Origin of the sequence: Vibrio sp. D420a, assembly GCF_030248625.1 — a bacterium.
Lineage (GTDB): Bacteria > Pseudomonadota > Gammaproteobacteria > Enterobacterales > Vibrionaceae > Vibrio > Vibrio fortis_A.
Genome location: NZ_JAHGAN010000042.1, coordinates 1 through 48,818, shown reverse-complemented (window position 1 = coordinate 48,818; position 48,818 = coordinate 1). Strand labels below are relative to the sequence as shown.

The 48,818-nt window shown below is 45.2% G+C and carries 33 protein-coding genes and 1 pseudogene; 16 read left to right on the top strand and 18 right to left on the bottom strand.

What is annotated here, in order from left to right:
* A pseudogene (locus KI743_RS21495) lies at positions 1-471 on the top strand (hypothetical protein); the annotation flags it as partial.
* A 2-nt stretch (positions 472-473) separates the two neighbouring features.
* Positions 474-2,123, top strand: coding sequence for a BatD family protein (locus KI743_RS21490; protein WP_285468108.1), 1,650 nt, complete (start codon positions 474-476; stop codon positions 2,121-2,123).
* A 105-nt stretch (positions 2,124-2,228) separates the two neighbouring features.
* Here the strand turns inward: KI743_RS21490 and KI743_RS21485 are convergent, their stop codons facing one another.
* From KI743_RS21485 to KI743_RS21465, 5 genes are all read right to left on the bottom strand, one after another.
* Positions 2,229-4,373: a GGDEF domain-containing protein gene (locus KI743_RS21485; RefSeq protein ID WP_285468107.1), complete on the bottom strand. Its 2,145-nt coding sequence runs from the start codon at positions 4,371-4,373 to the stop codon at positions 2,229-2,231.
* Between the two features lie 284 nt (positions 4,374-4,657).
* Positions 4,658-5,407 (bottom strand): phosphate ABC transporter ATP-binding protein PstB, encoded by a 750-nt coding sequence (pstB, locus tag KI743_RS21480; RefSeq protein ID WP_032550501.1) that lies wholly within the window; start codon positions 5,405-5,407, stop codon positions 4,658-4,660.
* Between the two features lie 108 nt (positions 5,408-5,515).
* Positions 5,516-6,379, bottom strand: coding sequence for a phosphate ABC transporter permease PstA (pstA, locus tag KI743_RS21475; RefSeq protein WP_032550502.1), 864 nt, complete (start codon positions 6,377-6,379; stop codon positions 5,516-5,518).
* 16 nt (positions 6,380-6,395) lie between these two features.
* Complete coding sequence (pstC, locus tag KI743_RS21470; protein ID WP_032550503.1) at positions 6,396-7,325, bottom strand: phosphate ABC transporter permease subunit PstC; 930 nt, start codon at positions 7,323-7,325, stop codon at positions 6,396-6,398.
* Positions 7,326-7,421: 96 nt separating this feature from the next.
* A complete protein-coding gene (locus tag KI743_RS21465; protein ID WP_032550504.1) occupies positions 7,422-8,243 on the bottom strand; it encodes a phosphate ABC transporter substrate-binding protein in 822 nt (273 codons plus the stop codon).
* Between the two features lie 438 nt (positions 8,244-8,681).
* On the opposite strand from KI743_RS21465, the gene KI743_RS21460 reads away from it, so the two are divergent.
* On the top strand, positions 8,682-10,325 hold the full coding sequence (locus tag KI743_RS21460) for a methyl-accepting chemotaxis protein (RefSeq protein WP_285468104.1): 1,644 nt from the start codon (positions 8,682-8,684) through the stop codon (positions 10,323-10,325).
* Between the two features lie 66 nt (positions 10,326-10,391).
* Here KI743_RS21460 and KI743_RS21455 read toward each other — a convergent pair whose 3' ends face one another.
* The 7 genes from KI743_RS21455 to KI743_RS21425 form a co-directional block, all read right to left on the bottom strand.
* Positions 10,392-10,967: a DUF1566 domain-containing protein gene (locus KI743_RS21455; RefSeq protein WP_150869957.1), complete on the bottom strand. Its 576-nt coding sequence runs from the start codon at positions 10,965-10,967 to the stop codon at positions 10,392-10,394.
* A gap of 1 nt (position 10,968) precedes the next feature.
* Entirely contained in the window at positions 10,969-12,405 is a 1,437-nt protein-coding gene (locus KI743_RS21450; RefSeq protein ID WP_285468103.1) for a DUF1566 domain-containing protein, read from the bottom strand.
* Between the two features lie 33 nt (positions 12,406-12,438).
* The gene (locus KI743_RS21445) at positions 12,439-14,691 is read right to left on the bottom strand and encodes a proprotein convertase P-domain-containing protein (protein ID WP_285468101.1); all 2,253 of its coding nucleotides are present in this window, start codon (positions 14,689-14,691) and stop codon (positions 12,439-12,441) included.
* 9 nt (positions 14,692-14,700) lie between these two features.
* A complete protein-coding gene (locus tag KI743_RS21440) occupies positions 14,701-16,845 on the bottom strand; it encodes a TonB-dependent hemoglobin/transferrin/lactoferrin family receptor (protein ID WP_285468100.1) in 2,145 nt (714 codons plus the stop codon).
* Positions 16,846-18,858: a prolyl oligopeptidase family serine peptidase gene (locus KI743_RS21435; RefSeq protein WP_285468099.1), complete on the bottom strand. Its 2,013-nt coding sequence runs from the start codon at positions 18,856-18,858 to the stop codon at positions 16,846-16,848. It abuts the gene before it with no gap.
* 183 nt (positions 18,859-19,041) lie between these two features.
* Positions 19,042-19,914, bottom strand: a complete 873-nt coding sequence (locus KI743_RS21430; protein WP_285468098.1) for a lipase secretion chaperone — start codon at positions 19,912-19,914, stop codon at positions 19,042-19,044.
* A gap of 28 nt (positions 19,915-19,942) precedes the next feature.
* Positions 19,943-20,851: an esterase/lipase family protein gene (locus tag KI743_RS21425; protein WP_373417850.1), complete on the bottom strand. Its 909-nt coding sequence runs from the start codon at positions 20,849-20,851 to the stop codon at positions 19,943-19,945.
* Between the two features lie 500 nt (positions 20,852-21,351).
* On the opposite strand from KI743_RS21425, the gene KI743_RS21420 reads away from it, so the two are divergent.
* A complete protein-coding gene (locus KI743_RS21420; protein ID WP_285468095.1) occupies positions 21,352-22,599 on the top strand; it encodes an SGNH/GDSL hydrolase family protein in 1,248 nt (415 codons plus the stop codon).
* 54 nt (positions 22,600-22,653) lie between these two features.
* On the opposite strand, the gene KI743_RS21415 is transcribed toward KI743_RS21420, so the two are convergent.
* Positions 22,654-23,985 carry a DEAD/DEAH box helicase gene (locus tag KI743_RS21415; RefSeq protein WP_150896770.1) on the bottom strand — a complete coding sequence of 444 codons (1,332 nt, stop codon included), beginning with the start codon at positions 23,983-23,985 and terminating at the stop codon, positions 22,654-22,656.
* A gap of 363 nt (positions 23,986-24,348) precedes the next feature.
* Between KI743_RS21415 and KI743_RS21410 the strand changes: the two genes are divergently transcribed.
* Positions 24,349-24,615 carry an Lpp/OprI family alanine-zipper lipoprotein gene (locus KI743_RS21410; protein ID WP_285468094.1) on the top strand — a complete coding sequence of 89 codons (267 nt, stop codon included), beginning with the start codon at positions 24,349-24,351 and terminating at the stop codon, positions 24,613-24,615.
* A 120-nt stretch (positions 24,616-24,735) separates the two neighbouring features.
* Here KI743_RS21410 and KI743_RS21405 read toward each other — a convergent pair whose 3' ends face one another.
* The gene (locus tag KI743_RS21405) at positions 24,736-25,704 is read right to left on the bottom strand and encodes a L,D-transpeptidase family protein (protein ID WP_285468093.1); all 969 of its coding nucleotides are present in this window, start codon (positions 25,702-25,704) and stop codon (positions 24,736-24,738) included.
* A 342-nt stretch (positions 25,705-26,046) separates the two neighbouring features.
* Here KI743_RS21405 and deoD point away from each other — a divergent pair, with 342 nt between their 5' ends.
* The 4 genes from deoD to KI743_RS21385 all read left to right on the top strand — a co-directional run bounded on the left by deoD (position 26,047) and on the right by KI743_RS21385 (position 31,547).
* Positions 26,047-26,757 carry a purine-nucleoside phosphorylase gene (gene deoD / locus KI743_RS21400; RefSeq protein ID WP_032550517.1) on the top strand — a complete coding sequence of 237 codons (711 nt, stop codon included), beginning with the start codon at positions 26,047-26,049 and terminating at the stop codon, positions 26,755-26,757.
* A gap of 81 nt (positions 26,758-26,838) precedes the next feature.
* A complete protein-coding gene (locus tag KI743_RS21395) occupies positions 26,839-28,308 on the top strand; it encodes a lactate dehydrogenase (RefSeq protein ID WP_032550518.1) in 1,470 nt (489 codons plus the stop codon).
* A gap of 190 nt (positions 28,309-28,498) precedes the next feature.
* Positions 28,499-29,986, top strand: coding sequence for a hypothetical protein (locus KI743_RS21390; RefSeq protein ID WP_285468091.1), 1,488 nt, complete (start codon positions 28,499-28,501; stop codon positions 29,984-29,986).
* Positions 29,967-31,547, top strand: coding sequence for a GGDEF domain-containing protein (locus tag KI743_RS21385; RefSeq protein ID WP_285468089.1), 1,581 nt, complete (start codon positions 29,967-29,969; stop codon positions 31,545-31,547). Before KI743_RS21390 ends, KI743_RS21385 begins: the two co-directional genes overlap by 20 nt.
* A gap of 80 nt (positions 31,548-31,627) precedes the next feature.
* Here KI743_RS21385 and KI743_RS21380 read toward each other — a convergent pair whose 3' ends face one another.
* Entirely contained in the window at positions 31,628-32,515 is an 888-nt protein-coding gene (locus KI743_RS21380; protein ID WP_285468087.1) for a DMT family transporter, read from the bottom strand.
* A gap of 202 nt (positions 32,516-32,717) precedes the next feature.
* Here KI743_RS21380 and KI743_RS21375 point away from each other — a divergent pair, with 202 nt between their 5' ends.
* The 6 genes from KI743_RS21375 to KI743_RS21350 all read left to right on the top strand — a co-directional run bounded on the left by KI743_RS21375 (position 32,718) and on the right by KI743_RS21350 (position 38,291).
* Positions 32,718-33,116, top strand: coding sequence for a DUF3302 domain-containing protein (locus tag KI743_RS21375; protein ID WP_285468085.1), 399 nt, complete (start codon positions 32,718-32,720; stop codon positions 33,114-33,116).
* On the top strand, positions 33,116-34,246 hold the full coding sequence (locus KI743_RS21370; protein ID WP_150896778.1) for an HlyD family secretion protein: 1,131 nt from the start codon (positions 33,116-33,118) through the stop codon (positions 34,244-34,246). Before KI743_RS21375 ends, KI743_RS21370 begins: the two co-directional genes overlap by 1 nt.
* Before the next feature lie 286 nt (positions 34,247-34,532).
* Positions 34,533-35,081 carry an ECF-type riboflavin transporter substrate-binding protein gene (locus tag KI743_RS21365; protein WP_032550524.1) on the top strand — a complete coding sequence of 183 codons (549 nt, stop codon included), beginning with the start codon at positions 34,533-34,535 and terminating at the stop codon, positions 35,079-35,081.
* A gap of 7 nt (positions 35,082-35,088) precedes the next feature.
* Positions 35,089-36,783, top strand: coding sequence for an ABC transporter ATP-binding protein (locus KI743_RS21360; RefSeq protein ID WP_285468082.1), 1,695 nt, complete (start codon positions 35,089-35,091; stop codon positions 36,781-36,783).
* Positions 36,780-37,619 carry an energy-coupling factor transporter transmembrane protein EcfT gene (locus KI743_RS21355; protein WP_285468080.1) on the top strand — a complete coding sequence of 280 codons (840 nt, stop codon included), beginning with the start codon at positions 36,780-36,782 and terminating at the stop codon, positions 37,617-37,619. The genes KI743_RS21360 and KI743_RS21355 overlap by 4 nt, the downstream gene beginning before the upstream one ends.
* A gap of 201 nt (positions 37,620-37,820) precedes the next feature.
* Entirely contained in the window at positions 37,821-38,291 is a 471-nt protein-coding gene (locus KI743_RS21350) for a TetR family transcriptional regulator (protein WP_285468079.1), read from the top strand.
* 107 nt (positions 38,292-38,398) lie between these two features.
* On the opposite strand, the gene glgB is transcribed toward KI743_RS21350, so the two are convergent.
* The 3 genes from glgB to KI743_RS21335 all read right to left on the bottom strand — a co-directional run bounded on the left by glgB (position 38,399) and on the right by KI743_RS21335 (position 45,520).
* Entirely contained in the window at positions 38,399-40,579 is a 2,181-nt protein-coding gene (glgB, locus tag KI743_RS21345) for a 1,4-alpha-glucan branching protein GlgB (RefSeq protein WP_285468077.1), read from the bottom strand.
* Between the two features lie 175 nt (positions 40,580-40,754).
* Entirely contained in the window at positions 40,755-42,935 is a 2,181-nt protein-coding gene (malQ, locus tag KI743_RS21340) for a 4-alpha-glucanotransferase (RefSeq protein WP_285468075.1), read from the bottom strand.
* 131 nt (positions 42,936-43,066) lie between these two features.
* Complete coding sequence (locus KI743_RS21335) at positions 43,067-45,520, bottom strand: glycogen/starch/alpha-glucan phosphorylase (RefSeq protein ID WP_285468073.1); 2,454 nt, start codon at positions 45,518-45,520, stop codon at positions 43,067-43,069.
* A 567-nt stretch (positions 45,521-46,087) separates the two neighbouring features.
* On the opposite strand from KI743_RS21335, the gene malT reads away from it, so the two are divergent.
* Positions 46,088-48,796, top strand: a complete 2,709-nt coding sequence (gene malT, locus KI743_RS21330) for an HTH-type transcriptional regulator MalT (RefSeq protein ID WP_032550533.1) — start codon at positions 46,088-46,090, stop codon at positions 48,794-48,796.
* The last annotated feature ends 22 nt before the right edge of the window (positions 48,797-48,818 follow it).

Here is a 48,818-nt window from a genome sequence, read left to right as displayed (position 1 = left end):
GGTCAGCAAGGTCAGCAAGGAGAAAATGACCAAAGCCAGGATAGCTCGTCAAGCTCCCAAGGCCAGTCACAACAATCGGCTTCTGATTCAAGTGGAGAACGGTCTCGGCAATCGGCAAACCAAAGCCAACAGCAAAATGACAACAGTGGTGATGGCCAAACATCATCATCTGAACAGGAGCTATCACAGGCAAGCGGTAGCAATGCTAGCCAAACTCAAGCTGGCGAGGGGGATGAAAAACAAGGCTCGACCGCCTCGGCTACGCCAACTTCAGCCCAGCAACAAGAGTCTGATACCGAAGGTTCACCGCAAATGGCACATGCTCAGCCCTCAGAAGCATCGCAAGACCCAGACCGTAAAAAACTTGAGCAAGTCGAGAGTGTACGCGACCCAAGTCGCCTGCTTCGAGCTCAAATGATGTTACAAGCGCAAGAACAAGGCGCTCCAAATAACCAATCGAAAAAGTGGTAACCATGCAACGTATTCATACACCATTTTTGACGCTACTATTCACGCTCATCATGAGTATTTTCAGTAGCCATACCGCCTACGCAGCGACAGCCGTTGCTAGTGTTAGCGAGAACCAAGTTACTAAAGATGAAGTATTTCTATTAAGAGTTTCAACCGATGAAAAAGTCAGCTCAGATGCTTTAGATCTGACCGCGCTTGAAAGTGACTTTTACATTGGCAGGCCAAACTTTGGTTCTTCGATTCGCATCATCAATGGTAGCCGCACCGTTTCAAGCGAATGGACCATCACCCTAGCACCACTGCGACTGGGTAAGTTAACCATTCCAGCCTTTGATATCGAAGGGGCGCAGACTCAACCGATTCAAATTAATGTCGCTCAGAACAAAGCCGCGCCAACACAAGATCAGATGGCTGAATTCAAACTCGATCTGAACAGAGATTCGCTCTATGTCGGTGAGGTGGCGATTTTAGATGTGAAACTGATCATCAAGGCCGACCCAAGACGCTTGCAAGATCCGCGCATTGATCCACCGAGCTCTTCGAGCCTAAAGGTTGAACCTATTGGTGAATCAAAGCAGTATCAAGATGTATACCACGGTAAAGAGGTGACAGTTGTTCAGCAGAGTTTTGAGGTATCGTCAGATACACCGGGCACGTTTGAGCTACGCGGACCAAAATTGACGGGTGCGGTGGTCTACTCTGCCAACAATTCAAACAAGACACGTCTGTTTCAGCTCGACACGCCAGTTCAAACGCTGCCAGTCGAAGTATTGTCCATTCCGGGCGATGCTCAAGGTGATTGGTTGCCAACGGCTGACTTAAGCGTCAATCAAGTATGGAGCATTAACGATACTAGGCTTACTCGCTCCCCAGAACAATTAGATCTAGAAGCAGGTGATGCCTTAACACGTACCATTACTGTGAGTGCTAAAGGCATTAAAGCTCATCAGTTGCCAAGTGTTAATGTTCAGTACCCAAGTAGCGTACGTGTTTATGAAGAGAAGCCTCAGTTTGGTAAGACAGACGCAGGAGACAACCTTGTCGTCTATAAACAGGTATTGATCCCAAAATCAGCAGGTACGATTGAGCTCCCAGGGCTGGAACAAGCTTGGTTTAACACTGAAACCAAACAGAAAGCCACCAGCCAAATTAAAGGGCTTACCTTAAACGTCACTGGGAATAGCGATGCGCCAGTGCAGGCTCCAATATCAACAGACAAGCCAAATAACGTCGAAGTAGTAACAACTTACCAACCGGGAATTTGGCCTTACCTAACCGCACTTTTTGCCTTTTTGTGGCTAATAACTTCTGTGTTTGCCTTAAGCCTATGGCGTAAAAAAGGTTCAACGAGCACAGTGACACCGAAAGTCGTCGGCAAGGATGAGACACAAGCTGAGCTTATCGATGCGATTCAGAGAAAAGATGCATTGATGGCGAGTGCCAAGCTCAGTCAGTGGCAACAAGAGAATCTAGATCTTCCACAACAGCACATTGATACTGTGAAGCAAGAAATCGACACACTCAACCAGCATCTATTTGGTCCGCAAACGGATGGTGGTTCTGGCTGGTCACCAAATTCGGCCATCGACGCTATTAATGCAGCCAACCGCAATCGTACGATAAAAACAAGTGACCAACTTGCAGCTTTGTAGCTTATCGCCAGAAGCTTAAAACGCAGGTAAAACTAAGCCCCTAAGTTCGAGATAGAACTCAGGGGCTTTTTATTTGAACATTTAAATTAATAGGCCAGCGCTTGGCTAATAAAATGTCGCCTCTATCTGGCTGTTTTCAAATGCTGAGACCACGCGATTCCTTCCTCGGTCTTTAGCTTGATACAGCGCCTTATCTGCCATGTCATAGAGTAAGTCGAAGTCAAGACAATCCAAGCTCGCACTCAACGAGGCAAAACCCACCGATGCTGTTAGATAGTCGCTGGTTGAACTCTCACTATGCGGGATCTGCGCTTCTTCAATACAACGTCTGATACTGTCGGCACGCTGCTTGGTTTCACTATCACAAGTATCCACCATCAATAGCATAAATTCTTCGCCACCAATGCGGCAGAAGGTGTCATTCTCATGCAGAATATGGTCGTTTAGAATTTTTCCAACCGAGCGCAGCGCAGAGTCGCCTTCAGTATGACCATAAACACTGTTGTACAAACCGAAATGATCTAAGTCGAGCAAGATCAAACCAAACACGACCTTCTCATTCGGTCTGCTTGGTTCAAAGTGGGTTGAATTTAGGTTCTCTAATACCTGTGCCAACATACGGCGATTACCGAGGCGCGTCAGAGGATCCAACTTGGAGATGACATCCAGTTGCTCATTAGCCAATTGCAGCTCTAAGGTGCGTTTTTTCACCTCTTCCTCTAGCCTTTCATTGAGCTCCTTAAGTTCTTCCTGAGCCATAGTTCTTTGCAGCACTTCAGCCAAGCTCGATGCAAAGATACGAATCACTTCTCGAAGCTGAGAGGTCAATGAACTGCGTGTTAGTAAGTTATCTGCAGCAATGAAAGCAATCGGCACACCAGTATTGCTGGTGAGTAGTGTCATCGCTGTCCAACCCACTCCTACGATATTGTAATCATGATAGATAGGTACGGACTCTTCAAAAGCGACTTCGTTCGGGCGCGACCTGGCTGCTGCGACAATGTCACGTTCAACTAAGTCAGAGTGGTAATAGGATTCATCAACAATATTACCTTGAATGTCGGTACCCCAAGTTCCCTGCATGTAGGAGCACTCTTTATCGGTTAAGAACACGGCTAGTCGATCAATACCGAGGTGTTGAATAGCAAAGCTCACCGCCGATTTACACACCGCACTAACGTTGTCACAGCGTGACAGTTCGACCATGCTAGAGTGCAACATGCGGATATTCTGCTCTTGGCGTTTGCGAATATAGATCTGAGACAGTAGCGAGCCAAAAGACTCCAACATCTGTTTTTGATAACCGGTTATTGGGGCGCGATTAATGTAGTTATCCATCGCTATCCAGCCAACAGGCTTATCCCCTTCCCTCAAGATCAGCATTCCGTTCCAACCCTGCCCCACCACTTGGCCTGCGGTATAAAGCGGGGCTTGTTCGATGATCACTAAATTAGTGTGGTCGTCTGAAAGCGCCTCTATGTATTCGCTTTCCAATTGATGGAGGTCGTACTGAGTATGGTGTTCGCTGTTAGTCTTACCATTCTCATCCGTGCCATAAGTACCACTAAAGCAGCGCTTTTTCATATCAAGCAGCATGAAGATTGCGCGATCAAATCCGAGACGGTCCCTGACCGCTTCAACCGATGCTTTATAAAGCGCATCTAACGAATCCGGGTTAGAAAGGTCCAACGCGACCTGATGCACTAACTTCATGTTCTCAACGAACTGCTCTCTGAGGTTAATCTCATCAAGATACTGCGCTTCACGTGTGTCTCGATTCTTTATTTCGATTGCAGCATTTTTTTCTGCACGTATGCACTGCCACCTCGCTGCCGCCAGCTGCAGCACATCAACCCCATCACGGAAGGTTTGATTCACTCTTTCAGCAGCGCAGTTCTGAATAATAAGATAGGTTCGACAGCTCGGGCAGTTATCTAGCATCAAGATAAAAGATTCACCACCGAGGGCATCAAAATGATCCCAATTACAGGTATTGATCGCCATAGGCAAGACGCCATCAGCGGTATCAAATTGAGAAACCCAAGTCCAAAAAGTCGCTGGGTAATTGTTTAGACTAGTCAGCTCACCACACTGATACATGGGTGTGCGATTCGAGAGGGAGGCTGGCTCGACAAAGATGCCAATACCATGTGGGTCTAATAGATGAGACAGGTATTCAAACAGAGAATCAGCCAAAAGACGGTGGTCGCGAGTGGAAGATATTTGTTTTGCAAAGGCTTTAACTGGCACGACGTTCCATCCGATGGCTGTAAGGTGTAGCAAAAATACCTAAGCCTGAATATGCAATCAATCCAAGACAAAATGAGATGTTAAGCGACTCGCAATTTCCTATTTTCCTTTATCACAAGCTTGAGAAGCGCTACAAAAATGGGATTTTCTGCCCAAAATTTCGTCGACAAAATAGCTTTCTTCTATACACAAAAAAGCCCCACGAATCAGTGGGGCAAAAGTCCATCGCTTATTATTGTAGTGATATGCCAGTAAATTAAGCGCGGTGATGGCAAAGGTTAAAATTAACCAAAATCACCATTTACGTAACCCTTAGTACGGTCGTCTTTCGGGTCACTGAAAATAACTTGTGTATCATCGTGCTCAACCAGTTCACCCATTAGGAAAAATGCAGTGCGGTCTGAGATACGACGAGCTTGTTGCATTGAGTGCGTTACGATAACGATGGTGTAGTTCTTCTTTAGATCTTCCATCAGCTCTTCGATCTTGTGCGTTGCAATGGGATCAAGTGCCGATGTAGGTTCATCCATCAAGATAACGTCTGGTTCCATCGCGATAGTACGAGCAATACATAGACGTTGTTGCTGACCACCAGACAAACCAAATGCGTGCGATTTCAAACGATCTTTCACCTCATCCCAAAGTGCTGCACCACGTAGTGAACGCTCTACCACTTCATCAATGTGCTTCTTATCTTTGATACCTTGAGCACGTAGGCCGTATGCCACGTTCTCGTAGATGCTCATTGGGAATGGGTTTGGCTTTTGGAAAACCATACCAACACGGATACGTAGGTCTGCAACATCGATGTCACCATAGATGTTCGTGCCATCCATATCCAGCTTACCCTTAATCGTTACGCCTTCGATTAGGTCGTTCATGCGATTCAGGCAGCGTAGCAATGTTGATTTACCACAACCTGATGGACCAATCAGAGCCGTTACTTGGCGCGTTGGGATTGGCAGGTTGATAGATTTAAGTGCTTGGTTTTCGCCGTAAAACAGATCTAGGTTTTCAATATCAAATTTGTTCATGTTCTTAATCTCTAAATTCTTAAATTCGTGTCTAACTTGATGCTTTGTCAGTGGGCTCTCGTTAGAGCCCTGTACTAGGGGCATTTCTCTTTCTATGCCCGGGAGTCGTTAGTACGTTGCTGTGTTAAAGCGTCTTGCAATTAGTTTTGTGACCATGTTGATCAGAAGAACAAGCACAATCAGGACTGTCGCTGTACCGTAAGCTTGGTTCCACTCATCGATAGTGAATAGCTCGGTAGTTAGCTTATATAAGTGAACCGTTAGGGTACGACCGGAATCCATTAGAGACTCTGGAATACGTGCCACCATACCTGCTGTTAAGAAAACAGGCGCTGATTCACCGATTACACGACCAATACTAAGAATGACCGAAGTTAAGATACCTGGCATCGCGCTAGGCAAGATTAAGCGCCAGATAGTGTAGATTTTTGAAGCGCCAAGGCCGTAAGAACCTTCGCGGTATGTTTGTGGTACCGCCATCAATGCTTCTTCTGTAGTACGGATGATTACAGGAAGAATCAGGATACTTAGTGTTAGGGCACCCGATAGAATCGAGAAACCAAGACCAAGAATCGATACGAAGAAAGTCATACCAAACAGACCAAAGATGATCGATGGAATACCCGCTAGTGATTCAGTACAGAATCGAATGACTTTCACTAAACGGCTACCCACTTTCGCGTATTCCGTTAAGTAGATTGCCGTCATGATGCCCAATGGTGCTGCCACCGCAATCGATGCGATAACCATGTAGATGGTTGCAACGATCATTGGGAAGATACCGTGTTCAGTACCCGTACGTGTGTAGTTGTCTGTAATGAAGTTCCAATCTACGTGCTGTAGGCCGTTAGAAAGGATGTACCAGATGATCCAAAATAGGAAACCGACTGTGACAGCCGCTGCTGCCCAAATAAAGGCATTCAAGATATTGTCTTTATTCTGGCGAGACTGCTTTAATTTTACACGATCCATTTTTTCCACCTTCCGCTTACTTTGCTTTTTCGCGGTTTAGATAAAGTAGAGCACCATTTAGCATCATGATGAACACTAGAAGTACCACACCCGTTGCGTACAGAGCGTTAGCATGAACACCACTTGCGTATGACATTTCAATCGCGATGTTTGCTGTTAGTGTACGAGCTGAGTCTAAAATGCCTTCAGGCATCGCTGGAGCGTTACCCATAACCATGATGATTGCCATGGTTTCACCAAGTGCGCGACCGATACCCAGAATCACACCTGTCATAATGCCCGAACGAGCAGCAGGAACGAGAAGTTTGAAGATGGTAAAGATCTTAGAAGCACCAAGCGCTAGAGAGCCTTCCTTGTAGGTACGAGGTACCGCGCGAATTGAAGTCTCAGATACTGTGATAACGGTTGGTAGAATCATGATACCCAGAACAATGATACCCGCTAGGATAGTGTTACCCGCTGGTACTGAGAAGATGTTCTGAATCATTGGAACAATAATGACAAGGCCAAAGAAGCCGTATACCACTGAAGGAATACCTGCCAAAAGCTCAACTGCTGGACGGATAATGTCAGCAAGGCGCTTTGGTGCGATTTCAGCGATAAAGATAGCGGTTAAAACACCAACGGGTACACCTACTACAACCGCGCCTAATGTTGAAACGATAGAAGCAACGATCATAGTTGCAACACCGAATAGCGCTGGTGGTAGCCAATCTACACCGAGAACGATGCCAGAGACGCCAGCCTCTTGGAATGCAGGAATACTCTCTGCAACGATAAAATAAGCGATTACTGCCAGTGAAACGATGCCGATTACAGCACTCGTTAAGAATAAACCGTGGAAAATACGTTCTTTCCAGTCGATACGCTTTTTAGTACGTAGGCTCGGCTTACTAACTTGTGTAGCTTCAGTATTCATAAGCTTTTCACTATGTGCGATGGTCATATTTAAAATCTCATGCTTTGTGGACAACAAAGCTGAAAGAAAAGGCTCAGCCTAAAGGCAGGCTGAGCAATAATTAAAGTCTTGATTAAATTCAGATTAGTTTACTGTGATGTAACCTTTCTTAGCTGAAATAGCTTGAGCTTCGTCAGCTACCATCCAGTCTAGGAACTTCTGAGTTTCAGCAGATGGCGCGCCATCTTTGTAAAGAACTAGGAAAGGACGAGCTACTTTGTAAGAACCGTTCTTAACGTTATCAACTGTTGCTGCTGCGCCGTCGATAGTTAGAGCTTGAACAGAGTTGTCTACAGTACCTAGAGAGATGTAGCCGATTGCGTATGGGTTGCTTGCTACAGATACTTTAAGAGCACCGTTACCGTTAGCAACTTGAGCGCGTTGAGAGATTGCTGATACTTTCTTGTCACCAATCTTTTTCTTAAGCTTTAGGATGTCTTCGAATGCACCACGTGTACCAGAAGCTGTATCACGAGTGATTGCTACGATAGGCTTGTCAGCACCGCCAACGTCTTTCCAGTTAGAGATTTCGCCTTTGTAGATTGCTGTAATTTGGTCTGCTGTTAGTGCAGATACTTCGTTGCTTGGGTTAACTACAACCGCGATACCGTCACGAGCGATAACTAGCTCTTTTAGGTCAGCTGTTTTTTCTTCAGCTTTCAAGTCACGAGAAGAGATACCTAGGTCAGCACTTCCATTTTTTGCTGCTTTGATGCCTGCAGATGAGCCAGGAGCTTGAATCTCGATGAAAACATTTTCACCTTTATTCATGTATGTTTCTGCAAAAACTTCAACCAGTGGAGAAGCACTGTTAGAGCCAACTACAGAGATAGTTTCTTTAGCTGAAGCTGTATTCACTGTTAGTGCGCCTAGTAGTGCCATTGCACCGATAACTGTCTTTTTCATCACAATTTCCTTAAGTGGCGTTATTGCCGTTGTGTTTTACTTGAACGGTGCTCACTTTAAGTTTCGAATATGACAGTTGTGTTTCAGTAAATTGAAGCCTATATGACAACTGCAATTTTTGTATTTCTATTCCTCCCACCTTCTAGAGTGACTTTGCTAACTCTTTGTTCCGCAAGACTCTTTTTATTTATAAATTCGTAAATTAATCCTACATATCTTTATTTCATTTCTGTAATATGTCGCACAGCTCACAATAATTATCAATATAAATGAGTGATTAATCAGCATATTAATTACTAAATGTAATTCAACATGGCTCGCACATAACAAAATGTAATCTTTTATTGATTGAAGTATCAGTCTCATTAGTTAGAATTCAGTTTCAAATATAACAAATAAGAACAATTCTCAATTACGCATTACCAAGAGGACCTATTCATGCGCCAGTTACTCAATGGCTTATCCATTAAAATGCAAGTTTTACTCCCCGTACTTTTCTCCGTCGTTCTACTGCTCGCCGGAGTCATTATAGGAGGAGAGAAGCTTGAAGAGGCTTTCCAAGACGTTTCTACAGCAACAGACAACCTGATTGTCCATAAAGAAGAACTGAGCGACATCGTCGACAATAGCTATGGTATGCGTATTAAAGCTATTTACAGTCTGTTTAATCCAGAAGACATTCGGACTTTAATGGATGTCCTCAATCAGAAATTCCAAGCCAACAACCAACTACTTAACTCTTTAAGCACCGTTGATGGATTGCAAAATGAAGTGGCAGACCTTCGCAAAGCGATGACACATTATGTCGACTTCTCTCAACATACCATGCTCCCTCTTTTGAAAATCAAGCACAGTAATGGTTTCCCACCGAACAACTTTGAGTCTCAATACCAAACCGCCATTGTTCAATATCGAAACGCTGGTAATGCAATGGTAAAAGCGATCAATGACCTATCTAAAAAGCTCAACCACATTGCTCTACAAGAGGTTGAGACAAACGGTGCGAAACACGACACTACGTTAACTTCAGCGAAAATCGGTCTTATCGTCATTCTATCTATCGCTCTGATCATCAGCTGGACTCTGGCAGGTGTGATCGTTAAACCTATCCGTGAGCTTCAAAAAACCATGCGTGAAGTTGCTAAAGGCAACCTATTGGTGAAAGCAAAGGCTGAAGGCGACAACGAGATCACTCACCTTGCTCAAGATGTAAACCAAACTGTTGACCAACTTCGTGAAACCGTCGGTTCACTGTCTCGCATCAGTATTGAGGTGGCGTCAGCGTCGACGGAGCTTGCTGCAGTAATGACTCAATCTAGCGTCAACTCTGATCAAGAAAAGCAAGAAGTGGAACAAGTAGCCTCGGCAATTAACCAACTGGAATCGACGGCAACAGAAGTTTCAAGCAACGCTCAACAAGCCGACAATGCTTCAAGCCAAGCTAGCCAACTCACAACACAAAGCTTAAACATGTTCGAAGAGAGCACGCGTGCAAGTGAAAAGATGGCTGACCAGCTAAACAAAGCGGCAGACGTTGTGACTTCCCTTAAGGATCAATCAGAACAGATTGGTAAAGTCATCGAAGTAATCGAAAGCATCTCAGAGCAAACTAACCTACTGGCGCTAAACGCGGCAATTGAAGCGGCTCGTGCAGGTGAAAGCGGCCGTGGTTTTGCAGTAGTAGCAGATGAAGTACGTATGCTTGCGGCTCGTACTCAAGAGTCGACTAAAGAGATCCAGACCATTATTGAAGAACTACAGACTCAGTCTGGTCAAGCGAATGAGAGCATGCACTCAAGCCTGGCGATGCTTGAAGATAACCAAGCTCTGGCAACAAAGGTGAGTGGCTCTCTAAGTGACATCAACAACGCGATTGCTGACCTAAACAGCATCAATACTCAAGTGGCGACAGCCTCTGAAGAGCAGAAACAGGTTACTTCAGACATCAACAATAACTTGAGCACCATTTACGAACTGGTAAGCCAAAACGTAACCGGCATTACTCAATCGGCAGCTGCTGCTCATGAGCTGTCTGGGCTATCAGAAAGACAAAAGCAGGCACTGAATTACTTTAAGGTGTAGATAATAGAGAAAGGTTTACATAAAAAAGCACCGCCATATTGGCGGTGCTTTTACATTAAGTTTAGTTTACTGGTCTTCATCTGTTACCAGTAAGACAGAAAATGCATTATCGGAAACCAGAGGGTTCCAGTTGTATACTTCACCATTCACTGAATCGAATACCATGACATTAGCGCCATCACCATTCGGTGTGCTACTCCAAATGTAACCAGCTAAGTCCCCCACTTCTAGTTCATAACCACTGGCAAATGCAGTACCGTTCAGTGCAGGTCCGTAACATGCTCGCTCAGTCAATGCCACAAGCTCTTTAATGTTCGGTAGTCGCCAGTTCTTCTTACCGCCAAAATCATGTAATGCATGATTGCCATCTTCATCACGAATCTGTTTTGCAGTAAGAAGCGCACTCTGCCATGTCACTTTATCAGCTGAACCAGTACATGCTTCACTAGTCTTGTCCCAAGTTGTACCTACCGGGCAACGCATCCAAGTTAGACCCGTTTTAAGGTCTGTTACAATACCTTCATCAGAATAGGTGTATCGTGTGTTAGGTGCAGATTTAGAAAAATCAACAGAACATTCTTGGGCAGCAAAAGCCGTCTGAGAAACTAACGCTAAAGATAATACGGAAATTAGTTTTTTCATCTTACTGTCCCTTAACTGCAACTAGACGAATTGGAAATTGATATGAAGTGCCGCTATCACGTTCAACTTTGTCGGAGTAAATCTCAACAAAACTAACGTAGCCACGATCAGCACCTTTGGTTGCGATTATTGCGAACTGAATTCCGCCGTCATAGTTATACGCTGAGTAGTTCACATGGCTAAAGTCATCCAGCCAAACTGCACCTGTTTCAACGTCAGGACTTCCTAGACCTTGTTGAGGGAAGTACGCGTAGTTCAAACCATATACATTGTCGTCAGCATCTTTCTCGGTCTCGCCTAGATCCAAGACATCGTAAAACTCTTGATAAGTAGGTAAGCGCCAATCACTAACGCCACATAGAGATTGCTGGTTAATGTGTGCTGCATATTCGCTTGTTGAACAGATGTTATCGCCCGCGGCAACACAACCAACAACAGCTAGATCCTCGTAGTATGGTTCAAAGGTATCTGACTCATAAACAAACGTACGGTCTTTAAACTGTACTGAGTTAGTATCAGCACTCTTGTTTTCCCAAATAAGTCCCGTTCTCTCATCTAAAGTACAAGACCATTCCGTTGCATCCGCCGCTAGGGTTGCACCTTTGTCATCAAGCTTTACGAACTTGAAACCAGCACCCGTTGCTGTTTGAAGGTCATCTTTATCAAACCCATACTCGGCATCCTGACCAGGGAAATCGGACTGAACGGCTGCAACGTCGCTAGCACCATCAGCAAAGTGCAGTACTGCACCTGTGTCGTTCGAGCCTGATGTTTGAGCAGCAACGAGAGACAACTCTTGAGTAAACGCTGAAGTTTCTGCTGGTGATAGCGAATCTGACACAAGAGACTTGTTTTCATAACTCAGCTTCTTGGCAACCAGAGGAACACCTTGAGTCATTTCCTCTACTTTCATCTCGGTAAGTAACGCAATGGTATTCTGTTCAAGGTTGTTTAGATCGTTCACCATTGGATCAGACATCACTGAATCGGTTAACGAAACACCCGCACTTGCTACTTGTGCTTTGACAATCTCATCAGCTTGGGCAACTGTTTTACCGTCAATAACTAAACCCGCAATCAGAGTAGTAACCGCATTAATAGAGTTACCTGATGCTAAACCTTGGCCCGGAGTGGCAATACGCAGTGTTTTGCTCGAACCAGCATCAACTTCTGCAAGAATAGTGCTATTTAAAATGTTTTTATCTGTCGAAGTCAGCGTAAATTGACCTGTATTATCACTTTTCGCATTTGGTTCGTTGCTATCACATGCAAAGTTTTGGTTTAAATCGATACAAACAGGAGTATCAAGTAGGGATCCTTGGGAACGAATAGTACCAGCAACATCGTAAGTTGGCGCCGCTGCTGAGTCACTACCAGAGCTACCGCCACAGCCAGCAAGGGCAAGCGATACAGCAATGAAAGAATATTGTAACTTCATAGATTTATCTTCTTTTAATTAATAGTTTGTGGCTTATCGAGAGCGAATCACTCTCACCATTGATAGCATTAGCAGGACAATCAAACCCAAAGGTGAACCACTACCACCTGTGCTACCGCTACTGCTTTCATTAGTGGCATCAGCGTTACACTGATATTGAGCAAAGTGACTCACACCCCACTCTTTCAAGACCCCTGAATTTCCTGAAACACGATCAGAAACTTCAAGGCGCCAAGTTCCCCAGCTCGGTTCACCGACAAGTTCCTTTAACTCGTCGTCATACTGAGCTGTGAAATAACCTTTAAAACCATTACTGCTGCTTGATTGGTGATTAAGTAGCACCACCGACTTGCCTTGAGGAGAAACCAATTTGACATGCAGATCGTCAAGCGAGGCATGTTCAATATTCAGATAGACAGCAAAGGTGTCATCGATCTTTGCTTCTTTGTCCGATAAGGTTTGAACATAAATTTTGTCACCCTGCGCTGGAAGCGTTGAGTTTGACGCGGTTGGCTGTGTGGTTAACTTTGGAAGACCATTAACCAACTTAGTGCTGCTTATCCACTGATGCGTTTTTAGATCTGGACCAAATTGATAGTCTAGTGAGATTTCAGAATCGAATTGCACGCCACAAGCCAAGTTAGAAGGTAATGAAACGCTCATACTTGATGAATCAGACACAGTTTGATCAATGTCGAAAACCGACTCGCTATTCAGTCGCCATTGACCTTTCACCGTCGCTTGGCGACCATTTTGTGCCAAATGAACAGTGACATCATCGCCTTCACCGATATAGCGATTATCGTAACGAACCACAAAAGGAGGCTTCAATAAGTTATGTTGATTGAAGCTATCAGTAAGAAATTGAGCATACTCTTTGTCTGGAAACAGTGCGTTAGCAGCAAATACCGTCGACTCGGCTAAGTCGTGCATTTTTACGCCACGACCGACACCATAAAGCCCTTCAACAACAATGGCGTCGAACTCACGAAAAACGCTATCTGTGCCATCACCATAACGCTCTGTAGCAGCTTTCAAGGCTTGGAAAAGCGGAGTTGACCAAAGTTCGTCACCCAGCTCTCCTCCCACACTCACGTGGGCAGGGTATTCTGCACGTTCAAAGTAGCGCGCGCGCTGATTCCACAAACTACGAGTAGTGCGGCGAACACCAAACAAACCATCCCAGTTAAACACAGTATCCAGTTCGAATTCTTGTCCACGACGAGAAGCGTCTAAGTATTGTGTGCGATAGCTCGCACTACCGGCCCAATAGTCACCGACACCTTCGCCGATAGCACCAGTATGGCCGTAAGCCCAATCGGGTACGGCTTGGTAATGAATACCGTGTCCAAGTTCGTGCAGGACAACATCTGAATCAACAGCATCTGGTGAAGCGCCGCCGATACCAAAAGTCACCACTCTCGGGCCGTAATAGTATGATGAGTTATCTAGAGATAACCCTCTTCCATCAAAGCGCAAGGGGTCGTCAAACAATTGATAAGACAAACTTTCTAGATATTTCAAAGACGTATCAAGGTGATAGAAAGCCATAATCTGCGGAAAAGCATCATCACCAAAACGCACATTTTCAATGGCTTCAACGCTATCGAACGATTGAACACCTTCTGGACTCAAGAAACCGGAAGTGTCTCGAACCGGTTCTCCTCCATCAGAGGGCACAGTGATCAAGGCTGTAACATCAACCTGGTTCAGCCTTGAATTAGACAGATAATAGTTACCACCGGATTGCAGAACTTCAATGGACTTAGTTACATATTCGATTGGTTGGGGGTATTCTGAAACCAATGACCAAGTCGATGCAGGCGCTTCCTGTTGCTGCATCGTTCTTAAATCGGGATCAAATAGAGATACATCGACATTCACCAAGCTCCCCGAGTTCAGTGCTGGTGGCGCATCCGCTTCAAGAGCGCGCGGCGCTTCCAATTCTGCAGCAACAGTAGGTACACCCGATCTTAATATCGTATCTTCAAAACTTTTAAACACGCGCACGATGCGCTGTGTCTTATCGGTAGTTACGACAACTGTGCGTTGCGGCTGATATTCACCGTTGACCCATACATTAAAATTGAAATGCTCGCCTAGTTGCGATTCTGTTTTGTAGCGAAATACAAAATCGCCAAAGTCAGAATAATTGGAGTCGAGATAGCTTTTGACTGCCGCTTGATCGTTAAGCACAACGTTAGCTGAAGGGTAATCCCACTCAGCAGCCTGAACGATCGGTGCGCACGCTAGAACAAGTGACATTGTTAATGGCTTAAGTTTCATAATTCTGCCTTAGAACTGATATTTAGCGTGTACAGTGAAGTAACGTCCAGGCTCTGTAGAGTAGTACTTGTGTGAGTCAATAATGCCCGCTACGTCTTGGTATCGGATGTACTCTTTGTCAAACAAGTTGATTACATTTGCAGAAACGTCTAGCCCAAAGTTCCAGGAGTAACTAACGCCCATGTCGACGGTTGCCCAGCCAGACGTTGTTGCACAATCTACCGCCAAACCAATATCAGATTGACATTGCGGAACGTCATCCATAGCTTGCGCCCAATTAAGCATGGTGTAAGCAGAAAGAGATTCTTTGTCGTAATTCAGTGCGACGTTTCCTTCCCATGGTGTCAATGTACGGATCTTCTCGCCTTCATCATCCTCACCATCAACAAAGCCCAGTTTGGTAGTAACACTCCAAAATTCATTTAAACGTTGAGCTGCTGTCGCTTCAAAACCATAGGTCTCGACCCCGCTAATATTCTGGTATTGCTTATAGAGCATTCCATTGTTGGTTGTATCAGGAGCGGACGATATTTGCTTAATATCGATGAAGTCTTCAAACTTTTGATAGAATACGGCTGCATATAACTTTGTTTGACCATTATCGAACTTACTCCCCAATTCAAATGAATCGCTGGTCTCTTTATCGAGGTCCTCATTAGGAATAATTTCAAACGGTGTAATCGGCACAAAATCGTGGTTTTGATAGCCATAAATTTTGTCGTAGGTAGGAGCTCGGAAACCATGGTTATAGGAAACATATGAGTTCAGAGAGTCGGTGATTTCGTAAGAAACAGACAAGCTTGGTGAGAATTCACCAGTTGTCTTATCGCTTAACTTATAGCCTTCGATCGTACCGTCAGAGTCTGGGGTAATTTGGTGGATATCAACGCGCGCACCCGCTGTAATCGTCCAACGATCTACTTCAATCACATCTCTTAGATGCGCAGCAAAAACATAAGAGCGTGCAGACGCAAAAGGTTTCGCATCTTTCTGGTTAAGACCATTCCAATCTAGGATTACGGAATTACTTGGACGCTCATGAAAAGTAGTATCGAAGCTCGCGCCATAAGAGAGTGTATGACTGAAACCCGAGCCTGAGAAAGAGCTGATAAAGTCTGCTTCTGCGCCAATAACTTGATCTGTGAAATGACGATCATCGATCAATCTACGAAATGCAATAATGTTACCTTGCTGTTGCGAAATCAGTGCATTCGTCGCTTCATCAGCCACAGTATCGCGCCAATAAAATTTAGTATCGAGTTCTTCAAACCAAGAATTTGTTGGGAAATATTCTGCACCCACGTAAGCTGTGTAAGACTCAGTATAGGTTTGTTGATCATACTCTTCAGTCTTCCACTTGCCATCTTTTTGAATTTTCGCTTCGCCCGCTTGCCTACTGAGATTTTCTTTGTAGTAATCGACTTTAGCTTTGAACATAAGGTCATCTTGAGCCCAATAGTTCAATGTGTACGCACCGCTAACACCATCAATATCGCGTTTGTACAAGTTCTCTTCAAAATTACGCGTTTCTCCACCTTCCCAATATGCAAGATTAATCAAGCTTTCAAAGCTTCCTGTGCGAAACGCAAGCCTCGTTGAACCTCGATATTTATCGCTTACCCCTGTGTAAGTACCCGACACGTCACTGTAAAAGTCGCTATCTTTAAGATAATCCCCTGGTTGTTTAGTTTTAATAACGACAACACCGCCAATAGCCCCGGAACCATGAACCGAAGAGCTCGCGCCTTTGACAATCTCAATACTGTCGATGTCCGCAAGATCAAACGAGTTGCGGCCTACTTTGTCGTTAATGTCGTTTGCACCAAAACCATCTGACGACTTTATTCCATCTTTAACCACTAAAATTCGGTTGCCAGTCATACCACGGATAGTAATGTTCTGAGGTCGACCAGCCCCACCACTCACGCTAACACCCGGTTCATTTCTGATTGCATCATACAGCTCGGTCGCGCCGTTTTTTTCGATCTGTTCACCATCGATAACAGCAACGGATCCAGCCACTTCAGATAGGGGTTGTTCGATTTTATTCGCGGTAACCACGACCTCTTCAAACTGGAGAACCTCGGATTCGGCGTGCACGACGTTGACAGCAAGTACACTCAGTACTGCCGCTGATAGGGGTGAAAGCTTCATTTACTGCTCCGCTTTAGTATTTTTATGCGTAAGTGATAATAAGAATGCGTATTCGAACGCTTGTTGTGATAAAGACTGCCGCCTGTCACTCGAATGACCTTGACTAAAATTGGTAGACAGCAAATACGGGCCACTTCCTGTCGTCAAAGATTTCAACTTGGCTTGATATTTAGCGCCTTCCCAATAGGGAACCCGTCGATCATTTAGGCCAACACTGATTAAAACGGGTGGATAGTCGGTTTTGGAAAGATTGAAATATGGGTCATAGGCTTTCATTGCTGAAAGTTCAGACTCTTGATGAGGGTCACCCCACTCGGCATACTGCTGAGCAGTTAACGGCAACGTCTCATCCGACATACTGTTGATCACATCAACAAATGGGACCTTAAGGGACGCGCCAGCAAATACTTCAGGAGCTTCATTTAAGGCTCCAGCCACTAAGGTGCCGCCAGCACTTGACCCCATTGCCAAGATAGCTCGTTCGCCTTGTTGAAAGTTTTGAAGTGTTCTGGCTGCAGCAACGAAGTCAGAGATACTGTTCGATTTGTTTAGGCCTTTACCAGCGAGATACCATTGTTCACCTTTAAAACCTCCGCCTCTTACATGAGCAACAGCGTAGATGACACCACGGTCGAGTAGGCTGATGGTTTGTGGCATAAAGTATGGCTTCATTGTGACTCCATAAGCGCCATACCCATATAGGACTACCGGATTCTGCTTATTAAGAAGTTCTTTTCGGTAAGCGAGCGTCACTGGGACAGCATGTCCATCATTCTCAACATTCAAAGTTTGAGTAACGTACATATCTGCTTGATAATTTGGATAGACATCTTGCCCAATCGATTCACGAGTTGCCGTTAGCGTATTAAAGCGTTCCCAAAGACCCGGTTGGATCATAGACATACTTCGGATATGTAGCTTATTGCTGTTGTAGTCTCCCACTTGGCTTACCCAAGCGACGCCACCTTCACGAGCAACGTTTTCAATCTTTATCAGCTTGTCGCTTTCATCAAAGACGTGCAGTTTTTGCTTACCTTGCAGATTGGTTTGAACCACTACACCTGAACGGAATAGGTGAAAATTGTTGATTGCCTCATCCGCTTCAAAATCACCAAAAGAATGCCAAGCCTCTATATTCATGAGATCAGAACGATTCACACGATAGATCTGGAAGTTTTTCCGTTGGTAATTGCTATTGATATACACATGATCGGCAAAACGATCTGCATAGTATTCAATGCCTTCTTGGCGCTGTTGAATGGGTGGTGATAACTCACCAGTGTTAAGATCCAGAAAGCGTTGTTCACTGCTGTTGTCGCTGTTGCTCTGGACAACGGCGAAATTTCTATCGCTTGTTTGGTATGTTGAAAGCAACCAAGCATTTTCATGTTCTTGAAAAAGCGATGTCTCAACTCCGCTTTTCAATGGCTTATTGATCAAAGTATGTGGTCGCTGTGTCTTTGGCTCCTGTTTTACCAAATACAGCGATTTCCCATCATTCGACCAAACGATAGATGGCTCAACACCAGTGATAAGGTGCGTGATTTTATTGGTCGCTAGCTCAACAATACTGATTTGATACTGTTCAGAACCATCAAGATCTTCTGCAATAGCGAGTAAGGAATTGTCAGGGCTTAGTTTCCAACCACCAATTTGGTAATACTCGTGTTGATCAGCGTGATGTTTGGCATCGAAAATGACAGTTGTCACACCAACACTGCTTGGTGCGCGCGACAACAGTGTGTAGTCATTCCAAGCATATTCTACGCCATTGGTTTCTCGCCAAGGCTTCTCTGAACGTTGCGGTCGGTTCTCTCGCCACATGGATTGCAGCGAGTCGATTTCATTTTGTAAGGTCTTCTGATACGCGTCGGTCGTCTCATTCTGTTTCTCGAGATAACCCAATACGCGCTCACTGCTTCTAGAATCGTCTCTCAACCAAGAGAACTGATCCGCAGCAGTCACGCTTCCTGAAACTAAAGTTGCTAAAACAAGCAGGCAACACGTTTTCATAAACCCAATAAATCCATACGCCAATTTAATAAATTTCGCGTATACTGCACCCAAATGGTAATGAGATCAATTATCATTTTCATAATTTGGTGATATGAATCTCAATTATTGTGCTCGGTTGACTAGATTTACTGGTTTATTATTCTGTCTAACTATTCATTTTAAGGGTGTTAAGCGATTACTTTAGTTTTTTTCACTATCATGAATTCGCTCTAGCGCTTCTACTCGCTTTATCTGTTGCTCAGTAAACAGATCGTTTCTCAACAAAGCAACTTCCTGTGCTTGCTGATCCGCACTCAAATTTGGGTTATCAAGTATCGTCTCTCTTTGAGTGATAAACCGTTGGAAATCGCTATCAAATTGCTCACGTTGGGCGTCTAGTGCACTTAAGCGTTGTGCAGCACTTTCGCCGACAATCTCTACTCGATTGAGGTATTTTTGCTGGTTATCTAAACTGTTTGCGTGACTAAGCTGGGTTAAGGTTAAAGTATTTTTCTGCGTTTGTTGAACATACTCAGGTTGAAGAGTTAATGCCTCGAGCCACTGCTTTTCAAATTCAATTGGGTCAGTATATTCTTGCCTCATTTTCAGTTTTTCAATCGCTAGCTCGCGCAATCGATTTTCATGGGCAAATAGCAACTCTTGTTCACTCGCAGTAAAGTGATAGGCCTGTTGATCCATCAACAGCTCGTGTAACTCTGTCAGCTCTTCAATGCTTAAATTAGAATAATTATTCGAAAAATCTATCTGCTCTAGTGCCGATTTGTACTCCAAATATTTTTCAAATAATCGATCATCTATCACGCTGTTAGGAGCGATATTATTGAAGTCAGATACATTCTCTTTGACCTGATTGAGGTCAATATCAACCATTGCAGCCATAAAATAATCCATCGTATCTTTGGCTGAACTTTGGTCGATCTCTGTGTCGCTTTGAGATTCACTCTTGAGGTGCTTTGCCGATACGGCTTGCGCTCGTGATTGGCCTTGGTAAAAGACCGCACTGAAACTTCCTACAGCGATCATTGATATCAGTAACAGTGTGGCCTTTTTCATTGATTAACTCCTTTAATACTAAAGAGATTTACAAGCCAGCCAGCTTGAGGCGATTGGCGTGTTGACGATAGAGAGTGACAGGGTCTGTTTCAAAAAGGTGGTGGATCCCTAACGTCCCGTTGATTTCATCCAAATGATTCATTTTGTAGTTGTCGCCAATCACACGACCTAAATGAGCACTACAAGTCCCCACTAGACCATCACTAGGACCATCAAACGCTAAACCTAAAATTGTCATGGCTCCATCCGTCGGGTCGAGCAAGTTGGTAAAGGTCGACGATCCCGTCCAAGAGTAGTAATAGACACCATTGCTCGCTTGCCATTCGCCATCTCCACACGCCGATGTCGGTACACCCTCCGGGTAATGCTGATTAAATGCTAGAGAGCCCTCAGTCGTGAGTGCTTCTAATGAAGCGAGCCCATCTTGTTCAAGATCGCTTCCGCCTGAAAGTAAGTTAATCAATGTGGTTAGGCCACCAGCCAACTTAACTGCAATCGACTCAGTAATGGATCCTTCTGCGACATTGCCTCGCACTAAATCCGCGACTTTAGAGCCTTTATGAACCCCACCGACACTGGTGACCGATGCTACAAGATCTGGCCTCACCGAGCCTACGTATCTTGCTGTAGGACCACCATGGCTATGACCAACTAAGTTAACCTTCTCTGCCCCAGTAACGGCGATAATGGTTTCTACTTGAGCAAGAAGCTGTTCTCCTCGCACCTCGGAACTATTCGTCGCAGAGACCTGAGCGACATAAACGTTGGCTCCATCTTTCGCTAGAGACTCGGGAATACCGTAAAAGTAATCGACACCAGCTAACGTGTCGAAACCAAATAACCCGTGTACCAACACAATTGGGTACTGTGTTTGCGTGTACCCTGAATGTTCTAGTGGCGCGGTGCTCGTTCCAGCGTACACACTGGCACTTCCCATGCACAGAGCCGCCATCAGCATCATCTTTTTCAACGTCTTTCTCCTTTACTAATTAGACCTCGGATGAGTTGAAAAGCTAGGAGAGGAATTCAGAAAGTAGAAATTTATAAATTAAGAATCGTGAGCAACAACTATCATTCAACATCTAAATTAAACATCAATCATTCATTCACAGGAGTACAGTTCCAACGATTCCGCCTCTGTTAGCATTCAGAATGCCTTAATGACACTTCTATATTTAAGGTATTGTTTTTATTAAGTTAAAGTAAAGAGCCATACTTTCTCAATCAGTAAAAACGAATTTTAAGGAACAAGATTAGGCTGTTTTTTAGACAGATTTTCGTTGAAAAATGGATCTTAGTACCAGATAGAGAAAATTATAAAATTAAATGGATTGACCAAAACGCATCACTAGGACATATAGGTCTGACCAGTTTTCAATAAGCAATACCGATTACTGGTCTATTCAATTTCTCACACTCAATTGAAAGATCCTACATATGAAAAAAACAACGTTAGTTTTGGCTCTATTGATGCCATTTGGTGCGGTTTCAGCACAAGATAACACCCTAACTCCAGAGTCAATCACGTCAGCGCAAGTTGCACAAACACAATCAGATTCCACTTATACCTACGTTAGGTGCTGGTATCGAACAGATGCAAGCCATGACTCACCCGCTACGGATTGGGAATGGGCTAGAAAAGAAAACGGTGACTATTACACCATTGACGGTTACTGGTGGTCTTCAATCTCCTTTAAAAACATGTTCTACAGCGAGACCCCACAACAAGAGATTAAACAGCGTTGTGTAGAGACATTAGATGTTCAACACGACAAAGCCGATATTACCTACTTTGCTGCAGACAATCGCTTCTCTTACAACCACTCGATCTGGACTAACGACCACGGCTTTCAAGCCAATCAAATCAACCGAATAGTCGCTTTTGGCGATAGCCTTTCAGACACAGGTAACCTATTCAATGGCTCGCAATGGATCTTCCCTAACCCAAATTCTTGGTTCTTAGGTCACTTCTCGAATGGTTTTGTTTGGACTGAGTACCTAGCTAACGCTAAGGGTGTGCCGCTCTATAACTGGGCTGTGGGTGGCGCAGCAGGAACCAATCAATATGTCGCTCTCACTGGCGTCTATGATCAGGTAACTTCGTATCTTACTTACATGAAGATGGCGAAGAACTATCGACCAGAGAACACCCTATTCACATTAGAGTTCGGGTTGAATGATTTTATGAATTACGGGCGCGAAGTAGCTGATGTAAAAGCCAATTTCAGCAGCGCACTGATCCGCCTAACCGACGCTGGCGCAAAAAATATTCTTCTGTTCACCCTACCAGATGCGACCAAAGCGCCTCAGTTTAAGTACTCAACTGAACAAGAAATCGAGACCGTTCGTGGTAAGATTCTCGCGTTCAACCAATTCATCAAGGAACAATCAGAGTACTATCAAAGTAAAGGTGACAACGTGATCCTATTTGATGCTCACGCACTATTCTCGAGTATCACCAGTGAACCACAAAAACATGGATTCAGAAACGCCAAAGATGCCTGCTTAGACATTAATCGCAGCGCCTCTCAGGATTACCTGTATAGCCACAGCTTAACAAATGATTGTGCAACTTACGGCTCTGACAGCTACGTGTTCTGGGGCGTAACACACCCAACCACGGCAACTCACAAATACATCGCCACACATATACTGATGAACTCAATGTCGACCTTCGACTTTTAAAGGCATCGCACCGTTTAGATAAAAGAAAACCGCCATTAACGGCGGTTTTCTTATTTATTCGTCGTCGACTTTAGGTGCGACTTTCTTTTTAGGGATAAAGACTGAATCACCCACTGCCACATTTTGGTGGAAGCTCTTATCGCGCTTAACCGGTTTCTTCGGCGCTTTCTTCACTTGTGGCTTATTAGCCTTCTTCGCAGGACCGCCTTTCTTGAAAGCTGGCTTACGAGGTTTGATACCCTTGAACTTACCTTTCAGGCCTTCAAGTACTGAGAAAGTAAGATCTTGTTGTAAGTAAAGTTCTACACGCTTAAAACTGTCCCAGTCTTTTGGACCAACCAAAGAGATTGCATCACCTTTATTACCAGCACGGCCAGTACGACCAACACGGTGAACGTACTCTTCAGTGTGCTTAGGCATATCAAAGTTAATCACGTGACTTACGTTCGGAATATCAATACCACGAGAGGCAACGTCTGTCGTAACCAAGATCTTGTACACTGCACGCTCAAACTGACTCATGATCGCGTTACGTTGTGTCTGGTTAAGGTTACCGCTCAATGCCACCGCTTTTAGCTTCTTCTCGTTCAGCTTTTCTGTCAGACGATCAGTATCAGCACGTGTTGCCGTGAAGATCATCACCTGACGGTATTCTGCTTCTTCCAAAACACGATCAAGAATCGCTTCTTTATGATCAAGATGATCACACAGGTAGAACTTCTGAGTGATATCTAGGTGCTCTTCATTTGAAACACCGATTGCGATACGTTTCGGTGCATCTAGCATTTCGTTAGCAATGTCATTCACTTCCGCATGATCCAGCGTTGCAGAGAACATCAGCGTTTGACGACGACGATGCTTAGCTGCGTTAGCAATGCGGCGAAGCTCTGGAGCAAAACCCAAATCAAGCATACGGTCTGCTTCATCTAGAATTAGTGTCTCAACACCATCTAAGAACAATGAACGATGCTCTAGGTGGTCAGCAAGACGACCTGGCGTTGCCACAATAAAACGTGGGTACTTACGTAGTGCTTTCACTTGATCGTTAAAGTTCTCACCACCAAGAATTAACGCTGCATCGTAAGACAACCCACCAAGCATGCTACGAAGTTCGCCATAGACTTGCTTTGCCAACTCACGCGTCGGAGCCAAGATTACACCACGTGGATCACGAGCAGAAAACGCTTTTGTTTTTAATGCTTTGTGAATCATCGGCAGTACAAATGCCAATGTTTTACCTGATCCCGTTTTTGATGAAGCCAATAGATCCTTACCGGCAATAGCAACAGGGATCGCTTTCTGTTGGATCTCTGTCGCTTTCTTAAAGTCATAATGTTTTAAGTTCTTCAGTAAGCGATTATCTAAGCCTAAATCTTTAAAGTGCAAAGGACTCTCCAGTCTTGATGGTATTGAACAAAATTAATTTAACGCGACATGATACCGCGAAACCCCGTTATAAGGATAGAGATCACAGAAAATTTATCCGGGATTCTTAGTGAGCGTTCTATCATGGATACGGTAAATTCGCTTTAAGCATCATAAAGATATAGGCGTGACAAAGAAGAGGAGTTTACCATTCTCAATTTTGAGAATCCGTGTGACACCTTGCTAATTACCTCAATAATTTGGCAATTTTTCCTAGGATCACTTTTGCGCTTAAGTAATTAGTCGCTACAATCAAGGTTGAAGCGACTATATGATTAAGAATGTATAGCGCATCTTTTGATGATCAATAAGCAAGGAGTTCTTATGAATAAGGTGTTAATCGCAGCTGCAGCCTCTGTGTTTGTATTGGCAGGTTGTTCTTCAGATCCAGAAGAAGCGACAATGTCGGAAGTAGAACAGCTATCAAATCAAGTGGCTCAACTAACCAGTGAAGTTGAAGCTCTTAAGAGTGAAAAAGCAGACGCAGAAATGAAAGCTCAAGAAGCAACTGACGCAGCGATGGCAGCGAAAGAAGAGGCGATGCGTGCTAACGAGCGTATCGACAATATCGCAAGCTCTTACACTAAGTAACCTATCTACTAAAGAGTTCATGCGCCACTGTGTTTTGCAGTGGCGCTTTTGTTTGTCACTAAGTATATTTACGAAGCTGATTGAGCGAGCTGCATTACAGGAAGAGTTAAAGACTTATGCCTACCACTGCTGAGTGGGTGGTGCTATCTCAACAGGCACACCGTTCTGCGCAAAAATCACGGATTTAGCTTTCGAGTTGGAAACATCAGCTTCATCCAGCCACCACTTCAACTCGATAGGAATCGTTAATGGCTTTTTAGAACCATCGCTGCGTGTTAAGGGCTCATGCGCTTCAACAAATACACTACGATCGGGCTCTAATGCCACTTTGATCGGTTCATTAATGATAGTGACCTTCTCGCCCTTATTCACTTTCTCGAACAGCCATTCAATATCCTTCGGCTCCATTCGAATGCAACCGGAACTCACACGTAATCCAATACCAAAGTCTTTATTGGTTCCATGGATAAGATAGTCTCCCGCACCATAAGCCAACCTTAACGCATATTCTCCTAGTGGGTTTTCTGGGCCTGCTGGTACAACTGGTGGAAGCTCAATACCTTTACTTAAATACTCTTCGCGAATGGATTTCGGTGGCGTCCATGTTGGATTCGGTCGTTTTTGGCTAATCGTCGTCACCATCTCTGGTGTATCTCGCCCTACTCGACCTATCCCCACAGGAAACACATGAACAAGGTTCTTATCCGGTTCAAAGTAATAAAGCCTCAACTCAGCTAGATTAATGACAACGCCTTGGCGTGGAGTGTCAGGAAGGATAAAGCGACTAGGAATACTCAGCACATAGCCTTCTGCCGGCAAGAATGGGTCGACCCCTTTATTTGCAGCCATTAAAGACAAAAAGCCAATATCATACTGCTTCGCGATCAAAGCTAACGTTTCTCCAGCGACGACTTCATGATGCTGTATCCGGCCAACAACACGGCTATCACTCGGTGGTAACTCAAAGGTTGCCCCGACACTAAAGGCAGAATAAAGACTAGTAGCCAGCAGCGAAGCAACGGCAATATGTTTTTTAACTATTCGTTTTTTTACTACGTTAAGGAGCGTTGAGCTTGAGAGGTACGACATAAACAACCCTGTTTTTTATTATTATCATTTTAGATTAATGTTGAATCCTTGTCTCGACAATGCGCGTAAATGACATCTCGCACACGAATCACGCCACATTCGCTGCTTCCTTCCTCAAATCAACAGATATCGGCTTGGCAAAATCGATTGCCTTTACGGTTTCAACATTTTTAGTTATTAACGATCAATCGATTGTTAGAAACGCCTCTTTTTGTGACCTGCTTCTCAAGGAACACCGTTTTAACTCGCTAATATTGCCTCAACGAAACGAATTTAATTCAACAGAAACGGTAATTAAAAATTCTGTTCCTATAATTACCGCTATAAATTTGGAGAACGACAATGGCTACACCTCATATTAACGCACAAGCTGGTGATTTCGCTGAAACTGTACTGATGCCGGGTGACCCACTTCGCGCAAAATACATCGCTGAAACATTCCTTGATGACGTGAAGCAAGTTTGTGATGTTCGTAACATGTTCGGCTACACAGGCACTTACAAAGGTAAGAAAGTTTCTGTAATGGGCCACGGTATGGGTATCCCTTCATGCTGCATCTACGTACACGAACTTATTGCTGAGTACGGTGTAAAAAATGTTATCCGTGTTGGTAGCTGTGGCGCAGTACGTGACGACGTTAAACTAATGGACGTTGTTATCGGTATGGGTGCATCAACTGACTCTAAAGTTAACCGCATTCGTTTTAACGACCACGACTTTGCAGCAATCGCTGATTTCGGTCTTCTAGAAGAAGCTGTAAACCAAGCGCGCGCTCAAGAAGTACCAGTTAAAGTAGGTAACGTATTCTCTGCTGACCTATTCTACACACCTGAAGCAGACATCTTCGAGAAGATGGAAAAACTGGGCATCCTAGGTGTAGACATGGAAGCGGCAGGTATCTACGGCGTTGCTGCAGACCTAGGCGCGAAAGCACTAACAATCCTAACAGTTTCTGACCACATCATCCGTGGTGAAAAACTAAGCTCAGAAGAGCGTCAAAAATCGTTCAACGACATGATGAAAGTAGCTCTAGAGACAGCTATCAACATCTAATCATTGATTAACGATACTTTGAAAAGCAATACCCCGCAGCCAAGTTCGCTTGGCTGCCCAAATAATCCCGAGGGGGCGATCGTGTCCAACGACGAGCTGCCAAAAGACGCGGACGGTTTACAACTCAACTTTTGTAAAACATTGGCGTGTGACAACTTTGGCTTGAGCGATGCAAAACGTTATGTTTTGCAACATGCAAACCCAAAGCGTCCAGCGATGGTTTGTCGTGAATGTGGAGCTTTCCCCCCCTTACTTAACAACCATGAAGTTTTGAATGAACTTCATCGGCTTCGTCACCTCCATAGTGACGGCCTTCCTGCTTGTCGCAATGATGATTGCGATAACTTTGGGCTTTCTGTCCACACACACAAACATCTTTACCATGCTTTTGGCTACAGCGGAGATAGACAACGCTATCGCTGCAAAGATTGCCAATCGACGTTTGTTGATAAATGGTCAGGTTCTAACAAAAAGCTGCAATTTCAAGAAAACCTCATGGGCCTTTTGTTCATGGGTTATTCCGTACGCGAAATCTGCCGCAAGTTAGAGATCAACCCAAAAACCTTCTATGATCATGTGGATCATATTGCGAGCCGCTGTCGTCGCAAACTGGCGATGATCGATGCGCGGTGGGTAAATCACGCGAAGGATTACCAATTTGCGTCCGATTACCAGCGACTGCAACCACATAGCAACAATGGCGTTGTGTGGATCGCCACTGGTGAAGCTCACTCAGGCTACATCCTTTGCCAACACGTCAACTACTCTCAAAATGAAGAGCCCGTTGGCAATGTTGACCATAACCCTTACGACTCAGTCGCTCGATTCGTCTCAAAAGAGCACTCTTCTGAGGCTAACTTAGAGCTGCCAACCTCGTCTGATGATCTTAAAAAGCGCATTGAGCAGCAATACCAAGTGATTCTTGCTCGCGGCAATGTCGAAGATCCGATGGGTAACCTCACCTCTTTTAGTTATCCGTCTAAAGGGGCTTTGGTTCGTCCACCTTATACCTCTTATGCTCATTTCTTACATGTATTAGACATGTGTGACGAGAGCAAACCCGTTTCTATTTACTTGCCTCAAGATCCGCTATTACGTTCAGCGGCATTGAGTGTCTGCCTACCACGGATCCAAAACAACAACGTTGACCTAATGTATGTTGAAGAAGATGCCTTGTGGGATGACAGTTTAGGGTTTGAGAAAATCGATATTGTGCACATGAGTTGGTGGCGAGACCGTTGGGCTATCGCGAATCAAGGTGACAAGCAAAAAGGTATCTGTTACCTCGCAGGTAGCAACACTCAACCAGAACATTGGTTCGAACACGCTTCTCTTAAGCAGACCAAGTTCTATCAACAGCGATTTCAGGTCCTGTTTGATGGCTTTATTAATGAACCCAGACGTAAACTGCGTCCTGGTGGCATCCTTCCTCTGCTCGATATTTTCAGAGCTTGGCATAATTTGTGCTATCAAGATAAAGAGGGGCTAACCGCAGCACAACGCTTAGGTGTTGCTGAACAACCTCTAACTCTGAAGCAACTGCTGTCGTAACGAAAAGATAACCATCTAGTTGAATATACTAGAAGTAGTTGAATACCAAGTAATAACATGAGGTAGCACTCATTAATCGAAAAGATCATTACTTGGTATCACCTCTTCGTTAGATAATTAGTGCTTATCCTAAATCACATACTTATAATGATGGTGTTATCAGTATGTTCGATAATAATGGACTTATGCCTTGGACAAAAACCAGTATCTAATTGAAACAGAGCTTGAACAACTCAAAAAGCGTATAGACTCAGAACCTGCCGTCGTCTTCGAGGTAGCTGAGCAATGCTTGGTGAGAGCTGAACAGGTTCTGTTTGAAGAGGGGGCGATTCAGTCATTGATGCTGATGTCCCGCTGCTGCTGGAATCTCATGGACTATCGCAAAGGCTTAAAGTACATCAAAGAGGCCTATAAGCGCCAAAGTCGACTCGATACTGATCTCTTTCTTCCTGAAATTCTTCACCTTCATGCGCTCCAGTTCTGGGGACAAGCTAAATACTACTCTGCTCAACAATACTGGATTAATGCCCTCGAACAGTCTGCATTAGTCGACGAGCTTGAAATTCAAATCGAATGCCTGATTGGGTTGGGGAATATCTGGCGTATCACCCATGAGTACAAACTCGCACGCTCTACCCACCAGCTTGCCGTAAAGGTGGCAAATAATAGCCGAATTGGTTGGCTTGAAGGTAAAGCGAGAATCCTGCTCGCGTGGGACTACTACCTACTCAACAATTACGTTGAGATGCTCTCTGTGCTTGATGGTGCAGAAGAAGCGCTAAAAGACCACCCAGATAACACGTGGCATGCAGAGGTTTGGGACTTTAGAGGATTGGCCCTGCTTGGCCTTGAACGTCTTGATGACGCTGAACAAGCGACCGCCAAAGCGCACAAGCTGGCTGTTGAGCACAACCTAGTGTGGATGAAAGCGCACTCTTTCATTAGCCGTGCTCGTTTAGAGTTATTAAGAAAACGACCACACCAAGCATCTGAACTGCTTACCCATGCGGAGCAGTCAGCTAACGAGTTTGATAATGGTGAGTTGCTAAGCCAGATTTGCTACCAGCAATCTTTGGTGGCCGAAGAGAATCAAGATTACCAAGCGGCACTTGTTGCCTTTAAAAAATACCGTCAATATTCGACCAACATGCTTCGTGAGCAGACGACACGTGTCGGATTAGATAAAGCACGCAGCTCAAAACGCCAACTCGAACAACGCGCCCGTAAATTGATTAACCGAATTCGCGGTCAGTACGAGTATGACCCAGAGAAGCAATTCTCTCACGTGGTATCAGAAACGTTTTGGTGGGAGCAGTTGGTGCTATTTAAAACCGAGCTCAAGCGCTCAAATCACAGCATCATTATGTTCCAGCACGACGACCCCAACTATCTCGAAGTGTGTACTGAACTCGCTCACACCTTCTGTAACCAAGAAGATTTCATCTCACGTTTGAGCGGTGAACGCGTTGCGCTCATGCTGGCAGAGAAAGGCAACGCAGCGCAAGCTATCTTCGACAAACTCACCACCATGCTCAACATTTACCCTTGGCACAGAAAAGGACTTAAAGGCGCTCCACCTGTGGTGACACTTCACGACATCTTGACCTTCCCGTTCACCTTAGAACAATTAGAAGAAGACGAAGCTGAGAAAGAGACTGATGGAAACGTTATTAAATAAGATCACGGACGCAGGCTTAGATCCTTCTTCAGTTTCTGGTGAAGAAGCGATCATTTTCTGGAATCACATTCGCCAACACATTGCGACCACGCAACAAGAACAAGCACACTGCTACATTATTAGCTCTGAATATAGAGCTGAGCTACAACAGAATCAAATCAGTATCGACGAGCTGCGCGCCGCGCTCGATCTTCTAACCTTACCCGGCGATGTTGAAGACATACTCACAGTCAAAACCAGTCTCAGTAGTCGCTTGGTGGAAAAAGGGGATTACACAGCCGCACTCAATGAGTTTATCAGTTCATCGACGATTGCCGTCGAACACGGACATATTGACGAGTACGTAATGGCCATCTTGGGCATGGGTAACCTGTGTGATGCTTATGGCGATCACAACCGAGCGCTGCGCTATTACCAAAAAATCAGCAGTATCGATCATGCCATCAGTAGTCGCCTACTGCGTTTGAAGTTCAAGCTTCACATGGTCGCTAGCTTCCTTCATCTCAACCGAATCACCGCAGCCAGTGATCTGCTTCGTGAGTGTGAAGAGCTGAGTATTTTGGTGAGTAATAAACTACTGACCGCGCAGATTTCGCTCTACCAAGCCAAAGTTTACCGCGCTCAGAAAAAATATCACGAAGCCTTACGCTGCATCTCATCTGTTCAGCATACAGCAACAAACACACAGGCGAGTTGGTTAGCCACTATGATTCGTTTAGAGCTCGCACATTGCTTAACTATCATCAACAAGCAAGATTACGCGAGTATGATTCTCGAGAGCACCAGCAAGAGAGTGAAAAGCTACTCATCGCCGGTGTTGGCTAAGCGCTTCTACGACTCCATGAGTGAAGTGTGCATGCACCAAGGGCGCTATAAAGAAGCGTTAGAACACGAGAAAAAAGGTTACCGCATCGAAACCGACCTGATGAAACAGATTCCAATCAGTGAGCTTGGAGCAAGTCAACTGCGACGTCTATCTCGCTTCGAATTGCAACTGAAACTCATCTTGTCTGAACAAGAAAACAAAGAGCTTAAAGAGACCACTGAGCAGCATAAAAATGCGGTAGCTCAGCTGCAACAAGACGTATTTACCGATCCACTGACAGGTTTACATAACCGTCGCTGGCTGGATGTGAAACTCAAAGACCTTCTCATCCACAATACACCGTTTGCACTGCTGGTCGTCGATATCGACCATTTCAAATCGATCAATGACGAGCTAAGCCACCTAGTCGGTGATAAAGCAATCGTTAGTGTGGCGCAAGAGTTAGCAGGTTACTTTAAATTCCGCGGCGCTTCATGTGTGCGTTTCGGTGGTGAAGAGTTCTTGGTTATTTTGGAAAACGCTACTCAAGCTCAAGCCGCTATGCACGCGGAGAACTATCGAGAACGTATCTTCCAATATGGTTGGCATGAAATATTAGGTGAAAGAGGACTAACCGTCAGTGTCGGCATTACGCTACATCGTGATGGTGAGAACACGCAACGTACCTTCTACCGTGCTGATAAGGCGCTCTACCGAGCCAAAGCGAACGGACGAAACCAAGTCTGTACCGAGTAACCATATCTGATAGATAGCTTGGTAAATAACAATGATAAAAATAGAGAGGTCATCGCCTCTCTATTTTTGTATCCAAAATCTCAAAGGAAAAACAGAGAAATACCGCCTACAGCGCACAACGTCCCTATCAAACTCTGCTTGGAGATTGACTCCCCTTTGAAGGCATAAATAACCAAAATAAACACTGGGCTGGTCGCAATTAGTGTTTGTGCAATCGCAGGATTGGCATGCTTAAGCGCCACTTGTTGAAGCCAGAGTGCGAGGAAGGTCCCGACAAAAATCGCCCCCAATAACCACGCTTTGTCGTTTATTTCCATCTGTTTTAAGTGTTTAGTCATGCTAGAAAATGGCTTAGGTTCGAAGAATCGAATCATTAGGATCACTACAAAAACACCAACAGCTAAGCGAATCAAAGCACCAAGTAAAGGCGGGATATCACCGGCGACCAATGCATAGTGCGAAATAACCACTCCGGATGCCTGACAAACACTGGCCAACAAACCGTAACCGACGCCACTCCAATCAACACTTTCTTCTTGTTGACTAGGCTGAAACACAACAAAAGTCACCGCCAATGTGGTAATAATCACCCCTAGCCAACTCTGCAGAGAGAGTGCGGCACCGAGCAGCATCAAAGCCAGCACGCCAGATAAAGGCGGCGCGAGCGATTCAAGCAATAACGTCTTGTTCGCCCCTATTCTTTTCAATGATGCAAAATAAGCGCTATCACCTATTGCGATCCCTATAACTCCTGATACCGCTAGTACCAAGATATGGGTCGACTCTAATTTCAGCTCAGGCATCGGCATCAAAGGAATAACAAACATCATCATCGCCGAGGCTACAACCCCTTTAACGATATTCAACTGCATCGCAGAAAAACGGTGGCTAAACTGACTGTAGATCCACGTAGCACCAGCCCAAACAATAGCAGCTCCAATCGCCGCTATTTCACCTACATAACCCATTGGCTCACCTGATTTCTCACCTTATCGCTCTCCTTAGCTTCAGAGTAGTAAGTGCACACTAACAAAGGCTCTAATAGTATCAATCTATTGTTTATCGGTGTCCGTTCTAAAAATTATATGCAAATAAATCATTTTTATAACAATTACTTGTACGATAGCGTACTATATTGATAACTCATAAATAACATTACAAGGATCTGTTATGTTTTTAGACTATTTTGCACTCGGCTTATTAATTTTTGTTGCACTAGTCATTTTTTACGGAATCATCGTGATTCATGACATCCCATATGAAATCGCAAAAGAACGTAACCACCCTCATCAAGATGCCATTCATGTTTCCGGCTGGGTTAGCTTGTTTACACTCCATGCTATTTGGCCATTCCTCTGGATTTGGGCAACGCTATGGCGTACAGACCGTGGCTGGGGTTTCGCCAAACTAGAAGAAGAACAGCACGACACTCACCACCGTGTTGATACGCTCATCGACCAAGTCACCGCTCTGCAACAAGAAGTCGCAGCACTCAAACAAGCGGTAGCGACGCAACCGTCGGCAGACACCCCAAGCCAAGAACAGTCAAAAGATCAGGAGGTTAAGTAATGGATTTACTACTGATAATGACCTATGCGGCGCTTTGTATCACCATCTTCAAAGTGTTTAATATCCCTCTTAACAAATGGACAGTCCCGACCGCAGTACTAGGTGGTGTAGTCATCATTGGCACCCTTATCTTGTTGATGAACTATAACCATCCATTCACTCAGATTGGTAACCAAGTCTACTCAACCACACCGATCGTTTCAGGTGTTAGAGGTAAAGTAATTGAGGTACCGGTTGAACCAAACAAGCCTCTGAAAAAAGGCGACATCTTATTTAAGATCGACCCTATCCCTTTTGAAGCAGAAGTGGCGAAATTAGAGGCAAAAGTAAAAGAGGCAAGCCAAGGTGCGCTAGGTCTTGAATCTCAGGTTGCTGAAGCTGAAGCAGCGAAAATCAAAGCGATTGCTGAACGTGACAAGGCGCAACGAGAGTTTTCTCGATACCAACGCGGCTTTAATAGCGGTGCCTTCACCGAGCAACAACTGGATACTCGTCGCCAAGCATACAAAGCGGCAGAAGCAGCGCTTAAAGTGGCTGAAGCTAGCCAAGAGCAAGCACAGATTGCACTTAACTCGGAAATCGGTGGTGAGAACACGGCAGTAGCTGGCTTATTGGCTGACTTACGTAAAGCACAATTCGATCTTGACCAAACGGTTGTTCGTGCTCCAACAGATGGCTACGTGACTCAATTGGCACTGCGACCTGGTGTTATGGCGGTTCCGTTGCCACTTGCACCCGTGATGACCTTTGTTCACACTGAAGAGCAGTTCTATACCGCGGCATTCCGTCAGAACTCGCTACAGCGTCTACAGCCAGGCTTTGAAGCAGAATTTCTATTCCGTGCGCTTCCGGGCAAGGTATTCAAAGGGCGTATTGAAGAGGTGCTTCCTGCGATTGGTGAAAGCCAAATCCAAGCTCGTGGTGCACTCCTGGGTACTGAAGCACTCAAAACCAGTGGTCGTGTATTTGCGAAGCTAACGATTACCGACGATCTATCGGAATATCACCTTCCAATGGGAACAGCGGTCGAAGTTGCGGTTTATTCTGATAGCTTCACCCACGTATCTGTTATGCGTAAGGTTCTGATTCGTATGAAGAGCTGGCAAAACTACCTCTACTTAGATCACTAACGCTTCAAACACGCTCACTCGAGTGTTAACGACAACGCCAAAAGCCAGACACTGTCTGGCTTTTTTGATTGTTAGTGGCCAAAAACTCCGCATATTCGTCACCCTTTAACCAAGCCCTTCAAGTTATTTAGACATCCAGACACTTATCTTTCCTTGTGGCGTATTTCTACTGTATAATGCGCGCCTTATTTTTTATATTTGCCTAAAAAATCGTCTTTAAGACTTCTTATAATTCAATGGCGAATAAACGCTCTTTATAAAGCAAATTTTTCATTTGAGGTTATCTATGAACTTTTCAGCGAAAACTGTCGTCGTCATTGCCATCGGCGCTGCCCTATACGGCATTGGTGGTCTACCTATGTTTGGTGTGCCTGTCTTTGCCAACACCACTCTTAAGCCAGCAATGGCAGTGCTTGCGCTGTTCTCTGTTCTATTCGGCCCAATCGTAGGCTTCCTTGTCGGCTTCATCGGCCACTGGGTTACCGACCTTTTCGCTGGTTGGGGCGTTTGGTTAACTTGGGTATTGGGTTCAGGTATCGTGGGCATGGTCATTGGCCTATTCCCAGTAATGACGAAGAACCGCCTTGCTCAAGGTGAGCTACCAATGAAAGATTTTGCTCTTTTCGTCATCTTAGCGCTAGCAGGTAACGTGGTAGGTTACGGCTGCTCAGCATTCTTAGACACGATTCTTTACGCAGAACCGTTCACTAAAGTCTTCACGCAACTTTCTATCATTGCAGCAGGCAACACAGTACTGATCGCTGTGGTTGGCTTCCTAATTTTGAAATCTGTTGCAAAACGCAATAAGCAAAGCCGTAACCTAACAGAGGCATAAGCGTTTAATGACTATTGCATTTTCGAACTTCTCTTTTAGATATGAGTCGCTGGATAAACCGACGCTAAAAAATATCAATCTAAGGATAGAGAAAGGAGAGAAAATCGTCATTATTGGACCAAGTGGTAGCGGCAAGTCTACCCTTGGTCAATGTTTAAATGGCTTAATCCCTCACGCTACAAAAGGCGAAGTGACCGGTAAACTGGAGATGTCTGGCAAAGACTGTGCTAGCTTCTCTATGCATGACTTTACCGAACAAGTCGGCACCGTTCTTCAAGACACTGACAGCCAGTTTGTTGGCCTTAGCATCGGTGAAGATATTGCCTTTGCACTAGAAAACCAACTGATGTCAAACATCGACATGTATCCGTTAGTGAAATCGACCGCAAAGATGGTCGACCTAGCAGACATGCTTGAACGTTCGCCTCACGACCTCTCTGGCGGCCAGAAACAGCGTGTTTCACTGGCAGGCATTCTTGTTGACGAAGTAGATACACTACTCTTTGATGAGCCGTTAGCGAGCTTAGACCCAAAGACGGGCAAAGCGACTATCGAGATCATCGATCAACTACATCGTGAAACCAACAAAACCGTCATTATTATCGAGCATCGTCTTGAGGATGTGCTGCATCGCCATGTCGACCGTGTGATTCTGATGGACCAAGGTGAGATCATTTCCGACTCGACGCCTGATGAGCTACTTGCGTCAGGGCTTCTCGAAAAGCACGGGATCCGTGAGCCTCTGTACCTTTCAGCGCTAAAAGCTGCACAGGTACCACTTTCAGCAAAAGACACCCTCTCGAACTTAAAGTCACTGGATTACAAAGCGTTTAGGCCAACAGTTCAAGGTTGGTTTAACCAACGTCCACCAGCACAAGCTGAAAAGCAATACACACCGCTACTTGAAGTACACGGTCTTACCTACTCCTATGATGGTGAAAAAAACGCGCTTGAAGAAGTCAGCTTTAAAATCGGTAAAGGCGAGTTTGTTTCGATCTTAGGCAAAAACGGCTCCGGTAAATCGACCATCACCAAGTTGATCATGGGTGTAATTGAGGCTGATTCGGGCTCTGCTTACCTTAACGGCGAAGACCTAAGTACACTTTCTATTTTTGAACGTAGCCAGAAAGTCGGCGTTGTTATGCAAAACCCAAATCATATGATTTCACACCATATGATTTTCGACGAAGTAGCATTCGGCCTACGTAATCGTGGTATTGATGAAGAGAGCATCAAACAAAAGGTTGAGTCAGTACTAGAGCTTTGCGGCTTGAGCAAGTTCCGTCACTGGCCAATTGAGGCTCTAAGCTACGGACAAAAGAAGCGTGTCACCATTGCAGCTATTCTTGTTCTTGAACCAGAATTATTGATTCTCGATGAGCCAACAGCCGGTCAAGACTATCGAAACTACACATCTATGTTGGCGTTTATTCAAAAGCTAAACAGAGAATTGGGTATTACGGTGGTGATCATCTCTCATGACATGCATCTGGTGCTTGAGTACACCACACGCTCTATTGTGATTGCTGACAGCAAACTTATTGCCAACGCACCGATGACTGAAGTGTTCAGCCAACCTTCGCTATTAGACCGTGCCAACTTGTGTACCACCAGTATTTACGACCTTGCGACAATGATGAAAATCGAAGATACCAACGCATTTATGCAGTACTTCATCGACTACGAGAGAAGCGCAATATGAATGCCTCTAAGATAAAGTTTGGTATCAACTATATCGATACTCAATCTCCACTGCACGCATTGAACGGTATCACTAAGTTCGCACTGTTTCTCGCTTGGGTGACGGTCGTACTGACAACCTTTGACTTGCGCTTGATCGTATTGCTGATCACGACTGGTCTATTGCTGCTCAAAATGACAAGAGTACCTGTGAGCGTTTATAAGCCACTGCTGATTGGTACATTCAGTGTTCTGAGTTTGAATGCGTTGTTTATGTATTTGCTTGCCCCTCAACAAGGTACCGAGCTGATTGGTAGCGAGCACATTCTAATGACACTGCCGGGTAACTACTCTTTGAGCCAAGAGACACTGTTTTATCTCATTACCGTCACTCTGAAGTACATGAGCATGTTCCCGATTGCATTAATCTTTGTGTTTACAACTCACCCAACAGAGTTTGCAGCAAGCCTTAACCGCATTGGCGTACCTTATAAGATCGCTTATGCCGTTAGCCTGACACTGCGTTACCTGCCAGAGGTGAAAAAGGACTTCATCAACATCATGCATGCCCAACAAGCACGTGGGGTTGAGCTGTCAAAGAAAGCACCACTCGTGGCTCGCATTAAGAATGTTGCTAAGATCTTGGGCCCACTCATCTTTTCGAGTTTAGACCGCGCTGATGAGATTTCGAACGCGATGACACTACGTGGATTCGGACGTCACAAGTCACGTACTTGGTACAGTACAGCACCGCTTAAGAGGGCAGATTACATCGCTCTGGTTGTTATCGTGCTGATTGTCGCTCTAGCGATTACCAAGCGAGTATTGGAATCAGAGCTGTTTTGGTATCCGTTCTAGCTAGGTATCCGCTCTAATATAATCTGGTCTCATCCTAAAATACTAAGTCATGAAAAGCCGCTTTAACCAAGCGGCTTTCTTATTGTTATTTTTGAAACTTATTTTTTTATAAAAATTAATATGAATTATTTGTTTCATAATTGCGATGTTTAAGTTATCAGATTACCATACCCTAAACTCAGAACAGCATCCTAATACTCCATGGCTCGTATCACCCAACAACAGAAACTCGAAAATCAAAAGAAGTACAATCAAGTCGTTCTAGACCTTTTCTTGGCGGAAGGTCATGAGTCGCTCACGTATGCACGTATCGCGAAAGAGATTGGCGTGAGCTTAACAACACTGCAAGGTTACTTTCCATCAACTCGCGCGATTAGAGCGGCTCTACATGGGCATATATTGCCAATTATCATGAAGCCTCTAGATTTCACTAATGAGAACACCTTCTATGAATCTTGGGATAAAGCTCTGGATGAGCCACAATTTCAGAGCGTCATGAAACTGATCTTCTTCCATGCATCACAAGCAGAACAACCAGAGGGTTTTGATTTGCAAGCTGATGGTGCTTTTCGTGAAAAAGCTATCGAAAGCTTTGGTTGTAATGCAAGACAAGTTATTGAAACTGTTATTGGTCGTTCGCTTCTTAGAATGACTCACTTTAGGTCGAACTAAAGGCACTGCCTAGTTAACAAGATTACATTGGTGCGACTAGTAGACATAAAAAATGGGAGCCCCGTGGCTCCCATTTTGCTTTCAATATTACTTAGAGATCTTTAACACTAGTTCAGCTTGTAGAAGACTGTCGCCAGTGGTGGAAGTTTCAGTTCAATCGACGTGTCCAAGCCTTCGCTTTGCACTGCTTCGATTTCAGCCACCTCTTTTACTTCAAAACCACTGCCGCTGTATTTAGCATCATCAGTATTGAGTAATAGGCTGTACTGACCTTGTGCCGGAACACCCAGACGGAAGTGCTCGTGCGGTACCGGTGTAAAGTTCGATACCACCAACACACGTTCACCTGATTCACTGATACGCTCATGAGCCAAGATACTCGCCTCTGCAGAGTCTTGAAGACGCCACTCAAAGCCTTGTGGGTCGAAATCTAAGTCATGCATCGCAGTTTCATTACGGTAAAGATGGTTAAGATCTTTCGTCAGCTTTTGAACACCTTGGTGACGTTCGTAGTCAAGTAAGAACCATTGCAGTTGGTCATCGTGGTTCCACTCTGCTGTCTGCCCGAACTCAGCGCCCATGAAGTTAAGCTTCTTACCCGGCTGCGCATACATGTAACCCATGTAAGCACGCAGGTTAGCCGTTTGCTGCCACTCATCACCTGGCATCTTATTGTGGATAGAGCCCTTGCCGTAAACCACTTCATCATGCGACAGAGACAATACGTAATTTTCACTGTGCGCGTAAACGAGTGGGAAAGTAATCGTGTCGTGGTGATACTTACGGTTGATAGGGTCTTCTTGGATGTAAGACAAGCTATCGTGCATCCATCCCATGTTCCACTTAAAGCCAAAGCCCAAACCACCCATGAATGTCGGTGCGGATACACCTGGGAATGCCGTTGACTCTTCCGCAATGGTCATTGCATTCGGGAAGTGTTTGTAGACTTCTTCGTTCATCCATTTCAATGTTGCGATGGCATCGTAGTTCTCATTGCCACCGTCGACATTTGGCACCCATTGGTCATGGCTGCGCGAGTAATCGAGGTAGAGCATCGAAGCCACAGCATCCACACGGATACCATCAATGTGGAATTGCTCAAACCAATACAAAGCATTAGAAACTAGGAAACGACGAACATGCTCACGACCTAGATCGTAAATGTACGAGTTCCAATCCTGATGCCAACCGCGACGTGGATCTGGATCATGGAACAGAGGCGTGCCATCGAAATTAGCCAAGCCATGATCATCACTTGGGAAATGTGCTGGAACCCAGTCAAGTACCACGCCAAGACCGGCTTGGTGACACTGGTCAACAAAATATTTGAAATCGTCTGGTGAGCCAAAACGGCTCGTCGGTGCAAATAGACCCACTGGCTGATAACCCCATGACCCGTAAAACGGGTGCTCTGAAACAGGCATCAATTCAACATGGGTGTAACCAAGATCCGTTAGGTATGGAATCAGTTCTTTTGCAAGGTCGCGGTAATTTAAGAAATCACCATTAGCATCACGCTTCCAAGAACCCGCATGCAGCTCGTAGAAAGACAGAGCTTCTTTACGCTTTTCCGTTACTGGACGGCTCTGCCACTGGCTGTCTTGCCACTGGTAACGAGCGTGATCATAAGTCACCGAAGAGAACGATGGGTACTGCTCAGAATAGAAGCCCCAAGGGTCAGCTTTGTGCGGTAGACCTTCGCCATTTGGACCTTTCAGTTCGAATTTGTATTGCGCGCCCTCTTCTAGCTCAGGGATGAATAGACCCCAAATGCCATAATCAAGACGCTGCATTGGGTGGCGACGGCCATCCCAAGAGTTGAAGTTACCCACCAAGCTCACCGCTGACGCATGTGGTGCGTAAACTAAGAATCGAGTACCAGAAATTGTGTCCCCATCACGCTCTAACGTAATAAACTGAGCGCCCATATGATGGTACATATCTTTTGGTGTATGCAGCGCTTCGTAGCTCGCATACAACTCATGGTATTGATATGGGTCGTCTAAGATTTGTTCTACACCAGCCCAATCAACAGCCAGTTTGTAGTGCGTAAAACGCAAATCGCGCTCTTGCTTTAGGACAAAACCACTGTCGCCTTCGCGCACTAATTCAACACGAGGTTCGTCGCCAACAATCAACTCAACTTTGTCTGCGCCCGGGATCCATACGCGCAATGCACCTTCATCAGAAGGAAGATACGGACCTAAACATGAGAGTGGGTCAGCAAACGAAGCCTGTGATAGTTGGGTATATATTTGTTCTTGCTTTGAAATTGAACTCATTTCCAAAACCTTTCTCCCTAACCAAACATCCAAAAAATATAAAATAAAAATGCCCGCTATGGATGCGGGCAATATAACGACGATCTATTGTACCTGACGTACGGAAACGTTTGAGTGACCAAGATTATAGTTTCTTATGCAACAAGCAAAAATCTCAGTATTATCGGGCCACTCAAGCATATTAGTTACCCGCTTTTTCACGAACTTCGGTCAGACGAGAAGCAATACGGTTAACATCATCGTGAGCAAAAATCTCATCAAGGTTCATCGATAGCTTACGACGCCAGTTCGGGTATTCGTCTACCGTACCTGGAATGTTTACAGGCTGGTCCATTTCTAGCCAGTCTTCCAATTGAACACTTAGAAGCGTTGAAGACCCTGCCGCAACGTGAAGTTGTAGCGCTTCAGCTAGGTAAGAGTCCATTGGCACTTGGCTCGCATCACGACCTACACCATCCGGTAGGAAACCATGCCATGCAACAGAATCTAGAATGCCCTGCTTACACTCAAGACGGTCATCAAACAGACCATTCAGCTGTTCTTGATTTGGGTACAGGCCAATCTCTTGACCCATCTTCAGGTCATCACAGTGCCAGAAGCCACGTAGCGTCGGCATATCGTGCGTACACAGTGCAGCCATTGATTGTGATGCGTAGTGTTTTGGTGAGATGAAGCCACCGTCTTCCTCAGATGTTTCGAAGAAGAATACCTTGTATGAGTGAACGCCAGCATCCGCTAGGATATCGACGATTTCATCAGGCACAGTACCTAAATCTTCACCAATCACAGAACACTGATAGCGGTGTGATTCAAGCGCTAGAATTGCTAGCATGTCTTGAACTGGATAGTAGATGTAAGCACCTTGTGTTGCATCTTCACCTTTTGGAATCCACCACAAACGTAGTAGGCCCAGTACGTGGTCGATACGCAGTGCACCACAGTGCTTCATGTTTGCGCGTAGTAGCTTGATGTAAGCATCGTAGCCCGTCGCTTGAAGTACTTCTGGGTTTAGTGGTGGAAGACCCCAGTTTTGACCTAGAGGACCTAGAATATCTGGTGGAGCGCCAATGCTCGCGTCCATTACTAGGTTGCCTTCGTCCGCCCAAGTTTCGCTACCAGAATCAGCAACACCTACAGCAAGGTCACGGTAAAGACCAACAGCCATACCCTTCTCTTCAGCCAGAGATTGTGCGTCGTTGATCTGACAATCCGCTAGCCACTGTAGGTACATGTATAGGTGTACTTTCTCAATGTTCTCTTTGATGTATTTTTGAGTCGCCGGGCTTTCAAATGTGCGGTATTTCTCTGGGAATACAGGCCAGCCCCACATGTTTGAATCTTCTGCATGAAGCTCCGCATGCAATGCGTCGAACGCTGCTTGATGCATTAGGCTATCACCGCCCTCTTCAACGAACGCTAGGAATGCTTGAGCACGGTCGCTGTTTTTGTCTAAGTGACGATGTTTGAATTCAGTGAATAGCAGCGGAAGAATGCTCATCTTTAGCTCAGACACTTCTGTGTAGTTAACCCAGTGTGCGTCGCGAGCTTTCTGCAGACGCTGTTGGAATTCTGCGCTGCCTACTGTTTGTTGTGCTTCTGCGCTCAGCGCAAACTCAGGTACAGAGCTCACATCGATGTATAGGATGTTCAACCAACGGCGTGAAGATGGGCTGTATGGGCTTGCGCCTTCTGGGTTTGCTGGGAACAGAGAGTGAATTGGGTTAAGACCCACGAAATCACCACCACGCGAAGCGATGTCAGCCACAAGCTGTTTAAGGTCACCGAAATCGCCGATACCCCAGTTGTGTTGAGTGCGAAGTGTGTAAAGCTGAACACTTGGACCCCAAAGCTTCTTACCTTGCTCGATTGGGTTCTGTTTGAAACACGCTTTTGGCGTGATGATCAGCGTCATTTCGTAAGGCTTTTTACGGCGCTTACGGCTAACCACAAGTTTGTGATAACCCCATGCCAAATCATTTGGCAATGCAAACACTAAAGGGCCACCCTCTGCACGTTCGTCTCGTACAACTTGAGATTGAAGATAGCCTTCAAGTACCTCTCCTTGCTCAGTTTCTAAACGCCAGCTGAACTCACTTTCACGAGCACTCACACCTAGATTTAGTGCAACCTCTACAGGCTCACCATCGCGCAAGACAAGAACTGGGTCTAATACATCTTTCTTGTGTTTTTTCTCTGCAGACTTAAGCAGAGCGTCGTCGCTGCTTGTGTCGTAGCCCAATGAAGCCAATAGACGAGTTAATGTTTCGTCAGATACTTGTGCTTCATCGCCCCACGCACTTACGTAACTGTCGGCAAGGTTTGCCATTTCTGCGACTTGTTTTAATACGCTTTGTTCTTTCATCGCTCTCTCCGAAAACGCGCTAACGCTTTCAATTTTGTAGGGTTATTTGTCTAAGTTTATTTATTTTCAATTTAGCTTTGAGCCAACTAATTGAGCCAAGGCAGAAACTGCCTTGGCTTATTTGGGGTCTATTAACGTTTAACCGCTTCTAGTTTCCAAATGTTGTTCACGTAGTCGCGGATTGAGCGGTCTGATGTGAACTTACCAACCAATGCGGTGTTAAGGATGGCTTTCTTAGCCCAGCCCGCTTGGTCTTTGTATTGCTTATCCATGTCTTCATGTGCTTTCACGTAAGAAGCGAAGTCCGCTAGACATAGGTATGGGTCACCGCCATCTAGTAGGCTATCAAACGTTGCACGTAGTAGACCTGGTTGACCTGGAGTGAACTCTTCACCCGTTAGTAGGTCAAGTGACGCTTTCAGTAGTGGGTCTGCGTGGTAGTAGTCGTAAGGGTTGTAACCTTGCGCCTTCACCGCTTGAACGCCATCAACGTCTAGGCCGAAGATGTAAATGTTTTCTTCGCCAACTTCTTCGCGAATCTCAACGTTCGCACCATCCATCGTACCGATAGTTAGAGCACCGTTTAGAGCCATCTTCATGTTACCCGTACCTGATGCTTCTTTACCCGCTAGCGAGATTTGTTGAGAAACATCTGCCGCTGGGATGATGATTTCAGCCATGCTTACACGGTAGTCAGGGATGAATACCACTTTCAGTTTGTTGCCAATGCGTGGATCGTTGTTGATCTTCTCAGCAATCTTGTTCACCGCGAAGATGATCTCTTTCGCTAAGTGGTAACCCGGTGCAGCTTTCGCTGCGAAGAAACATACGCGCGGCTCACACTCAAAACCAGGTTCGTTAAGGATACGGTGGTACAGAGATAGAATGTGTAGCAAGTCTAGGTGCTGACGCTTGTACTCGTGCAGACGCTTGATCTGTACGTCGAAGATAGCGTTAGTATTTAGCTCGATACCCATGTTCTCTTGAACCCAATCAGCAAGACGCTGTTTGTTTTCTTTCTTAACAGCCATGAATTCTTTTTGGAATTTCGCGTCTGTCGCGTACTTAGCAATACCTTCTAGCTGCTCAAGTTTTGCTGGCCACTCAGAACCAATCTTGTCTGTGATTAGCGCAGACAGGCCTGGGTTACAGAACTTCAACCAACGACGTGGCGTAATACCGTTTGTTACGTTAGTCAGTTTGCCTGGGAAGATCTCATTGAACTCAGGGAATAGGTCTTTCTTAACTAGCTGTGAGTGAAGCGCTGCTACACCGTTTACTTTGTAAGAGCCGATTACACATAGGTTTGCCATGCGAACCATACGGTGGAAACCTTCTTGGATGATAGACAGCTTAGCTTGCTTCTCACCATCACCAGGCCACATCTTACGAACTTCTTGTAGGAAGCGGTGGTTGATTTCAAAAATGATTTCCATGTGACGTGGAAGTAGACGCTGGATAAGCGACTCAGACCAAGTCTCAAGAGCTTCAGGAAGCAGTGTGTGGTTCGTGTAAGCGAACGTGTTTGCACTGATGTCCCAAGCAGTATCCCAATCTAGGCCTTTCTCATCGATAAGGATGCGCATTAGCTCTGGGATAGCGATTGTTGGGTGCGTATCGTTCAGCTGGATAGTCTCTTGCTTAGGTAAATCCGCTAGAGCAAAACCTGCTGCTTCGTGACGACGTAGAATATCGCGAACAGACGCTGCAGAGTGGAAGTACTGCTGCATTAGACGAAGAGTCTTACCTTTTTCGTGGTTGTCGTTCGGGTATAGAACTTTAGTGATGTTACCAGCATCGATTAGCGCGTGTTGTGCTTCGAAGTAGTCACCGTTGTTGAAGCTTGCTAGTGAGAATGGTGCGATAGCCTGACATTCCCAAAGACGCAGTGGGTAAACTGTATCTGACTCGTAACCAACGATTGGTAGATCCCAAGGCATTGCTTTAACAGACATACCTGGAACCCATTTACGAACTTGCTTACCGTTCTCTTCAACTACTTCAACGTGACCGTAGAAGCCGATTTCTTGTGCTAGTTCTGGACGAGCCACTTCCCATGGGTAGCCTTCAACACCACGCCATGCATCTGGAGCTTCTTTTTGACGACCGTCTTCGAAAGACTGTTTAAATAGACCGTACTCGTAGTGTAGGCCGTAACCTACAGTTGGAAATTCTTGTGCAGCACAAGAGTCCATGAAACATGCTGCTAGACGACCTAGACCACCGTTACCTAGTGATGGGTCACGCTCTTCTTCTAGAAGATCCGTTAGGTTTTGACCTAGCTCTTCCATCGCGTGAGTGATTTGCTCGTAAAGGCCCATGCTGATCAGGTTGTTACCTGTTAGACGGCCAATTAGGAATTCAAGAGATAGGTAGTTAACGCTCTTAGCGTTCTTAATCTTCTCATCATTTTCAGTAGCAAGCAGATCAAATGTTGTCAGTTCTGCTAGAGCACGGCCCATTGCTAGGTACCATGCGCGGCTGTCCGCAGTTTCTACTGTTGTTGCGTAGGTTGCAGATAGGTGTTTCTTAACACTTTCTTGGAACGACACTTTATCAAAAGTTTTTTGCTGAGTTGCTTTCATTTCAGAAATCTCGCTTTTATTTGTTCTAATTCATCTGTGACATATCGTGCATGGTCACAATTAACTAAACATCATCCCGGTCTAACGGCTGACTAGGAGTAGATGAAAGGGCGTAGGGGGCGTACTGACGTTGGGTTAGTGATCTAAATCTCATGTTCAGCTCCAGAATAAAAAATTGGAGTGATTATGATCACAAGCCCCCGTTCCATAACTTAACTTTGAATGATGAATTTTTTGTTTACCTATTTTCACTTTCTTGCGAGTTCTGATATTTAGATCACGAAATATTTTTCATGTTCTCATCTTTTTCACAAATTCATGTGTAGAAGTGAGCAACATCACGATCACAAACCACCCCATTTAGTGAGCAAAGTCACAATTAAAGGGCGTAGTTGGGTCAAAATATGCCACAGTGCAAGGTTTCTGAGGCTGATCATGGTCTGGGCCATTTTTCTTCACGTAACATAGCCTCAGAATTAATTCATAACGGCTTTTGTTTTGATGGTCGGTTATACGCAATCGACTCTCCTTATAAAGACAAGAGCCATGGAATAGGTAACCTTCGACATGTGGATCCCGTCTAAACTGACTCGCCCGGGGCGATTACACAACGCAATCTTAAGACCACGCGTATTAGATCTGCTGCAAAATGCCGACTGCTATAAGCTCGTATTATTCCGCTCTCCCGCAGGCTATGGAAAAACCACTATGGCCGCTCAATGGTTGGTTGATAAACCCAATGTAGGTTGGTACAGCATTGACGACAGCGACAATGATGCCTTCCGTTTCATCAACTACCTGCTGCAATCTCTTAATAAAGCGACGCAAAACGCTTGCCCTAACGCACAAAAGTTAGCGGAAAAGCGTCAGTTCTCATCACTACACTCTTTGCTAAGTGAAGTATTCGCTGAAATGGCGAACTTTCATCATGAGTGTTTCCTTGTGCTTGATGACTACCACCTCGTTAACAATGACGATGTGCATGAAGCGATGCGTTTCTTCTTAAAGCATATGCCAGATAACCTAACGCTTGTTGTAACAAGTCGCGGTACGCCACCACTCGGTACAGCAAACTTACGCGTTCGCGATCTGATGATTGAGCTAGGCAACGATTCATTAGCATTCGATACAGAAGAGACAACACGCTTTTTCAACCAACGAGTTACGGACGGCGTCGATGACACGACTGCGGGTAGTATCTGTGCCTATGTTGAGGGCTGGCCTTCTGCACTTCAATTAATTGCCCTGCAAGCACAACATCAGAAACGTACACTTGCTCAATCGGCAGAATCCGTTTCTCACTTTAACCACGCCCACCTCTGGGATTACCTAGTGGAAGAAGTCTTTGACCTTCTAGACAAAGAGACTCGCCACTTCTTAATGCAGTGCTCTGTGCTCGATCACTTTAATGATGAGTTAGTGTGCGCACTCACCCAGCGTGAAGACGCATTGGGGATGATTGAATCCCTTAACCGATTTGGGTTGTTTATCTACCCGTTAGAGGGAGAGAAAAACTGGTACCGCTTCCACAATCTATTCGGTGAGTTTTTGGCTCACGAGCGTCAAGCGCGAATCCCGCAGCAAGAAGCTGAACTGCATAACGCTGCCGCTCAAGCTTGGTTAAAACAAGACACGCCTCATCAAGCTCTTCGTCATGCACAAAGAGCCAACAATGCTGAGTTAATCGTCCAGATCTTAGGAACACACGGCTGGCAGATGTTTAACCAAGGCGAGCTCTCTTCGTTAGAGATGGCGATCAAGCAACTCACACCAGATCAGCTTTACAGCGACCCTAAGCTCTCGATGCTACGTGCTTGGTTAGCGCAGAGCCAACACCGTTACGACCAAGTGGGCACACTGCTAGAAGAGGCAGAGTCTCAATATCAAGCCCGTAATATTGAGCTTGATACCCAGCAGCAAGGTCAATACAACGCACTCCGAGCGCAGGTGGCTATTAACAGTAACGAGCCTGAAAAAGCACTCGAGTTGGCAGAGTTAGCGCTAAGCCAGCTTAATACCACCGTTTACCGTAGCCGTATTGTTGCCACCTCTGTCGTGGGTGAAGTTAACCACGTAATGGGTAACTTAAGCCGCGCATTGCCAATGATGCAGCAAACTGAAAAACTCGCGCGCCAATATCAGGTTTACCATCAAGCACTGTGGGCGATTCTGCAACAGAGCGAAATTCTGATCGCACAGGGTTACGTTCAAGCGGCATTCGAACTGCAAGACAGTGCCTTCAAGCTTATCGAAGAGCACCAACTCCAGTACGTACCGCTTCATGAATTCCTACTGCGTGTGCGTGCTCAGATATGTTGGTGTTGGAACCGTTTAGACGAAGCGGAAGAGTGTTGCTACAAAGGACTAGATATTCTCGGTCACCACTCGCCAAGTAAGCACCTGCACAGCTACTCGATGTTAGCTCGCATTGCACTCAGCCGCGGTGAAATTGATAAAGCTGCCAAGTTTATCGACCAGATTCAGCACCTTCTGCGCCAGTCCACTTACCACGTAGATTGGACAGCCAACGCCTCTCTTTCACTGCTGCTTTTCTGGCAAGTGAAAGGAGATAAAGATTCGATTCAAGATTGGTTGAACGTTGCGGTTCGCCCTGAATCAGCGAGCAACCACTTCTGCCAACTACAGTGGCGTAATATTGTACGTGCACACATCATGTTGGAGCAGTTTGAAGAGGCAGAAGAGGCGCTGGTATTCTTGAAGAGTGAGGCAAAACGATCTCACCTGGTCACTGACACCAACCGCAACTTGATTGTTGAGGCTGTGCTGCGTATTCAAACCAACGACGAAGAGAGCGCTCGTGTGCTGCTTGAGGAAGCACTACACATGACCAACCAAACAGGTATGGTCGGCAACTTCCTTGTTGATGGCTCAACGATTGGACACATTCTTGATAAGCTGAGTAATAAACCTGGCCTAGGCGATCTAGAGCGTCACCGTGCGCAGCAGATCATGAAAGACATCTCAACCACTCAGCGTAGTCGCTCTGTACACTTCGATGAAGACTTTGTAGAAAACTTGGTCAACCACCCTAACATTCCTGAGCTAGTGCGTACTAGCCCGCTCACACAACGTGAATGGCAGGTACTTGGCCTAATCTACTCGGGCTTTAGTAACGAACAGATCGCACAAGAACTTGATGTGGCAGGTACAACCATCAAGACTCATATTCGTAACTTGTATCAAAAGCTGAATATCGCCAACCGTAAAGAAGCGATCAGTACCGCTGAGAACTTATTGCAGTTAATGGGTTACTAAACGGATTCGAGATTCGAGATTC

Coding starts and splice junctions, on each gene's coding strand:
- KI743_RS21335 (WP_285468073.1), bottom strand. CDS start 45,520: ATGAAAGCAACTCAGCAAAAAACTTTTGATAAAGTGTCGTTCCAAGAA.
- KI743_RS21385 (WP_285468089.1), top strand. CDS start 29,967: ATGGAAACGTTATTAAATAAGATCACGGACGCAGGCTTAGATCCTTCT.
- KI743_RS21455 (WP_150869957.1), bottom strand. CDS start 10,967: ATGAAAAAACTAATTTCCGTATTATCTTTAGCGTTAGTTTCTCAGACG.
- pstC (WP_032550503.1), bottom strand. CDS start 7,325: ATGACCATCGCACATAGTGAAAAGCTTATGAATACTGAAGCTACACAA.
- malQ (WP_285468075.1), bottom strand. CDS start 42,935: ATGAAAGAACAAAGCGTATTAAAACAAGTCGCAGAAATGGCAAACCTT.
- KI743_RS21410 (WP_285468094.1), top strand. CDS start 24,349: ATGAATAAGGTGTTAATCGCAGCTGCAGCCTCTGTGTTTGTATTGGCA.
- KI743_RS21365 (WP_032550524.1), top strand. CDS start 34,533: ATGAACTTTTCAGCGAAAACTGTCGTCGTCATTGCCATCGGCGCTGCC.
- KI743_RS21445 (WP_285468101.1), bottom strand. CDS start 14,691: ATGAAACTTAAGCCATTAACAATGTCACTTGTTCTAGCGTGCGCACCG.
- pstB (WP_032550501.1), bottom strand. CDS start 5,407: ATGAACAAATTTGATATTGAAAACCTAGATCTGTTTTACGGCGAAAAC.
- KI743_RS21450 (WP_285468103.1), bottom strand. CDS start 12,405: ATGAAGTTACAATATTCTTTCATTGCTGTATCGCTTGCCCTTGCTGGC.
- KI743_RS21420 (WP_285468095.1), top strand. CDS start 21,352: ATGAAAAAAACAACGTTAGTTTTGGCTCTATTGATGCCATTTGGTGCG.
- KI743_RS21460 (WP_285468104.1), top strand. CDS start 8,682: ATGCGCCAGTTACTCAATGGCTTATCCATTAAAATGCAAGTTTTACTC.
- malT (WP_032550533.1), top strand. CDS start 46,088: ATGTGGATCCCGTCTAAACTGACTCGCCCGGGGCGATTACACAACGCA.
- KI743_RS21435 (WP_285468099.1), bottom strand. CDS start 18,858: ATGAAAACGTGTTGCCTGCTTGTTTTAGCAACTTTAGTTTCAGGAAGC.
- KI743_RS21490 (WP_285468108.1), top strand. CDS start 474: ATGCAACGTATTCATACACCATTTTTGACGCTACTATTCACGCTCATC.
- pstA (WP_032550502.1), bottom strand. CDS start 6,379: ATGGATCGTGTAAAATTAAAGCAGTCTCGCCAGAATAAAGACAATATC.
- KI743_RS21355 (WP_285468080.1), top strand. CDS start 36,780: ATGAATGCCTCTAAGATAAAGTTTGGTATCAACTATATCGATACTCAA.
- KI743_RS21405 (WP_285468093.1), bottom strand. CDS start 25,704: ATGTCGTACCTCTCAAGCTCAACGCTCCTTAACGTAGTAAAAAAACGA.
- KI743_RS21350 (WP_285468079.1), top strand. CDS start 37,821: ATGGCTCGTATCACCCAACAACAGAAACTCGAAAATCAAAAGAAGTAC.
- KI743_RS21370 (WP_150896778.1), top strand. CDS start 33,116: ATGGATTTACTACTGATAATGACCTATGCGGCGCTTTGTATCACCATC.
- KI743_RS21440 (WP_285468100.1), bottom strand. CDS start 16,845: ATGAAGCTTTCACCCCTATCAGCGGCAGTACTGAGTGTACTTGCTGTC.
- deoD (WP_032550517.1), top strand. CDS start 26,047: ATGGCTACACCTCATATTAACGCACAAGCTGGTGATTTCGCTGAAACT.
- KI743_RS21425 (WP_373417850.1), bottom strand. CDS start 20,851: ATGGGAAGTGCCAGTGTGTACGCTGGAACGAGCACCGCGCCACTAGAA.
- KI743_RS21430 (WP_285468098.1), bottom strand. CDS start 19,914: ATGAAAAAGGCCACACTGTTACTGATATCAATGATCGCTGTAGGAAGT.
- KI743_RS21375 (WP_285468085.1), top strand. CDS start 32,718: ATGTTTTTAGACTATTTTGCACTCGGCTTATTAATTTTTGTTGCACTA.
- KI743_RS21380 (WP_285468087.1), bottom strand. CDS start 32,515: ATGGGTTATGTAGGTGAAATAGCGGCGATTGGAGCTGCTATTGTTTGG.
- KI743_RS21360 (WP_285468082.1), top strand. CDS start 35,089: ATGACTATTGCATTTTCGAACTTCTCTTTTAGATATGAGTCGCTGGAT.
- KI743_RS21465 (WP_032550504.1), bottom strand. CDS start 8,243: ATGAAAAAGACAGTTATCGGTGCAATGGCACTACTAGGCGCACTAACA.